This is a genomic window from Spirosoma terrae, assembly GCF_010435915.1.
Lineage (GTDB): Bacteria > Bacteroidota > Bacteroidia > Cytophagales > Spirosomataceae > Spirosoma > Spirosoma terrae.
This window is the reverse complement of the sequence record NZ_JAAFZH010000004.1, coordinates 115344-173014: the sequence shown is the minus strand read 5'-3', so window position 1 is coordinate 173014 and position 57671 is coordinate 115344. Positions and strand designations below refer to the sequence as shown.

Genomic DNA, 57671 nt, shown 5'->3' with positions numbered 1-57671 from the left:
CGATTCCTTTTTTCATGCACCCCAGAGCAGATATGGACCTGACCAGTCTTAATAGCTGCATCGATGAGAAACACCCTAAGTTGTATGAAGATATGACAGCGGGCGAATTTCTGAATGAACGATTGATTGAACTAGGTTTGAAAAAAGCTTAGTCGCAAGTTTGTTCTAACGCATTGATTAATGAGTTGCTACGTTCAGGTGTTTTCTGATCGTTGTCGTATGTAGCTATGCTGCCCTATATCACCCCTGTTCAGCCCGTTCGACGAATTCGGTACATTATTTTTCTCAAGGATGTATTGATTTTGTCGCTGACCACCTTTGGTGGGCCACAGGTGCATTTTGCAATGATATATGAGCGATTTGTGAAAAAACGGCGATACCTGACAGAGTCAGAGTTGATCGAACTGAATGCGCTTTGTCAGATTTTGCCCGGTCCTACGTCTACACAGACCATAACGGCTGTTGGTTTTAAGATCGGAGGCCCCAATCTGGCGTACGTTACCTTGTTAATTTGGGTATTGCCGGCTGTTTGTATTATGACGGCAGTGGGCATCGGGATGTATTACCTGGAGCAACAAAACTTATCGTTACGTTTTGCCCGGTTTATTCCACCGATGGCGGTAGGCTTTCTGATTGTTGCTGGCTACCGCATTGGTCAAAAAGTAATAAAAAACCAGGTCAGTCTGGCTCTGGCTATCACGGCGGCATTAGTTGCCTATGTATTTCGGTCGCCCGTCATGACGCCAATTGTTATCGTTGCCGGAGGCTTAACTACAGCCCTGACGTACGAGAAACAGGAGAAGATGGAAAAAAAGCCCCTGCAGGTGCAGTGGGCTAATTTTTTTCTATGGTTGGGCGTATTAATAGGTGCAGCGGGACTAGGCGCAGTTACACAATCATTACCAGTACGTTTGTTCGAAAATTTTTACCGAAACGGTAGCCTGGTTTTTGGGGGAGGACAAGTACTCACCCCCATGCTATATAATGAGTTTGTGGCGTTTAAGCATTATCTGAGCCGCGAAGAATTTCTATCCGGTTTAGGGATTGTACAGGCGTTGCCGGGGCCTGTGTTTGCCTTTGCGTCCTATATTGGTGCATTATCCATGCGCGATCAGGGGCTGTCTGGTCAGTTTTGGGGAAGCTTTGTGTCGACAGCAGGGATTTTTCTGCCTGGGACGTTCCTTATCTTCTTCGTATATCGCTTTTGGGAGCAATTGAAGCGCTATCGTGTTGTCAGAGCGTCTTTGGATGGCGTAAACGCTGCCAGTACAGGATTAACCGCAGCGGCAGCGATTGCCCTTTTTCAACCGATGATTCCGCATTGGCCTTCCGTCGCTGTAGTATTGATAACAATTGGTTTGTTGCTTTATACTAAAGTTCCGCCTTTTGCCATCGTGCTGGGTGGTTTAGTAGCGGGTATATTTCTGTGAAGCAACTGCTACGTTAACTCAAATTGAGTACTGAAATTACTTCTTGATCGTATTCCAGCCATTCGGCTCGTATATTTGTCTGATTATCACTAGGGAGATTTAACGAGCGCAATGGGTTATCGGATAATTGGTATTTTTCTTAGTTGCTTTCCTATTATTTTCTGGGGGTGTGGGACAAAGGATGTATTTCCGCAATACGAAAAAATAGCCTGTATCGGAACCAGTATAACAGACGGATACGTACTGCCAGTGGAGCAAACGTACCCATATCAATTGCAAAACCTGGTCGATTCTGGGGATAAGGTATTGAACTATGGAGTGGGGGGGACTACTTTATTGAAAAAAGGAGATAGTCCGTATTGGAGTGCAGAGAAATATCAGTTTGCTCTTCAATGGAAACCAACGGTTGTAGTTATTGAGTTCGGAACCAATGACTCAAAAAAGCAAAACTGGCAATATAAGAGTGATTTTAAGAGCGATTATATGGCGATGATCCAGTCGTTTCGATCATTATCTAGTTCGCCCAAGGTTTTTATCTGTATTCCTCCTCCTGCCTTTAGTAAGAATTTCGATGTCGATTCTGCCGTCGTAAGAAAGGAAATAATTCCCCTAGTTTACGAAATTGCGAAGGAAGCGAATGCCCCCGTTATTGATCTATATGATTTGATGCTGCCAAAAAGCTCGGAATTTATCGACGGTATCCATCCTACAGCCGCTGGTGCGGCAACTATAGCAAAGGAAGTGCACAAGATTATTTCAGTTGAATAGTCCGGCACATTCCTTTGGGTTCCCTTCCTTTCAGCGTGTTACCTGTATTCTGGCTGCTTCTCTACTGAATTAATAATATGGGAGAGCGTTTCCCGCTGCTGGGTTTCATTTAGTGCTGGGAGAGCATTCAGTTGCTCTTTAATTGCTTTCCATTCGGGTAAAGACAACACGATCGCTTCGGCCTGGAACTGCACTGAATCACCTAAATCGATTTGTTCCACAGGCAGCGGTTCGAGGAGTGCTTTTGCGAACTCCGATTTAAGTCGATCTTTTGCGTACGGAACCGGATCGAGATTCGCTTCCTTAAGTATTTGCTTCGTGTAATTTTTCGTTTTCTGCCACAGCATGATTCGTAACCAGGTTTTGTTGTCAGGAAATATATAACCCTATTTAGCTCTTTATAAGGCTCAAAATGGATTTCGGGTCGAAAATCGCAAAGTAAAGTCAAATTTCTGCTAAAAATTACTACTTTTGTGCCCGGTTAAATCAGACATGGCAGAAACTATGACTGTTATCACTTGACAGAGTGGGTAGTTTTAGGATCTGTATAAGTCTGTTTTACCTAACTAGAGAGGTGTCCGAGTGGTTGAAGGAGCACGCCTGGAAAGTGTGTATACGGGCAACCGTATCGAGGGTTCGAATCCCTTCCTCTCTGCATAGAATTAGCGTAATGTATTGCTGGTCAATGCGTTACGCTTTTTTGTTGCGTGCTATATTGCTAGGGAACTATATTAGCTGATCAATAAGCAAACCGAACCGGGTAATTTATTTATATCAATAGTAAACATTATTTGTTTTTATGTTTACTGAACAGTTAGCCGAAGCTAGGTGTTATAGCGCCGACAAGAATAGAGGAGAATGGTTATTTTAATACGTAACTAGTGGAATTTTAGCCCAATACAACGCTTATATGAAAACCGCTATACCCCATCCAGACGAGACGAATCGGTTAGTTGCCCTTAAAAGCTATGATATTCTTGATTCTATACCTGAACAGGAGTATGACGAAATTACGCAACTTGCTTCCGAACTTTGCCAGACTCCTATTTCACTAATCAGTCTTATTGACGACAAACGCCAATGGTTTAAATCTACCCAGGGAATAACAGACAGGGAGACGCCACGCGAATATTCATTTTGTGCGCATGGCATTCTAGATCCTACAGAAATCTTGGTTGTGCCGGATGCCCGGCAGGATGAGCGTTTCATCGGAAATCCATTAGTGCTGGGAGAACCTTATATTGTTTTTTATGCTGGAGCCCCGCTGATGAATAAAGATGGCTATCCATTGGGCTCATTGTGTGTAATTGATAAGTCGCCCAGAGAACTTAGTCAGAGCCAATTGAACGCACTTAAAATCCTGGCTAAACAAGTTGTTAACCTGCTGGAATTGAGAAGGCAGAATAAAGCCCTGGAAACACTGAAGAATTTGCTGGAGCTTCGAAACACAGAATTGGAGAAAATGGCCACTATTGCCCGCCAAAATGTGAAGCCAAACGTTATCCAGCTCCATGATACGGTGCTAGAGGTTGTTACGGAATCCTTGAAACCGAACCCGGAGAAACTTTCTTCATTGCTCAAAGACACCTTGAAAACAGTACGTATCATCGAGGATGGTATAAGTAAAATGCAACACTACGAGTAGGGCAGTCGGTAGGTAAGTAAAGTCACACTTCGCAACATTATCGTCTCTGGTTAATCAGTACCAAACGATGTGGTGCCTTGCAGACAGTAAGATTTTTTTAGCAAATAGATGTGAACAGAATATTTGGCATAATATCTGTAAAGAATATACTTTGTGAATTGATACAGGCTAATCAGTGCAATTGTTTGCATTTTAGTTAATTGTTTTCTGAAAAAGTTGCATTGCCTTATTCTGAAATCTGATCAATATTCACGCACAGAGCTACAGAAACGTTGATCGAGATAAGACCATAATGAAATCAATACAGATCAGTTTATTGGTAATTGCCTGTTTGGGTAGCATGGCTGCCTACGCACAAACTAAGCCTGTTACTACCAAAGAAGCTTCAAGCACAGTAGTTGGCTCTGGCCGGATTAAATCGGGTTATCAAACCTCAATTCAAGGGTGGGTAATTCATGAAGGGGACGTTCTTGAGCTTGGGAAGGCTTCAGGGCCGAGTGCTCAGTTTGCCTTTATATACGAAAATCCCACTAAAGCGCAGTCAGACTATTTAGATGGCAAGGCGTTGTATAGCTACATGAAACCAAAATATGTTGGTAAAAGCGTTGTGGTGGGTAAATTAACCCAGAGTGGAGCCAGAAGGTATCTGTTGAAAATGTGTGCTGAACTGAACGTCAATAATACCGAGATCTTCTGCGCTGACCTGGATAATGCGATTGCTTCTGGTGAAATATTGCCTCCGCCACAATTTCGGTAGAGGATTATTGACTAGAAACGAAGTAATATCGGCTTAGCTATACTACGTTTACAAAACTGGCTCGATCAATAGCTGCTGCGTTGGTCGAGCCAGTTTTTTGTTGATACTTGAAAAAAAGTAAAAATTAACTTGACTCTCCCCTTACGTCATAGCCTAGCTTTGTTGCATAGCCAGTAGCAGATTAGGGCATGAGCCTGATTTCGGTATAAAGACAGACTATACATTGACCTAACATATATTGCTCCATGCCTCTTTATTCGGTTCGTAAAATCGCTCAATTAGCTGGAATTAGTGTACGGACGCTACATCATTATGATCGATTGGGACTGCTAAAACCAGCCATCCGGACCGAATCCAGATATAGAATGTACGGAGAAAAAGAGCTGATTCGGTTGCAGCAGATTCTGTTTTATAAAGAACTTGATTTCTCACTGGCCGATATTGTACAGCTACTGGATAAGCCTGATTTTGACCCCATTGCAGCGTTGACTATACACCGAAATGTGCTTGTTGCTCAACAAAAGCGGTTATCTGTGTTGCTGGATACAATCGACAAAACGATATTGAAATTAAAAGGAGAAGGAAATATGCTAACCGATGAAGAGTTATATGCTGGTTTTCCAAAAGATACAGCGAAAGCATATCGACAGGAAGCAATAGAAAAGTATGGGGACCAGACAGTTGAAGAAAGTGAAAATAAGCTGAAGGCCTTGGGTAAAGTTGGTTTTCAGCAATTAAAAACAGATCAGGAAGATATTGTTAGCCAACTTCTGGCTATGAAATATCTGAACCCTGCATCAACGGAAGTTCAACAACAGATTACTCGGCATTATGCGAATATTCTGGCATTCTGGGGCAATTCTATTCGGAATTGTAGTCCGGTGGAAGCTTATAAGGGACTTGCTCAATTATACATCGACGACCCGCGTTACACTAGTCAGCAGGGTCAGGAAAATCCTGAATTCGCTACGTTCCTATACAAAGCAATGATTTACTTTGTAGATAATCAATTGACGAAGTAAACAAAGCTGTCGTTCCCAATCAGGTGTATGATTCACCTCTACGAACGATGATATGGTTGTTTACATGAATGCTGATGTGCTATACGCTTTACTTATTGACTTAAATGGCAAAATCGGTTCCCATCTATAAAATCGAATCGTTTCCCCGGCATGAACAGCATGCCCTTTTCTACATGACACGACTCGAAAAATTAGTAAAAGAGTTTAAAGGAATCGATGATCCTCATTCACATACATTTTACTTGCTGATGTGGATACGTCAGGGGAGTGGTAGTCATACGATTGACTTTAAGACCTATGAAGTAGCCGCCAATCAGCTGTATTTTTTGACACCAGGACAGGTACACAGTTGGGAACTATCGACTGATATTTTAGGCTATAACCTCTTTTTTGAAGCTAATTTTTTTCGGAGTCGATTTGGCAATCGATTACATCAGTATCCGTTTTATCACTCCCATCAGCAAATGCCGATGCTAACGGCCGCCGATCGGCAGGAGCTGTTTAGCGACTTATTCAGTCATGCATATGAGGAGTATGAACGACAACAGGTTAATCGTGCAGACGTATTTTTGTCATTTTTGCACTTGATTCTGGAGACGGCCAACCGGCTCTATAGCGAACAGTGGCCGGGTTTTGATACACAGCTATTTGACCGGATTCGGCAGTATGAAGAGTTAATTGAAGCCCAGTTTCTAACTGTTCGTGAAGTACGAGAGTATGCCTACCAGATGAGCCTAACGCCCAATTACCTGAATCATATCTGTAAAAAAGTACTGGGTAAAACGGCCAGTCAATTAATTCATGAACGATTAGTAGTAGAAGCCCAGCGTTTACTGACCCATACCAGTCAATCGGTCAAGGAAGTAGCTTTTCAGATCGGGTTTGATGATCCATCTTATTTCGTTCGTTTTTTTCGGAAAAATGCCGGACAAACTCCGGCCGAATTTAGAGACTCTTTAGCGCATCATCGTTGATCTGTACCATGATTAGCTTAGTCTGTCATTCAATAATTGGTTAGCTGCCCTCTATCTTTGTGCTATACAAATAGACTTATAAAAATTAGTCAGTCGACGAGTTCTATAAGCCATAAGACCCCAAAGCCATGTTTTCCGAAAGTCGATTATATAGCATTCCTGTCAATAAATGTCCCCGTTGTCATCAGGGCGATTTTTTTGTTACCCCAAGCGCCTTCAGTCGCCACTTTGATAAAATGCATGAGCGTTGTCCGCATTGCAACGAAAACTTTATGCCCGAGCCTGGTTTTTACTGGGCATCTATGTTCGTAAGCTATGCTTTTTTTACGATCTGGATACTATTAACGTTTTTCATTACAGTAACTTGGCTGGACGTCGATCTTGATTATTATTTGATGGGGCTAGTTCCCAGCCTCTTTATTCTCACTCCGTATTTTTTTCGGATGGCTCGCCGGACATGGCTTACCATTTTTGTTGCGCCTGACCCTCGCTATTTCCATAAATACGAACCGCTTGCCAAGTAAGTGATGTAATGTCTTTCAAACAGGAAAAGCCCCTCCGCGGAGGGGCTTTTCCTGTTTGAAAGACATTACATCGGTAGATCTGGGTTCATGGATTAGAAGCAATCGCTTTCGATGAGCGAATAAGCTGTTTGTCGGAGAATGTTCTGATCCTGCATACCTGACCGTCTGGCCCGTAGCAAACTTCGGCAAAGAAATCGTTGAATTGGTACAGATCGCAAGGGCAGTTATAACTTTCGTAGGATGTAATTTTATGCCCCCATAATTTAAGAGCACCCATCTGAATGGCTAATGGTAGTTTATCATACTTAGTTTGTTCAATAAACATAATCTTTTATTCGTCAATTTCGATAGTAGTGTTTATAGACGAGCAAAAAGTAATAGGTTACTTTCGTAGCCCATAAAAAGTGACTTTTAGCGGGAAGTCAGGATAGAGTAAAGGGCGCTCGTAGATCACCAAACCTCAGTTCTGGTTTATAGACGCAGTAAATTGGTAGATGATGTTTAGTAGGGAGGTCTTAGCATAAGCTAATTCATGCCGTACACCGCTTACTTTTCCTGAAAAACTCGTCTTAACGTAAACACTAAGCAAAAGGGGGGCCAAATTGCTGAATAGTATAAATAAACGTAGTGAAATAGTGCAGCGTATTATTTATTAAGTGTATATAGTTGACTGGTTTAGTAGATTTTAGTAATTTTGGTTAATTATTACGTTACCAGATACATACCTTCCAAATCTACCTTCTTTTGTTACCCAAATCAGTAACGATTTATTTCTATTTTTTGACCATCATAGCCTGTCAGCCTAACTACATTATTTGCTTTGCCAACATCCCAAAAGCTTCTTTTTACGTAAATAGTATAGATTAATTAGTATATAAGGTCATGTTATTTAGTCACACTGACTATGAGCTGACTGGTACGCCATGCCCTAACTGCGGTTATGGACAAACCAGATGGCGATACTGCTCTAATTTTTGTAATAACGGTTATATAGATGACCCCGACGAGACGGATGTTTTATTCCGTAAAATACCTCCTATGCCTTGTCCTGAATGTCGTGGAACAAGTATTGAAGTCTGGTGTCCGTGTTGCATGACAAACATCTCAGGAATAGAGTTACCCGAAGATTGTTATTATGCCTACGAAAAAGCCTGATCAAATTGATCAGGCTTTTTCGTGTATAAAGAAACGATTTTGTTATTGGCTAACCGAGTTTGTGTATAGCTGATTAAAGAGCAATTTAAACGTACCCTGCGCTTGAGCCCGGAAAGTGATTTCGGGTCCGAATGCAAAAAGTTTACCAGCTCCTACGGGTGCCATAAACGCGGCTACGCCATCCCGTAAATACGATTGCCCCCAGGCCCAGCCACTACGTAGTGGTTTGTCCGTTGAAAACCACGCAAGTGGTTTAATAGTACCTTTAGCGATAGCATCGGGTGCAATTTTAAACACGGGGCTGGCGTCGAAATAAACGTCGGTGTATGTTGGCATACCCCAGGTAGCCTGCTGCGTAGAATCGAGCGTTACTTGTAAGATACTGCCAGGGATGTAATACTTCTCACCAGGTAATGGACGCTCTGCGCCGGAATTTGTCATTTCAACCAGCGCGTTTTTCACCGGTAGGTTAAGATGATAAGCCAGATTGGTACTGGTTCCAATGGTCACTACGTTACCGCCTGCTTCCAGGAATTTTTTCAGTTGAGGGATCGATTTCTCGCTTGTGATACGACCTACCCACGGACGATATTCGGCGGGTAATTCTTCGGCTTTGGGTTCGCGGCTCATAAAGAACTCGCTTTCGCCCCGACCGCCTGCATTGCCAGGAGCTGGAATCGCACGGGTCACAAACACAATAACGTCGTATTTCTTTTTCAGATCACCCGCATCGATGTCCTGTGCATAAATTTGTTTGATCGGGAAATGATACTGCTCCATGAGCCAGCGTACCCAGCCTGATGGCATCGATCCTCCATAGGTATCCCAGAGCGCAATACGCATAGGCGCCACTTTTACCAGCGCTCCCGAAGGTCGTTTGGCCAGACTAATAACATCTACGCCCAGCTCTTTCGAGGCTTTGTCCAGGGCGGTCTTGGCTTTGGCTGAAGCCGGAATGAAGAAAGAACCAGATTCAATGGCAGTTTTGGCCGATGCACCAGCTGGTAAACGATAAACCTCAACACCCGACTGAAGCAGATCATTGACGGCAATAAACGAGTTGTTCGCTTTGGCACTTAATACGTAACCCGCCCCCGACGTAGCGTCGATATGACCTTTCGGGGATTGAAGCTCGCCGTAAGGCAGTTTTTTGAATGGACCGTCGAAACCGTCCAGAATGCGATCAAATTTAACGTTCATCTGATAGGCAAGTGTCCAGCCAGCAGCGTCGTAGGGACGTACTGGCGGGCCGCCTGGATACTGGAAGTCGTTCGGGTGATCCTGTGGTTCAAACATATCCAGAATGTGCGGACGGAAAGCCTGATCGGTCTTAACAATGTACGATCCGGCCGGATATTTTTTGCCTGCTACCGTGAAGTCAGCGGTTGCTTCCTGTACTTGTATACCTGTTTTTATCAGTGCATTGATGAATTTGGTGGCGGTGCCAAAATCAGGCTGGTTGGCCGTAACAATAAAGCCTCGTGGATCACGTAGCACCGGCGCTTTCATGATCGTGTCGTAATACTTCTGCGGTACACCACCTCCACGTGGCAGGAAGCCATAAAGATCAGGCGTAGTGCTAGCCGCTGCACCCGGTGTTTTCTTCTGATCGGCCATGAAGGATTGATTAATCGCATCAATGCGTTTCGGCGAAAGCGTCCAGTAATCGTTGCTACCCCGGTCGATGGAGTTTTTACCCATCCGATATATATTGTACAGCACCTCATCGTGGTGACGGGCTGCATAATCCAACGTAGCGTAATTGAGAGAAAGCGAATAATCGATCGATTGTTTGAAGTGCCATTTCTGGGGCGTAACCGGGAATGGAGTATTGCCGTTTGGAATCAGGCGCTGAGGAACAACCGGGATGTTCTCCGGTGTAGGACCACCAATAATTTCGGTCAGCAGACCAATCATATTGTGGAAGTGAGTGGTGGTACGCAAGCCGCCATTATACCAGGTTGAGAAAACTGAACCGCCTAACCGGGTAAAACCTGGCTTATTTTCTGCATTGAGCCGGTTGATCATGGCTGCACCAAGGGCATCGATACCCGTAACCATCATCGGATCAAATACGTAGTTGAACGGATCGCGATAGGGAGGACCTGCCAGCACCGAACCCGCCGGACCACGCTGGTGGTGATTGTACATGATCTGCGGAATCCATTCAACAAACAACTGACGACCAATATTCTGCGATTCTTTCATGTTCATAATGAAGAAGTCGCGGTTGTTGTCGTGACCAACGTATTTCTGGTAAAGCCGGGGCAGATGGTCGAGTGTGCGTTTTTCTGGTTTAGGCTCGCGCATATACCAGTTGCTGACCAGCTCCTGACCATCTGGGTTGGCGTGTGTCAATAGGATCACTACGTTATCCAGAATACGTAGTGTTTCAGGATCTTTTTTGCTGACCAATTGCCAGGCAGTTTCAATCAATTGGTGGGTACCCACTGTTTCGGTAGCGTGGAGGCCACCATCGATCCAGACAATCGCTTTTCCTTCATTGGCCAGTGCGCGGGCCTGTTCTTCCGACAGCCCTTCTGCACGAGCAAGTTTTTGGGAGATTTCTTTAAAGCGATCCAGTTTTTTGATGTTCTCGGGCGAAGACACGATCAGCATATACTGATGACGACCTTCTTCAGTCATGCCAATGTCAACGAGTTTGGTACGGTCAGAGGTAGCCAGCTTTTTAAAGTAAGCTTCGGTCTGCGTGTACGTAGCGAGATGGTAGTCATCGCCAATGTTAAAACCAAAATGTTCTTTGGGTGATGGAAGTGTTTGCGACCACCCACTGACCTGAATCAGTAGTAATAAGGCAGTTGCTAATCGGAAAAATTTGGACATGGTAAATTGAGTTAGTTTAGGGTAATGTGTTTTGGTCTCGCTATTTTTTGTAAGAATAGAATATTTGGAAAAAATAGCATATAGCTACCAGAATATTTCGTAGATATTCTTTTCAAAGTCCAAAAAGGAAAAGAGAGGTTCATTACCGCGTATAAACTTAATTAAGAAATTGGCAGCTTGTTAATTATTGTGCTTCTGGAAAGAATAAAAAAAATACTTAGTACGATTGCCTTCCTATGATAATTACCTATTTGGTGGATGAGTAGGTCTATTGCCAAAATATGCGCTTTAATTTTTAGTCGATGTTCATTAATCAGACGAATATTCTGATAGTTTGCCGCATTTCATGGCAAAAATTTGGGTGTCCATTGTCCTGCACAGCATTTTTAGCCATATTCGCATTTCCCTGTCTATTACGTCTATGTGTAGACAAGTCAACAACTAAGTATAATACCTTAATTTAACACATGAAGAGAAGAAATTTCATTCACCTCTCTGGTATGGGCATGGGGGCATTGCTGGCGGCAGGCATTCCGGCAACCGGTATTCCGGTGCTGGGAGGATCGGTAACGCCAGAACATCTGCTTGAACCTGGGGTGGATGTCGCTACCAAGAAACGCCTGGCCGATATTGCCCTGAATGCGGCTAAGAGCAAAGGCGCTACGTATACCGATGTGCGTATCGGTCGTTATTTGCAGCAGTACGTATTTACGCGTGAAACCCGCGTTCAAAACCTCGTCAATGCGGAATCATTTGGGGTTGGTATTCGGGTAATTGCCAATGGGACCTGGGGTTTTTCGGCTACTAATAACGTAACGCCCGATGGTATTGCCAAATGTGCTGAAACGGCTGTCGCTATTGCCAAAGCCAATGCGAAAATCCAGAAAGAACCCGTTCAGCTAGCTCCTCAAAAGGGTGTGGGAGAGGTGACCTGGAAAACGCCCATTAAAAAGAATGCCTTTGAAGTACCCGTTCAGGAGAAAATAGACCTTCTGATGAAAGTAAACGGCGAAGCCATGAAAAATGGAGCCGCTTTCGTTACGTCTAACCTCTTTTTCATCAACGAACAAAAGTATTTTGCCTCAACCGATGGCTCATACATCGATCAGGATGTGCATCGGATCTGGCCAACATTTACAGTTTCGGCCGTTGACCGTGGCGCCGGTAAGTTTAAAACACGGGATGCGCTCAGCTCGCCAATGGGCATGGGCTACGAATATCTGGAAGGCTTAGCGTCTGAGAAAATTCTGGCACCGAATGGGTTGGTTGGCTATCGGAACTCATACGATATGGTTGAAGATGCGATTCTGGCCGCTAAACAGGCGAAAGAAAAGCTGACCGCCAAATCGGTTCAGCCCGGTAAATACGATCTCGTTCTGGATCCGAACCACCTTGGTCTAACCATTCATGAATCGGTTGGGCACCCACTCGAACTGGATCGTGTGTTGGGGTATGAAGCGAACTACGCTGGTACCAGCTTTGCTACGCTCGACAAATGGAAGACTAAGTCGTTCAATTATGGCAGCAAGTTAGTCAATATCGTTGCCGATAAAACTCAGCCATATACGCTCGGTACGGTTGGTTATGACGACGAAGGGGTTCCGGGCAAGCAGTGGGATCTGATCAAAGATGGTATTCTGGTGAACTACCAGGCTATTCGCGATCAGGTTAAAATTCTGGGCGAAAATGAATCGAATGGCTGCTGCTACGCCGATAACTGGGATTCGATTCAGTTCCAGCGGATGCCGAACGTATCGCTGAAAGCAGGAACCGAAAAACTCTCGGTAGGCGATATGATCAAAGGGGTCGAAAAAGGGATCTATATCATTGGTCGTGGTTCCTATTCGATTGATCAGCAGCGTTATAATTTCCAGTTTGGTGGCCAGCTATTCTATGAAATCAAGAATGGGGCCATTGTTGGGATGATGGACGACGTAGCGTATCAATCGAACACGCAGGAGTTCTGGAATTCATGCGCTCAGCTTTGCGACAAAGACGATTACCGTACATTTGGCTCGTTCTTCGATGGAAAAGGCCAGCCTTCGCAGGTAAGCGCCGTATCGCACGGTTGCCCAACTACTCGTTTCAACAATGTAAACGTTATCAACACGGGAAGAAACATTTAATTAGTTTGTGTCACTCTCCTGGCTGATAATGGTCAGTTGGCGAAGAGAATAGACTGAACTAGTGACCTGAAACTGAAAATCAATCAACATGGCAATCTTATCCAAAGAAGAAGCAAAAAAGATTCTGGACAAGGTGTTATCCTTTTCCAAAGCCGATGAAATGAGCGCCAGCCTGAGTGGAGGACGTACCGGAAACATTCGGTATGCCCGAAACACGGTGTCGACAAGTGGCGAAACTGATAATCTGGGCTTATCGATAACCTCCGTTTTTGGCAAACGGGTCGGATCGGCAACTATCAACGAGTTTGACGATGCGTCGTTGGAAAAAACGGTTCGTCGGGCCGAAGAAATTGCCCGATTAGCGCCCGAAAACCCAGAATATATGCCTATGTTGGGTCCACAGAAGTATCTGGATACCCCAACCTACAGTGAAAAAACTGCGCAGATTAACCCCGATTACCGGGCGCAGGCCGCTTTTGATAGTATCGATCCCTGTGCTAAAAAAGACCTGACGGCTGCTGGTTATCTGGAAGATACAACGGGCTTTACGGCTATTGCGACCAGCAAAGGCTTATTCGGCTATAATCGGGCAACGTCAGTTGATTTTTCGGTTACAACCCGCACCGCCGACGGTACTGGTTCTGGATACATAGCGCGCGACTTTAATGACGTATCAAAATTAAATTCGAAGGCATTTACTGAGATTGCCATGCAGAAAGCGCTGGCCTCGAAAAATGCGCGTGCCCTGGAACCTGGAAAGTATACCGTTATTCTTGAACCTACGGCGGCTGGCGATCTGCTTCGTTTCAACATGGATGCGCGTACAGCCGATGAAGGACGTAGCTTCCTGTCGAAAAAAGGCGGTGGTACGCGGCTGGGCGAAAAGCTGTTCGATGAGCGCGTAACGATTTATTCTGATCCGATGAACCCCGACGCACCTGGTTCTCCATTCATTGGTGGTGGCGGTGGCCGTGGGGGCGGTGGTGGTGGTTTTGGTGGCGGTGCCGGTGTAGATGGTCGCCCGAATGAAAAAATCGTATGGGTCGAAAACGGGATCGTTAAGAACCTGAGCTACTCACGCTATTGGGCCGACAAAAAAGGCGTAAAACCGACACCCGGCTCGTTTGGAATTATTATCCAGGGTGGCAACCAGTCATTAGCTGATTTGATCAAAAGTACAGATAAAGGTATTCTGGTGACGCGTTTCTGGTATATCCGGATGGTTGATCCTCAAACGCTGGTCCAGACGGGCCTTACCCGCGACGGGACGTTCTACATTGAAAACGGTCAGATCAAGTTCCCGGTGAAGAATTTCCGTTTCAACGAGAGCCCGGTAATCATGCTCAATAACGTTGAAGCTATGGGAACTCCCCAGCGGGTTAATAACAGCATGATTCCACCCATGAAAATTCGTGACTTTACATTCACCAGTTTGTCTGACGCGGTATAAGCTTAGTTTATTACGTAGTAGAAGCCATCGGTACGTTTGCCGATGGCTTCCTTGTTTTATACGTATCGTGTTTCAGGAAAAACGTCATGGCTGAGCCATCTATGAGCTTTTTTCGTCCCATTTTTCGATTGGTTCATCCCATTTTTTCATAGAGCTTCGGCGAGTGAGCTATTCTTGTCGCAGGTTGGCTGCCCCAACTTCTGGAAACTCTGTAATCAACTGACTCATGATCGGAAGCTACATTAAAACGGCGAGACGCAACCTGATGAAAAACAAGCTGTTTTCATTCATCAATATGGCTGGCCTTGCCCTCAGCATGTCTGTTGGTCTGCTACTGATTGCCTTCCTGTTCGACCTGCGTTCCTACGATAGGTTCCATACGGATGGTGACAGGATCTATCGCATTAGCAGCGTAGCGACGTTCAGAGGTGAGCGAAGTAAAACGCAACCCGTCAGCAAGTTTGCCACCACATCGATAAAAGCGGGTAAGCTTATTAGCCAGAAGGTGAAAGGCATTGACGAGGTGGCTATTCTACGTAATGATTTTTCGCAGGATGCAACGGTTGGGAGCAATACGTTTCCTATTAAGGGATTCTGGGCGGAACCATCCTTTTTCAGAGTCTTTACATTTCCGATGCTGGAAGGCAACCCCAAAACGGTATTGCATGATCCTTACTCGATTGTTCTGACGGAAACCTCTGCCCGAAAACTCTTCGGTAGTGAACAGGCACTGGGCAAAGCGATCCGATTCGATACGCTTTCCTATCGGGTGACTGGCGTAATGAAGGACATTCCTTTTTTCTCGCACATTCATTTTGATGCGCTGGTATCACTATCGACGGCGGAGCAACTTCATAAAAACGACAGCGATTTTCAGAAATGGACTAGCATGTCGTCGAACACGGTATACCTCCGCCTGTCTCCAACGGTCGATATGACCTCTATCCAGTCGCAGCTCGATGCTATTGCCACACAGGAAAATCGCGCTGAAGAAAATTCGCAGATCCAACTTGAGCTATTACCATTATACAAGATTGTGGTTGGCGAGAAGTTTAGTCCGTCGGAGGGAGGGCCTGGGTCGGAGAGTCCTCATATGTCTCCACGTGTCCTTTGGATACTCATTGGCCTTGCCCTCGTGGTGATTTTATCGGCGTGTTTCAACTATACCAATCTTTCGATGGCGCGAGCCATGCGTCGCTTTAAAGAAATCGGCCTTCGCAAAGCGATTGGAGCAGAAAAAGGGCAGATACGGCAACAATTTCTGGCGGAATCGATTCTGATCTCACTGGCTGCTCTTGGTTTGGCAATCGTTATGTTTCTGGTCCTGCGGCCAGTGCTGATCAGTCTGGCCCCGGAGATGCAACAAATGGTGAAGCTTCAACTCACTCCGGCTATGATCATGACCTTTGTCGTCTTTGCATTGATTATGGGGGCTATGGCTGGCTTTATGCCTGCTCTGTTTTTTTCGAAAATCAATACGATTAGTGCGCTTAGAACTATGTCAGCCCCGTCGCACCAGCCGTTGACAGTATTTAAACACCTGACTCTCCGCCGAACGTTAGTGGTGGTTCAATATACGCTTACCCTGATTTTTATCACAACCACCGCCATAGGCTATGTGCAGTATAAAAGCATACTGGCATTCGATCTGGGATTCAATACCGAAAACATTCTGAATATTAATATGCAGGGTAATAAATCGGATGTGTTTCTGAAGAAACTCAGCGAGATACCCGGCGTGACCGCTTTGTCCCGATCATTAATCGTCACCAGTGTTGGAAATGCCTGGGGCGGCTACATGAAATACAACGATTCGCGTGATTCGGTCTTGGTGATGACTAACCACGTTGATGAAAACTACCTGCCGCTGCATCAATATAAACTTGCTGCGGGAGGAAACTTTATGGCGCGGCCCACTACGGCTAAAGCCGCTACGGAGGTGATTGTTAACCAGCAACTTATGAAACGATTTAATATAGGCAACAACGATCCTGAGAAAGCTGTTGGGCAGCAAATCACGTTTAATAATCTCCAGGGGACCCGCAAAATGACCATTGTTGGTGTCATCAAAGACTTTCACTACGGCAAGATCGACAATCTGATCGGCCCGGTAGCCTTCATGCACTGGACACCCGAAGATCGGGCCGTGATTAATGCTAAAATACACAGCACGAACCTGCTGGCTACCAGGGCGAGGATTGAGTCAGCCTGGAAAGAGATTGATTCTGTTCACCCATTTCAGGCTGAATTCTATGAAGAAGCTATAGAAGAAGCTTATAGCGAGTACTCAACCTTACTCAAAATCATTGGATTTCTGTCTTTTCTCGCTATTTCTATTGCATCGATGGGTTTGTTTGGCATGGTAGCTTACACCACAGAAACCCGACTGAAGGAGATTGGTGTTCGTAAAGTTTTGGGTGCCAGCTCCGGTAATCTTGTCTACTTATTAAGCCGTGGGTTTTTCATACAACTGTCGATAGCAGCGCTCATAGCGTTACCGATAACGTACCTTTTTTTCGATAACGTTGTCCTGGCCAATTTCCCGTATCATACACCCGTGCGGGTTGCTGAATTGTTTGTTGGTTTAATGGCGGTCTTGTTCATTGCTATCATCCTGATCGGGTCGCAGACAATGAAGGCGGCTAAGAGTAATCCAGTAGACGTATTAAAGAGCGAGTGAGCGAATAGGAAATGCCAACTGCCATTACTGTTAAACTAGAACAGGAATGTTTACGCATTACTTAATAGCTTTGGTCAATGGAAGAACTGATCACTTATTTGCTCCAGTTTGGGTATATAAACGCTCATCAGCAGGAGCTAATTCGATCAAAGGCCAACATCAGAACTGTGGCCAAAGGAGCGTACTTTGCCGAAGCAGGAAAAGTGTCGACCCAGATCGGATACGTAACGGACGGGATTTTGCGGGTCTGTTACTACGATAAACTAGGCGACAGTTTCACCCGGTATTTTGTGTATGAAAATCGGTTTGTGGTAGACATCAACAGTTTTCGGGATGAAATTCCTTCCGCCGAATACATTGAAGCCATTACGGATTGTCGGCTTCTGGTTTTTTCCAAAGAAGACTTTTCGCTGCTTTCTGCTCGCATCCCTGGCTGGGACGATATATTCGTTAAAATTACATCCTACGTACTGGAAAATAAGTTGAAGTTTACCAGTAATATGCTGGTACAGGATGCTCAAAAAAGATACCTGAATTTTCTAGACCATTATCCGGGGCTGGCCAATCGTGTTCCGCTCAATATGCTGGCTTCGTATCTGGGGATTACCCCATCCTCGCTTAGCAGAATACGGAAAAATATACTCTAACCGTATTTCTTGCCAATTGGCAATTGTGTTTACAACCCTGCCACGCAACTTTGCTCCATCATTAAAACGAGACAGATGGAACCTACGAATCTCCTACGGCAAATTGAGTTCATCAAGGAAGTGGACAAGCTGAAATACATTCTTCGTAAAACAAAGTTGTTGAACAGTGATCGAAACGAGAATGATGCAGAACATAGCTGGCATCTGTCTCTGATGGCTATTGTTCTGGCCGATCATGCGAATGCGCCTATTAACCTGCTGAAGGTCATTAAGATGCTCCTGATTCATGACATTGTTGAAATTGACGCGGGTGACACCTTTATCTACGATACGCAAAAGAACCATGTCAATACCGAAGAAGAAAGAAAAGCAGCCAGACGAATTTTTGGGCTACTGCCTGATGATCAGGCTAATGACTTAATAGCCATATGGGAAGAGTTTGAAGAGGGGCAAACGGACGAAGCCAAGTTTGCCCGAGCTATGGACCGCCTGGAACCACTTCTCCAAAATACGTCGAATAACGGCGGTACCTGGAATGAGTTTGGCGTGAACTATGAGAAAGTGTATACCAAAAAGCAGGTGATCAAACAAGGATCTGAGCGGATCTGGCAATATGCCGAACAGCTCATTAACGACAGTGTTGAGAGAGGAATCTTAAAGAAGTAGGGGAGTGTTTTGCTGCTGAGTCCAGATTTAGATAATTGGTTATAAATGGTCAAGCCTACAGCGAGTAGTAGGTTTGAGTAATTTGTTTAGCCGGACTTGTTGGATAGGCCGTCATGCTCTTAAGATCAGCTTCAATCTTTTGTGCGATTGTAGTCATCGGTGTATCGGTAGGCTGATTCTCAAAGGGGTCTTGCAATTGAATGGCACTTTTCTCAATCAGAATGAAAGCTGAGGAGAGAAGGGTGACCAGAGGTACATCCAGAAGATAATGTATTGAATCGAAACAGAAGGGGAGAATCGTAGCAAACAAGTAAATAAATACCTGCATATTAAACGTATAGGTTCTGGGGAATACCGTGCTTTTTATTCGTTCACATCGTCCCATTGAATCCGTGAGGTTGTTAAGCGTTGTGCTTAGCTGAACCATCTGAAAATCAGTTAGCTGTTGGTTTTGATAGAGCCTTCGAATGGCCAGGCCATGATCTAATAAGATGGCATTCGGTTTATTGGTTGACCTATTTACGCGCTGTTGATCAGATAATGGTAGGAACTTGTGTAATCGATCAGTTATGTCCTGACCCCGCAGGGTGTCGCCCAGTACAAAGCACCAGGCGCATTGACGCTCAACAAAGGAGTGTAGCAGTGACTCATTGTCTGGCTCTTCGGTAAGAAACATTTGAAGTTGACGGATTAAGCTACGGCTGTCGTTGACAATTGCACCCCAGGCGGTTCTGGCTTCCCACCAGCGGTCGTAGGCTTGATTGGTGCGAAATGCCAGTAGCAAAGCAATGCAGGTGCCAAGTATAACAGCAATGGTGATTGGGATCACCAAAACCAAGGGACTATAGAGTTTGAGTAGAACAATAAGGTTGGCAAACAAGAAAATAAGTAATGCCTGACGAAGTATATTCTTTATGAAGAATGATAATGAAATTTTATTATTTAGTAGCATAAAGCTTTTTAGTGATTTTCATCGAACAGGGCTTGCCAAAGGTCGTTATGTTTGTGATGGATAGTCGTGTCGAGATGAAAACTGATCAGACCAATATCAAAGAGATCTGTCAATAATTGGATGTCAAACTTTAGTTGAAACTTCCCGCTGAACAAAAACCGAATTAAACAAAAATAGACTGTCAACATGGAAAGCCTACCGCAAGTGAATATGCTCACGGTAGGCCAAAGCCAAGTAAAGGCAGTTTGTTTCAGCGAATGATTTATGACAAGATGAATGCTGTTGATAAAGGATCAAGGTAACTGTCCTCTTAAAGTAATAACTGCATATATAGGGCCACGGCAATCAGACCACAGCTAAACCTAGTATATAATACTCCTTTCCCTGGCTGCCATTGCGTATATCAACAATTAAGTCTTTGTTCTGCCAGCTAACAGGGTCTACACCATTAATAGTCCATGTGTCTTTGGCTAAACGTAATTCTGGGCCGCCCCGGATTACACTCATAATATTGATCAACACTTTCGGGATTACGACTGCATCAGTCACCGTGAAGAGATCATTGAAGTTGATTCGCATCGCTTTATTGGGTTAATGATAAATTAAAACGGTTTTCTACGCTAAGCATAGTTACTTGCCAGTTGACTCTCTACGTGTTGCTCTGTATAGTATCTATTTTACAAAAGACGCTAACTCCGTAAGCTGTCAGTATGGGGTAACGTCATACAAAGCATTACAGTAAACAGGAATTCCATGAGGATAGCTAGAGTACCAATTAACGATGTTGGTTAATAGTCTGCACGAAATAGAACTGGCAGGGCAGGTCTATACGATTAGCTGGTTTAGGTATCCGAATGAATTGAGTATTGGTAAGTACCGGGAAATACGGAGTCGAAAGGTGACTAAGCAAAGTAGAAAGTTCGTGACCGCTGGTTGTGAAGCGTCGACGAATTAATCAGTATGGCAAACGTAGCAAGGCCACTAGTATATGAACACCTGAATGCCGGAAATGTTTGATATTCAGATTATTCTTTAAAGCCACGGTCTGTACTTGGTTGACGGATAATATATTGATAAGTTGATGGCAGTTCAATCAGTTATCAGATTTGTTCTGAAAGTAAGAATTGCCCGGCTTCCAGATAAGCACGCATCAGGTGACGATAAAAGTAAACTCGATCCCTACCAATGAAAAAAGCTCTTTCATTTGGATAGGGGCAGGCGAAGTATAAGCCGTTGGCAAAGTAACCTGACCCAACGCCAATAACCTGATTGAACGTAGGAGAGATAATGGTTAATTGCTCATGGTCAAGTGCCGTTGATTTAACGACGTAGGCCATCTGCCGCATCTTATCCAGCAAACTAGTTATATCCTGCTGTTGATCCTGATCATTCACCTCATCGGTAAAACAAATGCGATTTCCTGCCATAGCCGTCTGCCGAAGCAAATCGCTTACTCCTCTAATCAGTTCAATCCAGTCGATCTGGTTCTGAAATGTGAAGGGCACTGAAGGGAGAAAGACCCTGGATTTGAAGAAGTAAGCCAACTGCTCCAGATGATCAATCAATTGTGGCTTAGTCCATATGCTGTCGGGGTAGTTGATCATAACCAACGACATTTGACTGCCGGTAAGTACGTATGCAGCAAAGCTGTTACAGTGAGAACGGGGTAATGTCTAAAATAATTGCAGGATTAGAAAGGTATTTAATTATAAACGTATTAAGACTTTTTGAAAACTAGTCTTGAAAATAAATAAAGCGTTTTCATGCCAATTGTGTTCTACTTTAAACCCGGTCTGGTGGGAATCAGGCAAGCAAGAACAAGTTGTAATGAAAGCACTACGATGCTCACTAGATTAGCTGGTAAGTCAGTGGAGTCTAAATAGTCCGTGACGAGACAATGGCGAGTATGTATACATTTTGCTTAAACTGAAATAAACAATGTTCGTTGCCTACATGCTATCTTATTCGTTACGTTCACAACCTTGATAAACGTAGCAAGTATTTGCCTGCACCTAAAGATCATTAAAAGAATTCTTCATGTTTTAATCAGTTAGTACTTTATGGCAATCAACACGCTGGTCATTATCACAGGCTATGGTTCGATCTCTCCAAAGCCTGTGAGGAAGGCTTATCTAAATAGTAGCCAGGAAATGGCTATGCATCGATTTGTTCAACAAAACCCGGGTGTTCGCGATGTTAGCGTAGTGATTATTGATTTTGAGGATGAATTGACCATCCGTCCTAATGGTGACATTGTGGCCTATTAATATCTGCAAGCTAACGCTAATTGGACTTATACTCGTGAATAGGCTTATTAGACTTCAACACTGGAAAGGGCATGTGCGTAGCCTGCCTGTAAGGATATAGCTAACTAATTACACTGTAGTGGATTCTCCAGACCTCCCGTACACATTATTGCCAGTTGGAAAGTTTAAAAGAGAAATACGTAAGCTGATTTTTCAGCTTGCCTGATTTTAGAAACCATTTCCGTTTCAAGAATTGAGTAGCAGGGAGCTCCCTATAAGTAAACCTTACTACGCGCAATCTTTGGCATTAGACACCATTTCTATGCTAAAAAGGGTAGTTTCAGAGTTATGAATCGCAGAGATTTTCTTGCCGCAACGGCCAGCGCGACGGCGTTATTTCCTATGCTGACCACTCAGCCGAATGCAGCCTTTCCAATAATTGACACCCACATTCACTTATTCGATACGACACGTAAGCAAGGCGTGCCGTGGCCAACGCCCAAGGATGGTGAGTTATACCAACCGGCCCTTCCTGAACGGTATAGAATGATTGCTAAGCCTCACGGCATTGTGGGCGCAATTGTGGTAGAGGCAAGTCCCTGGGTCGACGATAACCAGTGGGTGCTGGACGTAGCAGCTAACGATCCGATGATTGTTGGAATGATAGGAAATCTGGAGCCTGGAACACCTGACTTTCGGCCGCACCTTGATCGGTTGAAGCGAAACCCGCTGTTTAGAGGTATCCGGTACGGCAATCTTTGGGGAAGGAACCTCTCTGCCCAGCTGTCAAACCCGCAGTTTGTAGACGATCTCAGGTATTTGGCACAGGCAGGATTAGTACTGGATACTGCTAATCCTAACCCTGACTTGCTGGCTGCCGTTCTCCGGTTAACTGACCAGGTACCAGCTTTAAAGGTAATTGTCGATCATCTGCCACAAATGACCATACCAACGGCTAAAGCAGACCAGAGTCGATACGAAACCGTTCTAAAAGAATTAGGAAAACGGCTCCAGGTCTTCGTAAAGGTTTCTGAAGTTTTACGTCGGGTTGACGGAACGATCCCGACCTCGCTTAACTTTTACCGATCCCGGTTAGACGAGATTTTTGAGCAATTTGGCGAAGATCGATTGCTGTACGGCAGCGATTGGCCGAACAGTGATCAATGGAAACCGTTTGGTGTTGGTCTGGGACTTGTTCGTGACTACTTCCTGTCTAAAGGCCCCACCACTGCTGAGAAATATTTTTGGCGGAATTCAATAGTGGCTTATCACTGGCAAAAACGCGAATCATCTCAGCCTGAGTAGTTTATTCTTTATAAAACATTGATTGTTAATAATTTGTGGTTTTAGCGGGGTTTGGTTAACGTAGTGAAAACCAGGCCAGTCAGCTATACTATACCTATGAGCTTAGCGATAAGCTTTTGGCTAGTCTTTTTCTTTCTAACAGCCAGGCAAGGGCGACTGTTGCCGTAGCCAGTCATAGATAAGGTTTCGGTTCCCTACTGCAGTTATAGATCTATCTCCCCCAAACAATCATTTCTGAAAGTTAAAATGGTATTTATGAAGTATTTTATTGTTTTTTGGTTTATTTCAAAATATAATTCTTATTTAATTAAAAATAATAAATTTAAATTCTGATATTTATAGTGATTTTAGTCGATATATTTTCTGTGTTGTAAGCTGAACTGCTTTTTACGATTACACTTCACTCAAACTAAAATAGGAGGATACCCCCTTGAATCGTCGAGATTTTATTCAGTTGACAGGATTGGGAACCGGGGCCCTGATAACCGGTATACCCATTGTTGGCCGCGCTGTTACGCCAGATGAACTCATGGAGCCGGGTTTAGATGTGGCCATCAAAAAACGGTTGGCTGATGCGGCTCTGAACGCTGCCAGGTCGAAAGGCGCTACGTATACCGATGTGCGTATCGGTCGTTATCTTAACCAATTTGTAATGACGCGCGAAAGGCGAGTCCAGAACATTCTCAATACTGAGTCGTTTGGCGTGGGTGTTCGGGTCATTGCCGACGGTTGCTGGGGTTTTGCCGCCATTGGTGACACGCAGAGCGAAACCGACGTAGCGAAAACGGCCGAGCAGGCGGTTTCGCTGGCAAAGGCCCATGCTAAATTGCTGAAAAAGCCTGTTGAACTGGCGCCCCAGAAAGGATTTGGTGAGGTCAGCTGGAAAACACCCCTTCAAAAAAATGCCTTTGAGATTCCGGTTAAAGAGAAAGTTGATCTACTGTTATCGGTCAATGGCGCTGCCCTTGATAATGGCGCCAACTTCGTGAACTCGGTGCTGTTCATGGTCAACGAACAGAAATACTTTGCCTCGACCGATGGTTCGTATATCGATCAGGACATCCACAGGATCTGGCCTAATTTCACCGTTACAGCTATCGATAAGCAAACCGGAACGTTTCAGACCCGTAACGCACTGAGCGCACCGATGGGTTTGAGTTACGATTACCTGCAAACCAATCCGAAGGATAAGCTCACCGGCGTAACGACGCTGTATAACATGGGCTACGATATGCTGGAGGACGTAACGGCTGCCGCAAAACAGGCTAAACAGAAAATTACGGCCAAATCCGTCGAAGCCGGTAAGTATGATCTGATTCTCGATCCATCGCATACCTGGCTTACCATCCATGAGTCCGTTGGGCACGCCACGGAACTAGACCGCGTACTGGGCTATGAAGCCAACTTTGCCGGTACGTCGTTCGCTACGCTGGATAAGTGGCAATCCAGAAAATTCAACTATGGAAGCCCTATCGTCAATTTCTTCGCCGACAAAACGCAGACGGGTTCATTAGCGGCTGTTGGCTGGGATGATGAAGGCGTTAAAACCAAACGCTGGGATATTATTAAAGATGGCATACTGGTGAACTATCAGGCCATCCGCGATCAGGTAAACGTATTGGGCGAAGCTGAATCGCATGGTTGTTGCTACGCCGATAACTGGGAAACTGTTCAGTTTCAACGGATGGCTAATATCAATTTAGCGCCTGGAAAGGAACCACTCTCGGTTGACGAGATGATCCGGGATGTCAAAAAAGGCATTTATATTATTGGTGATGGATCGTATTCGATCGATCAGCAGCGGTATAACTTTCAGTTTGGGGGCCAGCTTTTCTACGAAATCAAAGATGGGAAAATTGTAGGCATGCTTCGGGACGTAGCGTACCAATCGAATACCCAGGAGTTCTGGAATTCCTGCGTGAAAGTCTGTGATGAGCGCGATTATCGGTTAGGGGGCGCATTCTTCGACGGAAAAGGCCAGCCACCTCAGTCCAATGCTGTTTCCCACGGCAGCGCTACCGCACGTATTAACGGTGTTAATGTCCTGAATACATCCCGAAAAATCTAGAATTAGTTTTTGGTCTATCGTTACTGGATGATTGATCGGCAGCATTGTTGATTCGGCTTTCCAGAACCAGTACACGATGAACAGGAAACCATAAACAACCATCCTATTTATGGCTATCATCTCAAAGGAAGAAGCAAAGAAAATCCTGGATAAAGTATTAGCTTTTTCCAAAGCTGACGAAATGAGTGTAAGTCTTGGCGGCTATAAATCCGGGAATATACGATATGCGCTCAACGAAGTATCGACGGGAGGAGAATCCGACAATCTGAGTCTGTCCATTACGTCCGTATACGGCAAAAAAGCCGGTACCGCTACGCTCAACGAATTCAGCGACGCAGCCATTGAGCGAACCGTTCGCCGGTCAGAGGAAATAGCCCGATTGGCTCCCGAAGACCCGGAATATATGAAAATGCTTGGCCCGCAGAACTACATGGAGACACCCACCTTTTCGGAGAGTACGGCCAGGATAGACTCCATGTTTCGGGCGCAGGCTGCTTATAACAGTATTGATCCCTGCGTGAAAAAGAACCTTACGGCTGCCGGATTCCTGGATGATTCGGCCGGATTTACCGCCATTGCCAATAGTGCTGGTTTGTTCGGGTACAATAAAACAACATCAGTACAGTTCTCCGTAACAGCACGAACGGCTGATGCGACCGGTTCGGGCTACGTAACGCGCGACTTCAACGACGTAGCGAAACTCGATACCAAAAGCACAACGGAGGTCGCCATACAGAAAGCGCTGGCGTCGAAAAATGCCCGTGCGCTGGAACCCGGCAAATATACCGTCATACTCGAACCAACGGCCGTCAGTAATCTGATGCAGGGTATGGTGGGTAGCATGGATACCCGTAGCGCCGATGAGGGGCGTAATTTCCTGACTAAAAAGGGAGGTGGTACACGGTTGGGCGAAAAACTGTTCGATGAGCGCGTCACGATTTATTCCGACCCCACGAATCCTGATGTCCCCACGGCTCCATTTTCGGGGGAGGGAGGAAGTCGTTACCGGGCAGGTGGTGTTCTGAATGGCTCTGCCCTGGGCGATGCCCGTCCTCAGGAAAAAGTCATGTGGATCGAGAAAGGCGTGGTTAAAAACATGAGTTCATCGCGGTTCTGGGCCGATAAGAAGGGCATCAAGGGAATTCCACCTCCGTTAGCCATTGTCATGCAAGGCGGTAGTGAATCATTGGCTGAGATGATCAAAAACACAAATAAGGGTATTCTGGTGACGCGTTTGTGGTACGTTCGCATGGTTGATCCACAAACGTTATTACAAACCGGACTTACCCGCGACGGTACGTTTTATATTGAAAATGGGCAGATTAAATTTCCGATCAAGAACTTCCGATTTAATGAGAGTCCGGTTATCATGCTCAATAACGTAGAAGCAATGGGAGCTGCCATGCGAATTGGTGGTAACATGATTCCTCCTCTGAAAGTCCGCGACTTTACATTCACCAGTCTGTCGGATGCCATTTAATGGACCAGGGGAGAAGCCCCCGGTTAGTCGCTACTGGAACCCCATTTTGTCTGTTTCCACTACCTAATTCGATTAATTCTACTAAATAGTAAGAAATTGTATTTTATTGAAAAACAAATAACTAGTTAGTTTTTATTAATAATCCCGTAATAAACATTGGTTTTTAGGTGGAATTCTGCCTTTAAATTCTAAATTTTAGGGCAGAAATCGTGCTCACTTACCAGAGAAGAGCGGTTTAACGCTTACTCTAATTTAACCTATAGGAGGAACAACTCTTGAATCGCCGAGATTTTATTCAGTTGACAGGATTGGGAGCAGGGACCCTTATGCTCCCGTCTATTTCAGGATTGGGCCGGTCTGTTAGCCCTGAAGCCCTTTTAGAACCCGGTTTAGACGTAGCCGTCAAAAAACGACTGGCCGATGCGGCTCTGAATGCCGCCAAGGCGAAAGGTGCTACGTATGCCGATGTTCGAATTGGCCGCTATCTGAATCAGTTTGTGATCACTCGTGAAGATCGGGTGCAGAACATCGTCAACACCGAATCGTTTGGGGTAGGTGTTCGGGTCATTGCCAACGGTTGCTGGGGTTTTGCCGCTATCGTAGATGCTAAAAACGAGAGCGATACTGCCAAAGCTGCCGAAACTGCTGTGGCTATCGCTAAAGCGAATTCAAAGATTCAGAAAGAGCCGGTGCAATTGGCTCCTCAGAAAGGATTCGGTGAAGTTAGCTGGAAGGCTCCGATTCAGAAAAATGGTTTCGAGGTACCCGTCAAAGAGAAGGTTGATCTGCTGATGGCGGTTAATGGAGCTGCTATGGCTAATGGTGCTAACTTCGTGAACTCGGTGCTGTTCATGGTTAATGAGCAGAAGTATTTTGCTTCAACCGATGGCTCGTACATCGATCAGGATATTCATCGGATCTGGCCCAACTTTACCGTAACGGCTATTGATCGGCAGACGGGCGTTTTCCAGACCCGGAATTCGCTGAGTGCACCAATGGGAATGAGTTACGATTACCTGCAAACCAATCCAAAAGATAAGATTACAGGTATCACCACTCGTTACAATATGGGTTACGATATGCTGGAAGACGTAACGGCGGCAGCCAAGCAGGCCAAACAGAAAGTAGCCGCCAAATCGGTAGAAGCAGGCAAATACGATCTGATTCTTGACCCGTCGCATACCTGGCTTACCATCCACGAATCGGTTGGGCACCCGCTCGAACTAGATCGTGTGTTGGGTTATGAAGCCAACTTTGCCGGTACGTCATTTGCTACGTTGGACAAGTGGCAATCCAAAAACTTTAACTACGGTAGCAAGCAGGTTAACTTCATTGCCGATAAAATTCAGCCAGGCTCGTTAGGGGCGGTCGGTTGGGACGATGAGGGCGTAAAAACCAAGCAATGGGATCTGGTGAAAGATGGTGTGTTGGTGAATTATCAGGCCATTCGCGATCAGGCTCATATCATTGGCGAAAAAGAATCGCAGGGCTGCTGCTATGCCGATAGTTGGGGATCTGTTCAGTTCCAGCGTATGGCAAACGTATCGCTGGCACCGGGCAAAGAGAAATTGTCGGTCGACGAGATGATCAAGGACGTTAAACGGGGTATTTATATCATTGGTGATGGTTCGTTCTCGATCGACCAGCAGCGGTATAACTTCCAGTTTGGTGGTCAGTTGTTCTACGAAATCAAAGACGGTCAGATCGCCGGAATGCTCCGGGACGTATCGTACCAATCGAATACACAGGAGTTTTGGAATTCCTGTGTGAAAGTTTGTGATGATCGGGATTACCGTCTGGGCGGATCATTCTTTGACGGAAAAGGTCAGCCATCGCAATCGAGCGCTGTGTCGCATGGTAGTTCGACGGCCCGTATCAACGGTGTCAACGTGATCAATACAGCGCGGAAAATTTAAAATGGTATATAATTTCGGTATACAGGTTACGCATTTGACTTTTACATCCCGGACGTGCCAATGGTCAGGCGTCATTATAGTGCGTTGAAAACTGTAAACTGATAACTTTTAAGAAATGGCAATTATTTTGTCTGAATCTGAGGCAAAAGCTCTGATGCAGAAAGTATTAAGTTACTCTAAGGCAGATGAGTGTGAAGTGAATATTCTTGGCGAGGAGCGAGGAAATATTCGATATGCCCGTAATACTGTATCCACCAGCGGCTCGATAATTAATAAAAATCTAGCGGTTCGGTCTGCGTTCGGGAAAAAGGTTGGCGTTGCAACGATTGATGAGTTTGACGATGCCTCGTTGGAGAAAGTAGTCCGCCGGGCGGAGGAGCTCGCTCAGCTGGCTCCTGAAAATCCGGAGTACGTTGAGCTGTTAGGGCTTCAGCAATACGTAAAAAGCAATGGTTTCTTTGAGTCGACGGCTAAAATAACACCTTCCAATCGGGCCGAAGCCGTTGCGCAAAGTTTGCAATTGATTGCGGGTAACGCGTCAAAATTGCAGGGCGCTGGCTTTTTACAGGATTATCGTGGCTACAGAGCCATGATGAATTCGAAAGGGGCATTTGCTTATTATCCGAGTACGAATGTCAATTTTTCGCTGACGGTACGTACCGACAACGGCAAGGGCTCGGGATACGTAGCACGCGGTTACAGCGATTTTTCAAAGCTTGATACGGTAGGGGCTACCAAAATCGCCATTCAAAAATGCCTTGGATCGGCCGAAGCGAGAGCGCTGGAACCTGGTAAATACACCGTCATTCTGGAACCAACGGCTGCCGCCGTTCTCCTGGAAAATATCTTCTGGAATGTGGATGCCCGTTCGGCCGACGAAGGACGTTCTTATTTCAGTAAGGCAGGCGGAAAGTCGCGGTTGGGCGATAAGATTGTCGATGAGCGTATTACGATTTATTCAGACCCAACCAATCCTGAGTTGCCGTCGTCGCCCTGGTCGGGCGATGGTCAGGCTCAGAGCAAACGGATGTGGATTGAAAAGGGCGTCGTGAAAAACCTGGCCTATTCGCGCTATTGGGCAAAAAAACAGGGCAAACAGCCGGTACCTTATGGTAGTAATATGATTGTGGAAGGTGGCAATACGTCGCTGGAAGAGATGATCAGAACGACCCAACGCGGTATACTGGTGACTAAGCTCTGGTACATTCGGGAGGTTGATCCGCAGACAATCCTGCTGACCGGCCTTACCCGTGATGGTACGTTCTATATTGAGAATGGCAAAATCAAGCATGCCGTCAAGAACTTTCGGTTTAACGAAAGTCCGATCATTATGCTGAACAACCTGGAATCGTTGGGGAAACCTGAGCGTGTCGTGAGTACCGAATCGGATCAAAACTATCTGATTCCGCCCATGAAAATACGGGAGTTTACCTTTACCAGTTTATCCGACGCTGTGTAAAAAGTAGCCGATATTCTGTGCCTTTTCGTAAATTCAGGTAAGAATAAAATCCTGTCAACGTATGGAAACTGTCGTAAGAAAACCATTGACTAATCTTCAACTAGAGCTTTTGAAGACCTTTTCCCATCAGTTGGAGGAAACTGAATTGCTGGAAGTTAAAAAAATTCTGGCTGAATTTTTTGCGAAAAGAGCTGTTGAACAGGCAAATGCAGCCTGGGATCAGAAAGGATGGACAGATGAGGATGTTGATCGGTTACTGGAAACGAAAATGCGGAAAAATAGTAAAGAGAAGTGAAGACGGTTCTGGATACCAACGTTTTGTTGGTTTGTATTTCAGATCGCTCTCGATTGCACTGGATCTTTGAGGCTTTGTTGAATCAGCGCTTTACACTGTGTGTAACAACGGATATTCTTTCGGAATATGCTGAGATTATTGAACAACAGATGGGAACAGTAGCTAGTGAGAGCGTATTAGCGGTTGTCGAAAACCTACCCAATATTCAGCTAGTTACTACATACTACAAGTTTAATCTGCTGAACGATGAAGATGACAATAAATTTGTCGATTGTGCCATTGCTTCAAACGCTGATTTTATTGTAAGTCATGATAAAGATTTTAATGTTTTAAAGCAAATAGAGTTTCCCAAAGTATTAGTAATCAGCACTGGTCAATTTAAAGACACCCTGGGTGAACACGATTGATCAGTGCTTTAATCAACACTTCTCGACGAACCTCTTTGAAACCGTTTATTTTCACTCGAATTCAATACACCTCTGGTGACTGGGATACTGATCAACGGATGCCATCCAATATTCTGCATTCATTGGTTGAGTATACGACGATTCCGGTCGACCAGAAAGAAAAGGTGGTGCAGTTGAGCAGCCCCGATATTTTTAAGAGTCCATTCTGCTATATGAGTGGACACAAACTGGTCGAGTTTTCTACGCAGGAGCGCGATCATTTCAAACGCTACGTTCAGAATGGCGGGTTCGTGTTTGTTGATGATTGCAATCACGATATCGATGCCCTGTTTGCGCGGTCGTTCGAGCAGGAGATGGCCCGGACGTTCGGCCCGAAGGCCCTGCAGAAAATTCCGAATAATCACCCGATCTACACCTGTTTTTTTAAGTTTGAAGAAGGGCCACCTACTACGTCGTTTGAACTGAATGGCTGGGGCGATGACCTGGTACATGACTACCTGAAGGCCATTACCATCAATGGCCGGATAGGCGTTTTGTATAGCAATAAGGATTACGGCTGCGAATGGGATTACGATTTTCGTAATAAGCGATTTTTGGCTGAAGACAATACCAAGTTTGGTGTAAACATAGTGACCTATGCATTGACAACGTAATACAAAATGTATGATATAGAATTCTACAGCATACATCTTATATCATACATTCTTCACCTATTCTTCATCAATTGACCTCTATACAACCTGAGACAGAAAATTGGAATCAACAGACTTAAACCACTACAAAACGCTGGTGGCCAGATTGCCACAGCTTCGAAATGAAATCGGCAAAGTTATTATTGGTCAACAGGAAGTCATCAGCGAGGTGCTGATTTCGTTGCTGGCAGGTGGTCACTGCCTGCTGGAAGGTGTTCCGGGTCTGGCTAAGACGCTGATGGTGAAAACAATGGCTGATGCGCTGGCCATGAAGTTCAAGCGTATTCAGTTTACGCCCGACTTGATGCCTGGCGATATCGTTGGCACGGAAATTCTGGAAGAGGACCACGAAACGGGAAAGAAGTTTTTCCAGTTTAACAAGGGCCCTATCTTCGCGAACGTCGTGCTGGCCGACGAAATTAACCGGACTCCACCCAAAACCCAGGCAGCTCTGCTGGAGGCTATGCAGGAATATAAGGTTACGTATGGCGGCAATGACTATGCCTTACCCCGGCCATTCCTGATTATTGCTACCCAGAACCCGATCGAACAGGCTGGTACGTATCCACTCCCCGAAGCGCAGCTCGACCGGTTCCTGTTGTACATCAAATTAAGTTACCCCTCAGAAAGGGAGGAGCTGGACGTACTGAAAAGTACGACGGGAACCAAGCGCCCCGTATTATCGACTGTTTTGTCTGACGAAGACATTCTTAATCTTCAAACCCTGACGCGCCAGGTTCATATAAGCGATGAGTTGATTGCTTACATCAATCGTCTGGTTCGGGCTACACGGCCGCAGGATACGCCCGTGGCTTACGTAAAACAATGGTGCGACTGGGGAGCCGGCCCGCGCGCCGGTCAGGCACTGGTGTTGTGTGCAAAAGCAAGGGCTGTACTCAATGAACGTTTTTCCGTAATTCCGGAAGATATTCAGACGCTGGCTTATCCGGTACTGAGACACCGGATTGCGCTAAACTTCCGGGCCGATGCAGAAGGCATCACGACCGATACGGTCATTAAGGAGCTGATTGCCAGCGTTAAGTAATCATGCTGAAAGGAGTCGTACGGTATTGTTTTTTAGTACGTAGCAACGTACTGGCAGCTAACGAATTATGCTAACGTCTGAACTCATTCGGCTCAATAACCTCCAACTGGCCAGTAAACTAGTTAGCGACGAGGTCATGCTGGGTATCCAGGCCAGTCGCCGGTCGGGGATAGGAACGGAATTTGAACAATATCGCCATTATGAGCCTGGTGATGATCCGAAACGGATCGACTGGAAATTGTTTGCCCGTAGCGGCCACTATCTGGTTCGGGAGTCGGCCACAGAAAGTAATCAGCAGATTCGGTTTCTGATCGATCTGTCGGGCTCGATGAATTACGAAGAAGCGAGCGTCAGTCGATTGAACTATGCGAAAATTCTGCTGGCTTCCCTGGCTTATCTGGGCTATCGACAGAACGACCAGCAGAGTTTGTACGGCCTGCAAAACGGCGATGTGCAAACACTGGTCGGAACCGGAAAGCAGTCCTTCCTAAAAATAGTAGGAACCCTGGAAAGCCTGGCAGCTGCGGGGCAGTGGATTATTAAACAGCCGGTCTTTCCTGAGTTTAGCCGCAAACAGTCGGAGTTGCTGATCATAGCGTCGGACTTTTTACAAGTGAATGATGAATGGTTGACGCTGATTCAGAGCGTGGCGGGTCCGCGCCGGGAGATTGTTATTTTTCAGATTCTGGGCGATCAGGAGATTGATTTCAATCTGAACGGCTTCTATCTGTTTCGGGATCTGGAAACCGGCCGTGAAATCGAGCTACAGGCCGATGCCGTGCGGGATACCGTTCGGCAGGCGGCAACTGATTATCTGGCAAAGCTGGATGAAGCGTTACGTATTCCGCATGTTCGGCTCATTCGGGTTCGGTTGAGCGATCCAATTGGGCAAGTTTTAAGTGGTTTTCTGACCGGAAAGAGATTCTAAATGACATTCTTACAACCGTACTTTTTGTGGGGAGCATTGGCCGTCGCTATTCCGGTCGTGATTCATTTCTGGCATCAGAAAAAAGGTAAACCGCTGGCGTGGGCCGCTACGCAATGGCTCGTTGAGAAGAATCAGCAACAGCAGCGCGGCTTGAAACTGGATAATGTTCTGCTACTGTTGCTACGTTGCCTACTGATCTTGTTGCTGGCAGTGTTGCTGAGCCAACTGGTTATTCCAAAACTGGGCAGTAAAGCCGATATCCGCCCGCTTCATCTGGTTCAGCCCGACGCCCTGGTTCTGAGCAATTTTCGCTTTGAACTGGAAGAAGCCGCGAAGCGGGGAGAAAAACTATATTGGATCAATGAAACCGTAGAGCCAATTGACAAGCCAGACCAGCTACCAGAAAAAAAGCAGTTTAGCCCGCTGTTTCTCCAGGCTGCCATTGATAAGATACGCCAGGAAGATACACCAATACATGTATATGTCCTGAATAACGACAAACTCGCTACGGTTCCGGCGATTTATGTACCTAGCCAACATACCCTGCACACGTTGCCTGATTCGGTGGCTAAGCCACGGTCTTATCTATCGACAAAAGCTGGGCAAAAGCTGTTTGTAAATGGATCGGGTAAACTGACCAGTAGCACAGTTTTAGATCCTGCCGTTCGATTTAATCCGGCTCCGGCTCATACGGGACCGTTACGTGTTTTACTGGATTATCGTAACGAACGCGAACAGCAAACCGTAAGGGCTGCCCTGGCCGCCCTGAGCGACGTTTATGATCTGGATTTGGCCGTTGATCGTGAGCGTTCACAGGCAACGGTCTACGATTGGGTGTTTACGGATCAGCCGGTTGTCAGGCCTGCTGCGTCAACCTTATATATGATTTCGGGGACGCTTGGCTATCCGACAACTAGTAATATGCAGTACAGCGAACGACCGTTTACGCCACAGACTAACGATTTGGTTGCGTCCGGGCAATTGCCGGAATGGCTGGGCGAACAACTGGTTCAGTATTATGAATTGCAGCCTGACGCAGCAGTGCTGAGTCAACAGGAGTTGAAAAATCTTTTTGTGGTATCAAATCGATCAGATAAAAAGCCACAAACGCTGGTGCATAACGCTTTATTACTGCTTTTCATCGTTCTTATACTAACGGAACGGTGGATCGCATTAACCAAAAACGCATGACGAATCCAAAGCAAATTCTATCGTCAGTCAGCAATCAGCTGTATGCCAACGCTTTACTGCGGTGCGTTGTGCTGGCTGTTTCGGCCTATATGCTGACGGCTACTTTTACGAATTCGCTCCTGTTATCGTGCCTGGCCGGATTGTTGGGGGTGGTAGCCGGCGTTTTCCTGGGCAGATTGTATGAGAACAAGAAACCCCAGGCCATTCGGTTGATTCATCAGACCGTTGGCGATGCTGAATATAGCCTACCGTTGTTGGACAAAGATCAACTGAATATAGCCGAACAGCTCCAGTTGGAACGGCTGAACGAACGAATTCGTGAGGCTAAAATTCCGACGGTGGTTTTTTCGCAATTGTGGGTATATGGGTTGGTCTTGCTGCTGGCCGTAGGTATTCACGTTGGCTACCCGCTGTTGCAGCGGTCAACGCTGACTTCGCCTATCCCACAACGGGAAGCAGGGGTTGCCGTTACGTCCGAAAAACCGACGGCGCCAACATTCCAGTCTGCTGAGCTGCGTATTCAGCCGCCAGCCTACACGCAATTACCAGTACGTTCCTCGTCGGATCTGAACGCATCGACCATCAATGGGTCTGTTCTGAACTGGCGGCTGATGTTCAGTCACAACCAAAAGCTGTCGGTTCGTTTGGTTAGTAACAAGGGTGTTGAGGTGCCATTCAAGCCTTCGGGCAATACGTTTGTGTATCAGGATCGGCTGGTCAACTCGGGGCTGTATGCCATTAAAGCGTATTGGTCGGGTTTCAATGGCCGCGACTCGCTGGTTTATCAGTCAGATTACTATCGGCTGGAAGCCCTGCCCGATTTGGCTCCTAAAATTGTTCCGGAGTCGAAAGAACTTTACAAGTATCATTTCCTGAAAGACCCCAAAAATATCGGCATAACGGCCACCATATCCGATGATTTCAACGTAACGCAGGCGTTCATTGTAGCGACCGTAGCTCGTGGATCGGGTGAAAACGTGAAGTTCCGCGAGGTGAAAATGCCCCTGGACAAGTCCAACTTCAAGGAATCGAAACTGACGAAGCAAATTGACCTGAAAGCGTTGAATTTCGCACCGGGGGATGAGCTCTATTATTACTGGGCCGCGTTTGATAATCGTCAGCCCGAACCCAATTTTTCGAAGTCTGACACGTATTTTCTGGTATATAAGGACACGACCAAACAGGAAGATGGTGAGCTGGCAACCATGGCCGTCAATATTATGCCGGACTATTTCAGAAGCCAGCGCCAGATTATTATCGACACAGAAAAGCTGATCGCCCGGCGGAAAAAGATTGCCGATCGGGCGTTTAAGAGCACATCCAATGAAATTGGCTTCGATCAGAAAGCACTTCGGTTACGTTACGGACAATTTCTGGGCGAAGAATTTGAAAAATCAATCGGCGGTGGTGGCGCTCCTCCCATTCCTACCAATGCGGATGGGGCAGTCGTGGCCGGTATGGCTACCATCCAGGCTTATATGCACAAGCACGACGACGGCGAAGAGGGGTTGACGCCCGCTACGCCTGCACCACCGGCCCATTCTGCCGATGATGGCCATAATCATGGCGGTGGCGGAGGTAGCGGAAACGATGAAGGTAAAGACCCGCTGGCTGCGTTGATGGAGCAATACGTTCACTCGCACGATGATGCGGAGGTTAATACGTTCCATGAGCAGTCGACACGTAGTCTTCTGAAAATGGCGCTGGAACAAATGTGGGAGTCTGAGCTGCATCTGCGGTTGTATGAACCCGAAAAAGCGTTGCCCTACGAGAAGAAAGCTCTGGAATACCTGAAACTCTCGCAGCAGAAAGCTCGGTCTTTTGTGAAAAAAACCGGTTTCGACCCTCCACCGATCAAAGAACAGGAACTGCGACTGACGGGTGAACTGAAAAATGTAAATGCCAGCGGTAATCAGCAGCGGGTCTATGACCAAATCCGAATCGAATCGCTGGTTGGTGATGTGTTGGGTTTTCTGGAACTGGACAAACTCAATGCCAATCAACGTCGAACGGTTCAGGAATTGGGCACCATGCTGACCGATCGGATTATGAACAGTGGGCTGGCCAATTGGTCGGTATTGACTGGATTGCAGAAGCTGGCTGCCGGTAAATCGTTAGCTGATTCAGAGAAGAGTCAGCTAAAAACGAAGCTTTATGAGCTGGCGGGTGCTTCGCAGCAAACGAATCGCTCCTATATCAGTGAACGCAAACTCGAACGGTCTTTCTGGCGACACCTGCAATGATTTCTTTTCAATTCGACCGAACCGATACGCTCAGCTGGTTACTGATTGTTGGCCTGTTTCTGATGCTTGCTGTTCAGATGTGGCTCATCTTACGTAATGAGGCATTATCGGGCCAACGTAAAGCGCTACGTCTGGTACTCAACGGACTGCTTTGGCTTTCGTTGCTCACCTACACGCTACGTCCTGTATGGAACGTAACGAGCGATACGTCCCACGCGCTGCTGGTTAGCGACGACGTTCCAAGTGATGTTCGCCAGAAATTCAGTGACAGCCTGAAGCTAAAAGCGGTGGTCACAGCCCGAACATTTGATGGCAACCGGTTTGATTCCGTGACGGTATTGGGGCAAGAGTTTCAGCCCGAGTTCCTGAGTGGGCTGAGTCGGCAGGCGATTCGCTGGATTCCCTACTATGCGACCGACCAGCTTCAGGCGATTCGCTGGAAAGGAATTGTTCAAAAGGGAGAGATACAGCAGGTGACCGGCACCCTTCAATCGTCGAAAAAACAACGTATCAAGCTGGCCTATGCCGGGCGTGTGCTGGACAGCCTCGACTTGGCTGAAGGGGTTGCTACGTTCAATTTGAAATTTCCTGTATTTACGGTAGGACGTACTGAAACGGAATTAGTACTGGATCGGACGCCCCTGGATACGGTTCGGTTTTTTGCCCGTTCGTTAAAACCGTTAACGTATCAGTTTATTCTGAGTACGCCCGATTTCGAAAGTAAAACCTTGGCCGACTGGCTGGGGAAAAACGGGAATTCGGTTCAGATGGTCACTACATTATCCAGGGACATCAGTAATAAGCTGACGATCAATAAGGCGACTGCTAAACCGGATATCATCATTACAGATCCGTCGAATGCAGGCAACGTAGCCGTTAAACGGGCGATAGCTGATGGGAAAGCGGTTTTGTTCATCAATCTGAGTAATCCCGAAACCGACTGCCGATTGATCAATCAGGCATTGGGGAGTCGCTGGCAGGTGCGCAAAATCTCGAATGAGGCATTAATCTCTGTCGGGACCAATACGGGTCTTCAGGCGTTACCCTATTCGTTTGCCGCCAATGCCGCACAAACAATAATTCCGGGATATCCGGCGGCCATTCAGCGTAGTACGGGAAAAATAGGCGTGAGTCTGTTGAACGAAACATTTCCATTAAAATTAAGTGGCGATAGTCTGGCATATAACCGATTCTGGAATGCTATGATTGCTCAGCTTCAACCTGCCGCGTCGACGAATAGCCAGATTGAGGCACCCGTTCTGGCAGGAATTCGGGAGCAGATCGTCGTGAATAACGTAGCAACTCGTTCGGCTGCATTGACGGTTGATAAGGATACCATTCAGCTGACTTATTCGCCAATCAATGCGTTATCGGCCGTCGGGAAGTGGCGGGTCAATTCGGCTGGTTGGGTTCCTGCTCAGGATTCTTTGGCTGTTTATGCTGAGAAAACCGGCTTTTCTACCGTAGCAAAAAGCATTCTGGTTCAGCGCTATACGGCGGCTCATGCCGCCGACCAATTGCGGGTAGATAGTACACCACGGTTGGCTACTGTTACGTTGCCTGATTGGGTCTGGCTGGTTATTTTGCTAGTCTGTTTTACCGCCCTTTGGGTCGAACCAAAACTCGGGTAGGGCGTTTTAGTTTATTGTCTATGGTTTATAGTTCAGTCGGCCGCCACTCGGCTATACGTATTGAGTGACGAGGTGTTATCGACAGCATCTTGCTGTCGAAGCCACGCCAGTGGCTAATTAAGAAGTTATAACTTAGCCTACGGCTTCGACAGCAGGATGCTGTCTATGACAATCTCAGCACTCAATACAGACCGTATTACAAACTATAAACCCAAAACCAAACATCCAAAAACCATGTGGGAGGAACAGGATAACCAGCTCATTCGTACATTTTCGTTTGCCGACTTTTCAGAAGCCTTTGCGTTTATGACCCGCGTAGCGCTTATAGCCGAAAAAATGGATCACCATCCGTGGTGGTCCAATGTGTATAATGAGGTCGTTATCAAATTGTCGACCCACGATGCGGGCAACAAAGTGACGGATAAAGACCATGCCTTGGCGGCCGAAATTGATAAATTAATGAGCAAGTAATGGCTGACTGGCTGAACAAGCGTCGGTGGGCGAAACAAGTCCTGATAGGTCTATTGAGTTGTCTAATTATCCTATCCTTACTGGCTCTGCCCAGAAATCAGGACTGGATGCAGGGCACGGTGCAGCGCTTTTACCAGCAACGCCAGAACCTTGGTGCGAAGCTGGATCGGCAAAGTCGGGAGCGGGCGGGCTACGGAAAGGCGTATCAGTACGTAACGCTGATTAAACAGCATTGTAAACCAACGGATTATTTTTTGATTCCACCCCAGCGATACCTGATTCGGAAGGCGTATCGAATTGGTGCTTCGGATGGATATGCCTGGTTATACCCCAGCGTTCTGTATTATCACCTTGGGCAATCGGTGCAATTGCTGGACATGACAATGCCTGATACTGCGCTACGACGGGCAACGTTTACGTTTTGGGTGAAAAAGGGCACGCTGGAACTACTTCGGCTAACATCGGCTAATCATCGGGACGTACTGGCTACGTTCCGCCAGTACAATCCTTCCTTTTTTGCCTACACGCCCGAGCAGGCCCGGAAGTATTATCGATCAACGAAATGATGGTGCTGTTAGTCCTGCTGATTGGCGCCCAATTTTTTCTCGGCTGTGGTATTGCTGTTCGTCTGCAAGCAGTCCGTACTACGTATAGTTTAATTGGCTTGTCGATGCTGATCGGTCTAGGGGTTAGTTCTTTTGTCCCTTTTATCGTGCAGTTTTCCGGGCTTCCCATCGTTGCATCGACCGTAATCGGAGGTGTCGTCGGGTTAGCCATTTTATCTGTCTTTTCGTTACGTAGTAAAAAGGAGCGGCTACCGTTTTGGGCCGGTAGAAATGATCTGGCAATCAGTTTGTATGAAATTCCTTTTCTGATCGTCTGGCTGTATCTACTTTTCATCAGTGTCTGGAAATGCAACTGGTTTCCCAATACAACCTTCGACACAATTGTTGGGCCTGACTTGTTGGCCCGATTTGCAGTACAGGAACAGACGCTTGTTTCTTCGGTATTCACGAAGCACCTGCCGAACGTATCCGTATTTAGTAATCAGCCGTTCTATGCGCCGTTTACGGCCATGCAGCAAATCATGTACTTATTGGCTACGGAGCAAACAGGCGTATTCGCTTTTGGTAAACTCTGGTTGACGTTGCTTGTCTTTAGTTTTGGCCTTTTCCTGTATGCCGATATGCGGGAACGTATTCACCCAGTACTGGCTGGAACACTGGTTACCATCCTGGCTTTTGCTCCCGAACTGTTTGCCTACACCTTTCTCGTCCAAACCGATTGGGCTAATGCCGCATTTTTCGCGTCAGGCGTTATTTTGTTTCAACGCTACGTTGAAACAGGGCAAAACGGATCTTTTTGGTCCATTACGCTATTGTTGGCACTGGCCTGCTGGACCCGGACCGAAACTATTTTTTTCGTACCGATTGGCGCAATGATTCTGGTTATAAAACGGATCCGGGTAAATCCTACGGACGCTATTAAGCAATCGGCCATTTTTATGCTGGTGTGTCTGTTGCCTGTTCTGTTCTGGAACTACGGCTTTCTACGTACTTATATGCCTTTACCCATCAATGCACATCTAGGAGCCTTTCGATGGGTCGAAACTGATTACCTGACCAGACTTTTACGTATTGTACAAAATATGAACGATCGGGTTGTTTTCCACGCTTCCTACTGGAACTACACCGTCCCGATTTTTCTGAGCTTAAGTCTTTTGAACCTGTTCATTTTTCGGGATAAACGCGGTTTGACTGTTTTGGTCTGGATCGTCGGTGTATACGTACTATTTGCGATGATCCTTCAGCATGTGGAAGGAGCGAATATTCAGTACACGTTCCGTCGAGGCTTTTTCAAACTACTTTTTCTGATGTGTTTCTACCTCAGCACAACCAGTCTGTTCCGTTGGCTGTCGATTCGACTAGTTGTTTGGGAAAAGACACAGACGGTAAAGCCAGCCGATTGATCAGGCGTTAATTTGAGCTAGCAGATTACCTAATTGAGTGGCCACCCGAATCAAATTGGTACGTGTACTGGCCAGAGCATTGCTCAAATCGGTGGGTCCATTGCCGATAGCAAGCAGCGTGTCAAAATAGTCGTTTAGTTGTTCAGAGGGCTCTAAAGGTATTTTTCCCGCAAGACCAATAACAGGCAGATTCCGCAATTTAGCCTGATACGCAACGCCATACGGTCCTTTCCCCTGGAGGGTTTGTTCATCGATACTACCTTCACCGGTAATAACCAGATCGGCCTGTGAGACAGCCTGGTCAAAATTCGTAAACTCCAGAAAGAAATCGATCCCATTCACCAGTTTCGCGTTAAGAAACGTGTGTAAACCAGCGGCAACACCACCGGCTGCTCCCCCATGCTTAAGGACAGTCATATCGATACCCGTTTGCTGGTGAGCAATACGGGCAAATCTGGCTAGACTGGCATCGAGCTGCTGGACCATTTGAGGTGTTGCTCCTTTCTGAGGACCAAAAACGGCGGCCGATCCATCAGGCCCGAGCAACGTATTGTCGACATCGCACAAAATGGTTATCTCACACTGGCGAATACGTTCATCCAGCCCCGACGTATCGATTGTGGCCAAATCAGAAAGCTGTTCAGGAGTGGCTAATTCCTGGCCCGTTGTATCCAGAAAGCGAATACCCAGCGCCCGAAGTATACCCGTTCCACCATCTACGGTTGCTGAACCGCCAATGGCCAGTACCAGCTTACTAACGCCCTTCTCCAGGGCTAATTTGATCTGTTCGCCAGTACCGAAGGAGGTTGCTTTTAACGGGTTGAGATCGTCTGCCCTGACCAGCCGAATACCGGATGCATTCGCCATTTCGATCACCGCCGTTTGGCCTTCATTCACGATCCCAAAGCTGGCATCAATGGGATTGCCAAATGGGTCATTAACCCGGCTTGTAATCTGTGAGCCGTTGAGTTTCTGAATCATCAATTCGCCGGTTCCATCACCACCATCACCAACCGGGAAACAGTCGCAGACACAAGTGAGTCGACTTTGCTGAAAACCCTGCTGAATAGCTAAAGCAGCCTCTGGAGCTTCCAGACTGTGTTTAAAGGCATTAGGAGCGATGAGAATCCGAGTGGGAGTCATAGAAAGAGAGTGGGGGAATCGATAGTTGAGGAATCTTACTTATACAAGCAAACCAGCAGTTCGAAGTCTTCTACTCTAGGAACGGTGCATTCGACCCAGCCATTTTTCTGGCTGAACGGTACGTTCTGTTCTGAGCGCATCAGTCTCAACGCTTTAATAGGTTTGGTTGGCCTGAACCGAACTGCCGTCTGTATAATCGGAACCGGTTCACGCAAGGACGCGCCCAGTTGACCCGAATGATTGATCAGACCAATCCATTCAAAAGCACCTCCCCGGTTAGCCATATGCGTCATTTCCAAAAGGGGAGAGGCATCGGTTGAGAGCGAGGAAGAAGTTTTGAAAATGGTCTGAACAGCAGAAGCGAAAAGGGCACGATGACCATGATGGCCCTTAAATTCATACTGGGTTCCAAGCCGCCACGGAATAAAAACCGTTTGTCCTTTGCCATACGTGTTGATAATCAAGCCCGGCGAGTCGGATAGGTCGGTATCGGTGTAGTATGATTTTTCGGGTGGACCAAACCGAACAGACGGTAGGAGTCGCAGGTAGGGTTGGGCAGATGCTGCAGGTTTACATTTCAGGAAATCGGAATATAGCATGACTAGGTCCAGATCCTTAAACTGGCTGGTACCCAGCGCTTGTCTATCTTTGTTGGATAGCTGCAGATACGTTGAGTTGGTTCGGGGGAATACGTCATAATCAGTTGATACGCCCAGCGATTGTAAACGAATGGCGTTCATGGGTTTTCCCGTTTCGTCGTTGGTCGAGCTGAATCCCGTTGCGAGTAGTTTGCCGCCCTGCTTCACGTACTCATCGAGTTGAGCGGCCTGCTGGTCCGACATATTCGTTACGTCGCCCAGAATAATGGTGTCGTAATCCTGTAAGGGCCGAGGAGCTGATTCCTGACCAATCGTTTTGGGTTCGATGATGTCGTACATGATGTGCTCCTCCGACAGCAACTTAATCAAGCCCCTGTATTCTTTTTCGGAACCTTTAATCAGGCCGACATGGGAGATGGGTTTAAGATTGGTGAAGTACTGCTCGTTTTTTTTATGGAATCCATACAGATCATTCATGATGGGAATAAAGACCCGATCTTCCTGATTCAGCAGAGTTCCAATAACGTTGTAATCGAGTGGAGCACCATTCAGCATGTTACCAAGTAGCCACACCCGGCCAATATTGGGGGAGGTTGCCGTATGGCGGAATGGGATTGCAATAAAATGAATGAAAACGTTACTGGGTGTTTTGGTTTTATACGAGCCTAGAACGCGTTTGACATGGTCGGTTCCAGAGTAATTCCATTCGTACGTATCGGTAAGCCAACTGCTCGATTCGTCTCGAATCATATCGACACCAGCGTCTGAGTACGTATTGATGATCAGAGTAGGGTTTAACTTTTTAACGTAGTCGCCTATTTTGTAGAACAACTCATCGGCGGTCGTTTTTTTGAACGTATTGTATCGTCTGAAAACAGGATCGGCCATATCTGCTTTGGTAGGCAGCTCCATACCGGTTTCAGTTTGAAATCGTTTTTTGCAACTGCCGCACTGGCAAATTCCGTGGTACGTTCCGCCATAATCCGTAGTGGTATAGCCGATCATGTTAAAGAATATGCCATCGAGCGGATAGGTCGTGATCGCTTCCTTCAAAATCTCAAAACTATATTCCTGCTGATAGCCACCATTGGGACAGGTATGCGACTGACCATTGACATGAACGTGTTTGCCGCTGGTGCTGACGTATAACCACTCCGGTTTCTGGTCGGCGTATCGTTCATTGATTTTACTGAAGTCGAACCGGCCGATTACTTTGATGCCTTTTGCGTGTAGTTTTTTGACCAGCTCACCGACCAGATCTCTGTTGTTGAGGTAGGGATTTTGATAATGATAATCGAGCTTGGTTGGATAATTAGCCACAATGCCACCTACATTCAGCATCACTACGTTAGCCGAGGCCGCCACCATTGACTGCACGTAGGCGTCTACATCCATCAGCGCATCGGTTTCGCGGAGGTTCGTTTGGATCAGTCGGATAGGAGTCCGATTCCACCACGTTCCGTCATAACTGCCCGGATCAATTTTGGCGGAACGTACTGACGTATTTCTGGATGCTGGTTGGCCAATCAGTACGTTCCGATGTAACAGGAGGACTGACAGGAAGAGAAAAAAACGAGTCATGGTTACTGGGTTAGGGAAATCAGTTCACTACGTAGCGGGAACGCGAAAAACATTACGTAGTGAAATAATAAAGGTGCTTATTCGGATGGTTACGAATAAGCACCTGCTGGAATGCCTGTTACTACGCTTACCAGTTACTTATTCACTACGTTGACTGGATTGCCGGCTAAAAATGCCGACAGGTTGTCGATCGTAATAGCCATCAGTCGGGTTCTGGCTTCTTTGGTTGCCCAGGCAATATGGGGAGTGATCAGGCAGTTTTTGGCCGTAAACAAAGGATTGTCGGCTGCGGGCGGCTCCTTCGATAATACGTCGATACCGGCTCCCGCAATCACGCCGTTGTTGAGGGCATCGGCCAGATCCTGATCGACAACAAGTGGCCCCCTCGACGTATTGAGCAGGAAAGCCGATGGTTTCATCAGGGCCAGCGTTTCTTTGTTCATCAGTCCCTGCGTATCGGGGGTTAAGGGAGTATGGACACTCACCACATCCGATTCACGAAGTAGTTCCGGTATGTCGGCCCACCGGAAATTTTTCCGGTGTGACTGATCGGTCTGATGCCGTTTTGACCCGATAACGTTCATGCCAAAGGCGGTTGCTACGTCGGCTACTTTTTCGCCAATGCTTCCGAAACCGATGATGCCCATTGTTTTATCCGCCAGCTCGATAAGCGGATAATCCCAGAAACAGAAATCGGCGGAGCGCGCCCATTTACCATCCCTAACCGAATCGCTGTGGCGTTGAACGTGAAGGGTTAGTTCGAGCAGCAACGCAAACGTCAGCTGAACAACCGACATGGTACTATAGCCCGGTACGTTGCTGACAACGATTCCTTTGCTTTTGGCCGTGTCGGTATCGATGATGTTATAACCCGTTGCCAGGACGCCGATGAATTTTACAGCGGGTAAATCTGCCAGTACATCCTTACCCAGCGGGGTTTTATTCGTAAAAATGATGTCGGCGTCTTTGGCGCGTTCCACCACCTGATCGGCAGGAGTACGGTCGTATACGGTTAGTTCGCCTAATTTTTCTAAACCCTCCCAGGTCAGGTCGCCGGGGTTTAGGGTGTAGCCATCCAATACTACAATCTTCATCGTTGATAATGTCTCGTTAACTCTAAAAAATAGGATCACCTAAACGCGCGCCCAGGCCAGGTTTAGCGTCCGTTTGGCGTTGGCAATTACGACATCGGGGTCTTCATCGCCAAATGGTTTAACCTCAAAACTGACTATTGGCGGATTTTCAGTATTTAAATAACCAATATCCAGCAAAACTTTCAGGTAATGCGTTACTTCTGCTACGTCGTTTTCGCCGTTGGGAAAGCCAAAACGGGGGTGTACGTCGCCATAAGCGGGCATATCGGGGCTCTTGACCACACAGTTGCCAATATGTGCATGGGTTATATAGTCTTTAACGGGCAGGAGCGACTCTTCGATGGTTTCGTGAATCAGCGGGATGTGGCTCAAATCGACCATCAGGCCAAAATGATCGTGCGTTTTACGAATCGTCTGCGCGTAACGTAGTGCAAGGCTAGCCGGACCAACCAACGATTTCTTATCGACATCGTAATCAAACACTTCAAGCGAAATTTTCAGATCGCCCTTGCTTTTGGCATAGGCGCAGATTTCGTTCGTTGAATCGACTAGCCGATCAAAGGCTTCCTCTTTCCGGGCTTCGTCGTAAATGCCGCTCAGAAAAGAAAAGCCGGTAGCACCTAGTTCATACGCCTGATCGATACCTTCTTTTACATTGGCCAACGCTTTCTGGCGGCCTTCTTCATTGGTGTCGTTGAGGTTAAGACCCGTTGTCAGAAGGCGGGGTTGAGCGGCAAAGGCTACCTGCATATGCGACGATTCGAGCAGGCTTTTAACTTTCTGTCGTACGCCAGGATCGTTTACCGTTGTGATTTCTATAGCGGAAAAATAATCATCCAGCACTACCTTTTTGATGGTTTCCAGAATCGGGCCGTGTCCTCGCATTGTCTCGGGAAAGGCCATAAAATGGACTAAACCAACAGTCATGTAGTTACAAAGTGGTGCATTCATGGTAAGGTGGGTTGCGTAAGTTAGTTTGCTAAATCAGGCGTTTCTTTTTTTGTTTTGGCAGTAGTCAGGATGGTTACGGCAAGAGCGGCCAGTATAACCGCGAGCACAACCAGGTACGTGTAGCCTTTCGTTACGTCTGGCGAGACAGCCGCTTTCTGGCTGCCCAGCATTTCATAGGTAGGAATCAGCCATTTCAGGGCATACGCCTGCGCCAGTACGATTAGGCAGATGAAGAACAGCATGATAAAACTGTGTTTCACCGTAAACCGGAATAGCTCTGATTCTTTACCGACCAGATTGCCCGCTGCCGCTGCAACGGCGATGGATTGAGGAGAAATCATTTTACCGACAACGCCCCCTGAAATATTGGCCCCCACCGTAACCACCGGATCAACACCAATCGATTGGGCTGTAGCGTACTGAAGCTTACTGAACAACGCATTGGCCGACGTATCGGAACCCGTGATGAAAACACCTAGCCAGCCTAGTACAGGAGCGAAAAACGGGAATAAAATGCCTGTGTTGGCCAACACATCGGCCAGCGTAAGCGTAATGCCCGAATCATTCAGAATGTACGCAAAAGCCAGCACGGAAGCGATGGTCAGGATCGGGAATTTGAGCTGGTTTACCGTGGCTCCGCATACACTTAGACCTTCGCTATACGTCAGCCCCACCAACGGAATGGCGATAAGGGCAGCAATCAGAATGGCTGTTCCGGCTGCCGACAGATAATTCAGTTTGAACACCTTCGCAAGTAGTGTTCCATCTTCTCCCTGGATCGCATTATGCAGGCCAGGAAACTCAAATTGGGTCATACCTGCCGTGTTCAGCGCGTCTTTAATAGGCTGAATCCCCCAGGCAATTACCATAATTGTCAGGACCAGAAAAGGCGACCAGGCCCGAAGAAGCTGTCCGTTGGTGTAGCTGATGTCGGTGTTGAGGGTAGCCGCTGGTTCATTGGCAAAGCGCCAGATGGTTTTGGGTTTCCAGAAGCGTAGGAAAACCATCAGGCAAACGATCGATCCTAACCCGGCGATAACATCAGGGAGGGCAGGACCGAGGAAGTTGGAGGAAAAGTACTGGAGAAACGCAAACGAAATACCGGAAACCAGCACCGCCGGGCCAACTTCCTGCGCTTTTTTTACACCGGCAATAATGCTGACCAGATAAAATGGCAACATAACCGACAGAATCGGCAGCGTTCGGCCAACCATCTGGGAAATCGGTAGTTCGGGAATGCCCGATACCTGCGATGCTACTGTAATGGGAATGCCAATCGATCCGAAAGCCACGGGTGCGGTGTTGGCAATCAGACAGATACCCGATGCATAGAGTGGATTAAAGCCAAGTCCTACCAGCATGGCGGCCGTAATCGCAACGGGAGCCCCAAAACCAGCCGTTCCTTCCAGAAAAGAACCAAACGAAAAGGCAATAAGCAACGCCTGCAAACGCCGGTCAGAGGTGATTGAGGCCATGTAGTGTTTTATGATCTCAAACTGACCACTTTTGACGGTGAGGTTGAACAGAAACACCGCCATAAGCACCAGCCAGCAGATCGGGAATAGGCCGTACAAGGCGCCGTGAGCCGCCGACAGCAAGGCGAGTTTGACGGGCATACCATACACCAGAATGGCAATGAGCATCGCAATGCCCGTTGCGATCAGACTGGCCTGATATCCTTTCATTTTTCGGATAATCAGCGCCCAGAAAATAAACAGGATAGGCACGGCGGCCACCAAAACCGATAACGCAATACTGTTGAACGGATCAATTACTTGTTTCCAGATCATGAGTTGTATTCAGTTGGTTTATACTATTTTACTAGGTGTCCGCTCCAAAAACGGGAGCGGACAGTTCTTCGGAATAAATACATCAGGCTAAATCCAGGGCGACGATCTCATGATCGAGAATTTTAGGGACGGATACCGTTACTTTCCCTCCCTTCACCTCAAATTTGGGCTTCTGCTCGCTCATCAGGAGTTTTACGTCAGTCACTTTAGCGCCTTTTGGAACCTGAACAACGACCGTTGCCTCTACCGGAATCAGTTCTCTGAATGGCCCTTTCATCATCATCGGATTCGTTAAATTGACCAGATGAACCGTCATCGATTTATCCTGTCGCCATACATTAACATCGATAACGCCCGGTCCCTGTACTTCGGTTATGGGTTCCTCGTCGAGTGCCCACCGAACCACATTACTCAGCAGTTGACCATGATCAATACTGAGCATTTGCCAGAACGACCGATCCATGTCGCCGGGAATATAAGCGACTCGCCCTTTACCAACCTGTTGCAAATACAATTCTCGGGTATCCGTTTCGGCAATACGGGGGTAAACATCCTCCATGGGTAAATCCGGATAAGTCGGGATCAACGTGACCGGACTAGGGAACGTAGCAGCGGTTGGTTTAACGTTAACTTTATAGATCGAGTTAATAATCCGTGGCGTATCGTCGAGCCCGTTGAGAATAACCTGCGTCTGACTGTTCTTCGCGTCGGTACGTAACTGTAAGTAGCTGTTACGCATGGGCCCGTCAACGTTTTTGTCGAACGACACGCCAAACAAATTCGCCAGCCCGAAATCAGGTCGTTGTCGGCCTTCCTCATCATAAAGCGACGTTTCAAACGTAGCTACTATACTGCCGCCATTTTCGACGTAGGTCTGAATCTGTTGGCATTGGGCGTCGGAGAGGGCTGCAATGTTGGGAAGAATGAGCACTTTAAAGCGCTTCAGGTCGTCTGGCGTGAGTAGCCGATCGTTAACCATGTCGAACGGAATCCGGTTCTCAACCAGCGTATGGTACATCCCGTCGAGGTGGTCGCCACTCTTCTGTTGCCAGGGCTTTCCGCCGTAATTGCGATCCGTCTGTTCGGAGTACATGATCCCCACCCGTGCCATCGGGGCCGTATTACGAAGGTATTTTTCGTTTTTGTAATATTTTTCGTACAGATTGGCGACGGCTTCCATCCACCGTTTATCGTAAATGTCACCGCCGAATTTGACGAAGCAGGGACGCATACCATTGGCTGTGCCCTGAGCTGCCCAAATCCTGATTTCGGCGTCGCTCTGTACCGAATCTTTCCAGCGGAATTCTTCTTCGATACCGATACTGAAGATTCCGATCAGTGGTTTCATGCCGAGCGTTGACCGTAGCTCTTTCGCGCCTTTGCCGTTGGCCCAGGGGGGAGTAAGGCCCCGGCGAGCCTGCTGGTCAGCAAAGAAAAGATCGGCTTCCCGGCCCGTCATAACTTTATCCGGAAAACCGTTCGGAATAAATCGGGCGGTTGGTTTCTGTTTACGGATACCCGCATCCCAGGTCGCCCATACCTCCCGTAATCGTTTCATTTTCCAATCGGCCCATTTCCGATACGTAGCGTCCAGTTTGTCGGCTTTTTGAGGAAGCGCCAGACCCGATGCCGCTTTGAAATTGCGCTGACAATGCTCGCAGTAACAGATATCATGGCCGTGCCAGCGATTCGAGAAAATGCCTTCCGGCTGGAATCTCTCCATGATTTCCTGATTCACCTGCGACATGAAATCGAAATTATATGGGCCTAACGCACAGGTTACCCATAGATCCGGATTCGCCCAGTGACGTCGTTTTTGTCCATCGGCGGTTACGGCAATCCAGTCGGGGTGGGCATCGTACACGTTCTGACGTACGGCATGAGGATCGGTACGTAGCATAATCTTCATCCCCAGTTTTTTGCAGCCTTCCACCAGATAGCCTAATGTATCGGAATTGCCCATGAAATCGCTGCGGTGGTGCAGCGGTATCTGGGTTGGATAGAATGCCACAATTCCTCCGGCGCTGAGCAGGGCGCCATCGGCATGAATACGTTTAAAGTAATTCAGCCAGAAATCAGGATCGTAATGACCCGGATCGCGCTCGACAAATGCAAGTTGTGCCCAACGCATAGGGCCGTCGAGCCAGAATTTTTCCGCACCATTGGCTGCTGTTACGTGAGCGTTTGCTAATGCGGATGGACCCGTGAGCGCGTAGGCGCTGCCTAGCAGACCGGTGGTTTTGATAAAATCTCTTCTTTCCATACAAGTTGTGAACATCCCGTTCACGAAAGGTTTAGGGGCTGGAATTGGGTCTTATTTATTCGTTGTCTGTAAAGCGGCTTGGGCTAACGTAATGTCGCGCTCAACCTGTGGCAGATAGTTCGACCACCAAAAACGTTGAGCGTCTTTAAACGCATTCTCTTTGGATACGTATCCCTCAATGTAGGGGACTTCATGGTAATGGCTGGCGGTGATGGTGCTTAGTTTCTGCCAATGTTTAACACAGGCTTTCAGGTGTGAAATGGCCTGCTCCTGATGGGTTTTGTCCTGATTTCGTCGATACGTTGCCAGCTCTACGCCCGCCCGAAGTTTATCGGCAAAGTAGCGACTTAAATACGCCCAGGCTTCAAAATCGGCTAACTCACAGGTTAACGTAGGGGAGGCAGTTGATTTTATCGTTTCTACCCGACTAAGCACTCGTTTGCTATCGGTCTCCAACTGCTGGGCAAGGGCCAACGGCGTAACCTTGTCAGCCGAAATTGCCTTCTTTTCCTGTACCTGTTTTACGTACTCGTTGATGGATAGGTAGGTAGGGTCCAGCGTTTGATGATCGATTAGCTCGTCGATGGAAATAAACGACGATACGTTATCCTGAAAGCCTTTACTGGCCGAAAAGGGAGCTAAAAAGCCTTCGGAATATAGGGTATAATCCCAGGTTGAGCCGTAGAAAGAGGCTAACCGCAGGGGCATCTGGCTGGCGGCTGCCGTGGCTTCCAGCAGCGATTTGCCGGATTTTAACCCATATCGTTTCGCAAAACTGGTTTCAAATACGGCATTCGGGGTCGTGGGGTCATAGAGCAAACGGCCCCATAGCTGGTAAAACAGCCATTGCTTTTCAAAGGCGTATGTCCAGGTTCGGTGGGCGTTATCCATGTGCGAATAATCCTTTGCCGGAATGTATCCTTCTGAGCCAACGAAATACCCATTCACGTACGGCGCTGTATTTTGGGCGATGTGTTGCCGGATAAAGTCAGGCTGCCCCCAGCGAAGGATGAAAAAATCTTCATTCCGAATCATCCACTGAATCCGATAGTTGCTGGGCATCGGGTTCCAGTAGCCATCATCCCGCTGTCCGGAATGCGAGTCGTGGGTGAGGGCAAGCGTCGGGGTAGAGTGGCCGTGCGACCAGTTGAATTTGATCTCGACCAACGTAGTGTCGGGCAGTTTTGCGTTGTTAATTACCCGGCGCATTTCAGCAGGATCGGCCGATAGAACTGAGCGATGAATCAGTTTTACGGGCCGATTGGCGGCTTTCATCCCCGCAATGATGGTTTCTTCCAGCCAGTTCTCTCGGTCTTTAGGCGTCATCTCGGGCAGCGTAACGCCTTCTTTCTGAAAATTAGACATCCAGTCGGCCAACGTAATACCAATACCGGCCAGATCAGGATATTCATTGATGACCTGCGTAACGACTTCCCGCGTATACCGTTTGACAATCGCCGACGTATCATTCCGTTCGTTGACTCCGTATGCTTTGGCGAATTCGGGCGATACGGCAATATTCCAGTTAACGATGTGGGGCTCGATACCGCGCTCTCTGGCCATTCGAAATAAACCCGTCCAGAACCGTTTCCAGTCGGCCATTTCCTGATCCGAAAAATTATTCGCTTTTGGAAAGTTCGTGGGCTTCACCATGAACGAGAACGGATGAATGTTCCAGAGCGACAGTACATTAAAGCGATTTTCGGCCATCTGATCCAGTAGCCGTTGCCAGTACGTCAGGTCCCGGCAAACGTCGGTGTGGACAGCCATGGCGGGCCCTGATCGGTACGACGACCAGGGCAGGTTAACCTTTAACGCCCGAACTGTAACATGTGGATTAGCCTTCCTGGGCGTAATCGTCTGCCAGGTTTTACCCATCTGAAGCTGCTCGGCAACGTCCAGCACACCGTACATGGCCCCCGTCGAACTGACGGCTGTAATTCGAAGCTGCCCCTTGTCGTACCGGATTTGATAGCCTTCTTCCTGAATTAGATCGTTAACCGACTTTGGCAACAACTGAATGACAATGGCGGCCACCGACGACGTAACAGGCAATACGGTCACAACCTGCCCAGATTGCTGAAGCTCGTTTTTTAGGCGGCTTACCGCAAATTGTACGGGTTTATTTGTCGTATCGTAGGCAATACCAACTGACAGTTTTGCTGTTGACTGTCCCAGGCTGGACAAAGCCGAAAAGAAACCAACCAGGAAGCAAAGCCAGGGCAATACGTATTGCCTGTTTGTCGTGCGGACAATCATTCGTTAGGGGTTAAGAATGGCAACTAAGGGCTAGTTTTACAGATTTCGTGCTTTTAGCTGCTCTACGGCATGATTGGCCGCCCGGGCTGTAAGCGCCATATACGTCAGTGATGGATTTACATTTGAGGCCGAGGTCATCCCGGAGCCATCGGTGACAAATACATTTTTACAGGCGTGTACCTGATTGAATTTGTTCAGTACCGACGTTTTAGGGTCTTTACCCATTCGCGCCGTTCCCATTTCGTGAATGCCAAGTCCCATGTGTGCAACGGGGTTGTCGTATGGCACTACGTTCTTAAACCCCGCAGCTTCCAGCATTTCGGCTCCATCGTTCATGATGTCTTTACGCATGGCCAGCTCGTTTTCGCCGAAGTCGGCATCAAACACCACCTGTGGTAAGCCCCATTTATCGGTCTGGTCTTCACTGAGATAGAATCGGTTCTTCGGGTCGGGAAGTACTTCGCCGAAGCCGCTCAGATTGATTTTCCAGGGGCCGGGCTGCGTCATCTTTTTCTTGAAGTCAGCACCAAAACCGGACTCGTTGGCTCCCCGCGACCAGTCGGCACGGGATGCCCCGCCCTGGTAACCAAATCCGCGCAGGTAGTTCCGTTTGTCGTTGCCCCAGTTGCGGAAACGAGGAATGTACAAACTGCCCGGACGAGCACCAAAGAAGTAATCGTTTTCAAAGCCATCGATGTCGGCCCTCGCGCCAATCGCCAGATGATGGTCCATCAGGTTACGACCCAGTTGATCACTATCGTTGCCGAGTCCATTTGGGAAACGAGCTGACTTGGAGTTCATCAGAATCGATGTAGAGCCGATGGTGCCCGCATTCAGGAAAATAACTTTGGCGTAGAATTCGCGCACTTCCATCGTGTTCTGATCGATAACCCGAACCCCTTTTGCTTTCTGGGCCTTATCGTCCAGAATGATTTCTTTCACGATGGCATTGTGGACAACCGTCAGGCGGTTGGTTTGGCGGGCAGCGGGTAACGTAGCAGCGAGGGAACTGAAATAGGCTCCAAACGGACAACCTCGCGAACAACGGTTACGGAACTGGCAACTGGCCCGGCCCAAGGCCGTATGCCAGGGTTGTGGATTGGTCAGGTGAGCTACCCGGCCAATGGTGATCGGGCGGTTCATTTTTTGTGCTACCGACTTTTTGAGGTGGATTTCGGGAGCCGTCATGGCCATGCCGGGCAGGAAATAGCTGTCGGGCAGAACGGCTAAGCCTTCGCGGGTACCACTGATCCCGACAAATTTTTCTACGTAGGTATACCAGGGGGCCAGATCTTCGTACCGAATGGGCCAGTCGATACCGATGCCCTGCTTCGTATTGGCCAGAAAATCCTCGGAATTCCAGCGATACGTATGTTTTCCCCATAACAACGATTTACCGCCGGTATGATACGCACGAATCCAGTTGAAAGGTCGCTTCTGAATGTACGGGTTTTCTTTGTCGTTCGTGTATAGATACTGCGACCCTTCTTTGGCCGAAAAATACATCGTAGCGTAGTGCTCTTCGGCGGCTACGTTGGAGATTTTACCCCGGTGTTCAAACTCCCAGGGGTCTTTCATCGCGGTTTTATAGTCTTCTACGTGTTTGAGTTCGTAGCCGCGTTCGAGCACCAATACGTTCAGACCTTTCTCGGTCAGTTCTTTGGCAGCCCAGCCACCCGTCATGCCGGAACCAACAACAATCGCGTCGTACGTCTGGCCTTTATCCGCTTTTATGTTCAGATTCATAAATCAATAGGTAAGGAATAGAGTGATTGAATGACGTATCAGGCTTGATTGCCGTACATGAAATCTTTTTGACCTGGTTTAATTTTGATCGCTTCGAACTTGCCGGGAATGGGTTGATAATCAAACGATGCTTTGATGCCAGCCTCCGACGTGAAATAGCCGAGAAGGGTGAGTTCTTTAGTGATAATCCAGAAGGTAGGCGCTGTATCTTTTAGTGCATCGGCTTCGAGTTGTTTTAGCGAATTGGTTTGCTGATCGGCGGGGAGCGATAAAAAGCCTTTTCGTTCCAGACCAACCACACCCGTCAGAAAGGCATCCTGCGCCGGTTTTTTGTAGCAATCGCGGAGCATCAACTCAATGAAGTTAGGGACGCCTACATCAATGGCTCCCGGCGACGTATCGCCGGGCGTATCCAGGCGTGGAATGATCAGATCGGCTACCCGTGCCACAATCTCGCGCTGCGTTTCGGTCAGAAACGCGCTGGTAGCGGAATGGGCTCTTGGATGGGTGGCCAGTTGCTCCCAGCGATCCATTGCCTGAAGGGTAGAGGCTGAAAAGATGCCTCCTAGTATCAAGGCTGTTTGTACGACTGCTTCCCGTCTATTCATCGGTTAAGTGATTAGGTTTAACAGGTCTTTTATGTCTAATAAATGTTAATTTGACATAAAAGACCTGAAGGCTGATTTAATACCCCGGATTTTGTTTGATTTTCTCTTTATTTATGTCAATCTGGCTTTGTGGGATCGGGAAAACCAGATTATTCTCCGTCAACGTATTGACTAAACGGATCTGATCTTTTTTGCCATTGATGACCGTAACGGCCCGCCCGGTGCGCACCAGATCGTACCAACGATGGCATTCGAACGCAAATTCGACGCGCCGTTCCTGTTCCATCGCGAGTCGGAACGATTGCTGATCAGGAATGTCGGCGGCTGTTTTGGCTTTCAGTCCTGCCCGAGTCCGAATCTGATTTAGGTAGGTGAGTGCTTCGCCGGTGGGTTGGTAACTTACCTCATTCAAGCTCTCGGCATACATTAGCAATACGTCGGCATACCGAATGATGGGGATATTGTTTCCGTTATCGTTGTTGATCAGGGGCGTATCAAAATATTTCTTGACGAAGTTGCCCGGCACCACTTGTCCACTCGTACTAACGTACGACGTAGCCAGCGATACGTCTTTCCGTAAATCGCCCGCTTCGTAGGCTCTGACCAGATCGTCGGTTGGCTGATTGTTGCCGCCACCGCTAAAGTTAATGACCGCATTTCCTGAGTTTTGAGGAGCAAATGAGTTTGGCCAGTTGTTGCCTTCCCCCGCGCCCCCCGATTTATACTGGACGTCAAAAACCGACTCTTTATGGTTCTTATTCGCTACCCTGAATACGTCGCCATAGTTGGGCAGAATTGTATAAACGTTCAGATCGATGACCTCTTTCAGCTTGGCCGCAGCCGGTGCGTATTTCTTCTGGGTCAGCAGCACTTTTCCCAGTAAGGCTTTGGCAGCCCCTTTGGTTGCACGTCCCAGATCAATGCCCGTGTATGTAGCAGGCAGATCCGCTTCTGCTTCCGACAAGTCTTTCTCAATCAGTGTATAGACTTCAGCCTGCGGATTACGCGTGTACGTATAGCCTTCGTCGGGATTGGTGATGGGTTTGGTCACGATCGGTACGTCGCCAAACGTCCGTACAAGGTTGAAATACACCAGAGCGCGCAGAAATTTAGCTTCCGCAACGTAGCGTTTTTTGAGGTTTTCGTCCATCGATATGCCGCCAACCTTATCCACAATGTTGTTGAAACGGGCAATAGCCGAGTAACTATCATTCCAACGACCAGCGATGTACGGATTCGTGGTCCGTATATAAAACCGGTCGAATTCGTCCTGATCCGTTACGGAGCCGGATGCTACGGGGACCGTATTGTCGGAGGCTATATCGCCAAATACGTAGCTGAAGCCGGAAACCCCATCGGCCTGTAGTGATGCGTAACCGCCGTTAACGGCATTACGTAGATCGTCGGCTGTTTTATAAAAGTTGTCGGCTGTTGGCGACGAAATTGGGCTCAGATCGAGAAACTCCTGCCGACAGGAGCCGAGCAGTAGGGTAGCCAGAGCGAGAATGGGTAAGCTGTATGTCTTCATCGTGAGACGTAGTAAGCTGTGTTAGATCGTTAATGTCTGAATTACAGTTGGCTTAGGGTTAGAATCCTACGTTGATACCAACCGTGATCGTTCTGGCCAGTGGATACGTACCGTAGTCGATGCCTGCCGAAAGCGGTCCTTCGTAATTGCTCACCTCCGGGTTGTAGTTCAGGTATTTAGTCCAGGTATACAGGTTCTGGGCCGAAACGTAAATACGGGCCTGCTGAATTTTGGCTTTATTGATCAGCTCTGTTGGCAGCTTGTAGCCCAGGCTAATGTTCTGAATACGCAGGTAACTGGCATCTTCCACCCAGCGCGACGATACTACGTTGTTGATCCCCGTTGTCCGGGCATTGGCGCGCGGTGTCTTACCGTCGCCGGGATCGCTTTCCGAACGCCAGCGGCCCAGTACCGTGGTCAGCTGATTCTGATTGCCTTCGACGTTGTCGAAAAAACGCCGACCTAAATTGAGGGCCTTTGCGCCCTGTACTCCCTGAATGTTGATGCTCAGATCGAACCCTTTATAGCTTAACGTATTGGTAAGGCCATAAATGAAATCGGGCTGGTTATTGCCAATGATTGTCCGGTCGTTTGCCGTGATTTTACCGTCCCCATCAACATCAGCGTATTTAACATCCCCCGGACGAGACGTAACGTCGTGTGGATGCGCGTCTAAGTCGGCCTGATTCTGGAAAATGCCGATTTGCTTATAGCCGTAGAAACTGCCAATGGGTGCGCCGATCTGCGTAATGTTGATTTCGCTGATGCTGCCACTGGTTGTTCGGATAGGGTCGCCGGTGGGGCCGAGAGCCAGGACTTTATTCCGGTTGAACGACAGGTTTGCTGTGGTGTTCCAGACAATACCTTTGGTGGTGTTGCGGGTGTTGATCGCGAATTCCCAGCCTTTATTCTCCATCTTACCGATGTTTTTGTAGGCCGTGGTAAAACCGGTGAGCGAGGGTACGTTTACCGACAACAGCAGGTCTTTCGTAATCCGGTGGTAGTAATCGGCAATCAGGTAAATGCGGTTGTTGAAAAGGCCCACATCGATACCTAAATCAAACTGCTGATTCTTTTCCCAACCCAGCCGCGAATTGGCCAGTGTAGCTGGGGCCAATCCGTT

General features: G+C 47.2%; 48 protein-coding genes and 1 tRNA gene (2 of these 49 cut by a window edge). 32 read left to right on the top strand and 17 right to left on the bottom strand.

Going from position 1 to position 57671, the window contains the following annotated elements; genetic code table 11:
* The 3 genes from GK108_RS11130 to GK108_RS11120 form a co-directional block, all read left to right on the top strand.
* Positions 1–152, top strand: partial view of an isopenicillin N synthase family dioxygenase gene (locus GK108_RS11130; protein WP_163947427.1) — the final stretch only. The gene continues 808 nt to the left of window position 1, outside the view; only the last 152 of its 960 coding nucleotides appear in the window; its start codon lies off the left edge, out of view; it ends in the stop codon at positions 150–152.
* A gap of 75 nt (positions 153–227) precedes the next feature.
* On the top strand, positions 228–1430 hold the full coding sequence (gene chrA, locus GK108_RS11125; RefSeq protein ID WP_163947424.1) for a chromate efflux transporter: 1203 nt from the start codon (positions 228–230) through the stop codon (positions 1428–1430).
* Positions 1431–1541: 111 nt separating this feature from the next.
* Positions 1542–2198 carry a GDSL-type esterase/lipase family protein gene (locus GK108_RS11120; protein ID WP_163947421.1) on the top strand — a complete coding sequence of 219 codons (657 nt, stop codon included), beginning with the start codon at positions 1542–1544 and terminating at the stop codon, positions 2196–2198.
* 38 nt (positions 2199–2236) lie between these two features.
* Here GK108_RS11120 and GK108_RS11115 read toward each other — a convergent pair whose 3' ends face one another.
* Positions 2237–2545 carry a hypothetical protein gene (locus GK108_RS11115; protein WP_163947418.1) on the bottom strand — a complete coding sequence of 103 codons (309 nt, stop codon included), beginning with the start codon at positions 2543–2545 and terminating at the stop codon, positions 2237–2239.
* A 221-nt stretch (positions 2546–2766) separates the two neighbouring features.
* On the opposite strand from GK108_RS11115, the gene GK108_RS11110 reads away from it, so the two are divergent.
* The 6 genes from GK108_RS11110 (at position 2767) to GK108_RS11085 (ending at position 7120) form a co-directional block, all read left to right on the top strand.
* A tRNA-Ser gene (locus GK108_RS11110) sits at positions 2767–2853 on the top strand.
* 255 nt (positions 2854–3108) lie between these two features.
* Entirely contained in the window at positions 3109–3843 is a 735-nt protein-coding gene (locus tag GK108_RS11105; protein ID WP_163947415.1) for a GAF domain-containing protein, read from the top strand.
* Between the two features lie 292 nt (positions 3844–4135).
* Positions 4136–4600: a hypothetical protein gene (locus GK108_RS11100; RefSeq protein ID WP_163947412.1), complete on the top strand. Its 465-nt coding sequence runs from the start codon at positions 4136–4138 to the stop codon at positions 4598–4600.
* A gap of 245 nt (positions 4601–4845) precedes the next feature.
* A complete protein-coding gene (locus GK108_RS11095; protein ID WP_163947408.1) occupies positions 4846–5622 on the top strand; it encodes a MerR family transcriptional regulator in 777 nt (258 codons plus the stop codon).
* Between the two features lie 104 nt (positions 5623–5726).
* A complete protein-coding gene (locus GK108_RS11090) occupies positions 5727–6596 on the top strand; it encodes a helix-turn-helix domain-containing protein (protein WP_163947403.1) in 870 nt (289 codons plus the stop codon).
* 128 nt (positions 6597–6724) lie between these two features.
* Complete coding sequence (locus GK108_RS11085) at positions 6725–7120, top strand: DUF983 domain-containing protein (protein WP_163947397.1); 396 nt, start codon at positions 6725–6727, stop codon at positions 7118–7120.
* Positions 7121–7205: 85 nt separating this feature from the next.
* Here GK108_RS11085 and GK108_RS11080 read toward each other — a convergent pair whose 3' ends face one another.
* Positions 7206–7445, bottom strand: coding sequence for a hypothetical protein (locus GK108_RS11080; protein WP_163947394.1), 240 nt, complete (start codon positions 7443–7445; stop codon positions 7206–7208).
* A gap of 872 nt (positions 7446–8317) precedes the next feature.
* Entirely contained in the window at positions 8318–11119 is a 2802-nt protein-coding gene (locus GK108_RS11075) for a M14 family metallopeptidase (protein ID WP_163947391.1), read from the bottom strand.
* A gap of 467 nt (positions 11120–11586) precedes the next feature.
* Here GK108_RS11075 and GK108_RS11070 point away from each other — a divergent pair, with 467 nt between their 5' ends.
* The 5 genes from GK108_RS11070 to GK108_RS11050 all read left to right on the top strand — a co-directional run bounded on the left by GK108_RS11070 (position 11587) and on the right by GK108_RS11050 (position 18688).
* On the top strand, positions 11587–13245 hold the full coding sequence (locus GK108_RS11070) for a TldD/PmbA family protein (protein WP_163947389.1): 1659 nt from the start codon (positions 11587–11589) through the stop codon (positions 13243–13245).
* Positions 13246–13333: 88 nt separating this feature from the next.
* A complete protein-coding gene (locus GK108_RS11065; RefSeq protein WP_163947387.1) occupies positions 13334–14695 on the top strand; it encodes a TldD/PmbA family protein in 1362 nt (453 codons plus the stop codon).
* Between the two features lie 226 nt (positions 14696–14921).
* Entirely contained in the window at positions 14922–17375 is a 2454-nt protein-coding gene (locus GK108_RS11060) for an ABC transporter permease (RefSeq protein WP_163947385.1), read from the top strand.
* A gap of 77 nt (positions 17376–17452) precedes the next feature.
* Positions 17453–18022 carry a Crp/Fnr family transcriptional regulator gene (locus GK108_RS11055; RefSeq protein WP_163947383.1) on the top strand — a complete coding sequence of 190 codons (570 nt, stop codon included), beginning with the start codon at positions 17453–17455 and terminating at the stop codon, positions 18020–18022.
* A 75-nt stretch (positions 18023–18097) separates the two neighbouring features.
* A complete protein-coding gene (locus tag GK108_RS11050) occupies positions 18098–18688 on the top strand; it encodes an HD domain-containing protein (protein WP_163947381.1) in 591 nt (196 codons plus the stop codon).
* 55 nt (positions 18689–18743) lie between these two features.
* Here the strand turns inward: GK108_RS11050 and GK108_RS11045 are convergent, their stop codons facing one another.
* Positions 18744–19640, bottom strand: coding sequence for a bestrophin family protein (locus tag GK108_RS11045; RefSeq protein WP_163947379.1), 897 nt, complete (start codon positions 19638–19640; stop codon positions 18744–18746).
* 345 nt (positions 19641–19985) lie between these two features.
* Positions 19986–20219: a hypothetical protein gene (locus GK108_RS11040; protein WP_163947377.1), complete on the bottom strand. Its 234-nt coding sequence runs from the start codon at positions 20217–20219 to the stop codon at positions 19986–19988.
* Positions 20220–20421: 202 nt separating this feature from the next.
* Between GK108_RS11040 and GK108_RS11035 the strand changes: the two genes are divergently transcribed.
* Positions 20422–20595: a hypothetical protein gene (locus GK108_RS11035; RefSeq protein ID WP_163947375.1), complete on the top strand. Its 174-nt coding sequence runs from the start codon at positions 20422–20424 to the stop codon at positions 20593–20595.
* 145 nt (positions 20596–20740) lie between these two features.
* On the opposite strand, the gene GK108_RS11030 is transcribed toward GK108_RS11035, so the two are convergent.
* Entirely contained in the window at positions 20741–21244 is a 504-nt protein-coding gene (locus GK108_RS11030; protein ID WP_163947372.1) for a hypothetical protein, read from the bottom strand.
* A gap of 456 nt (positions 21245–21700) precedes the next feature.
* On the opposite strand from GK108_RS11030, the gene GK108_RS11025 reads away from it, so the two are divergent.
* The 17 genes from GK108_RS11025 to GK108_RS10945 all read left to right on the top strand — a co-directional run bounded on the left by GK108_RS11025 (position 21701) and on the right by GK108_RS10945 (position 40986).
* Entirely contained in the window at positions 21701–21907 is a 207-nt protein-coding gene (locus GK108_RS11025; protein ID WP_163947369.1) for a hypothetical protein, read from the top strand.
* A 327-nt stretch (positions 21908–22234) separates the two neighbouring features.
* Complete coding sequence (locus GK108_RS11020) at positions 22235–23191, top strand: amidohydrolase family protein (RefSeq protein WP_163947366.1); 957 nt, start codon at positions 22235–22237, stop codon at positions 23189–23191.
* 430 nt (positions 23192–23621) lie between these two features.
* On the top strand, positions 23622–25259 hold the full coding sequence (locus tag GK108_RS11015) for a TldD/PmbA family protein (protein ID WP_163947363.1): 1638 nt from the start codon (positions 23622–23624) through the stop codon (positions 25257–25259).
* A gap of 109 nt (positions 25260–25368) precedes the next feature.
* Positions 25369–26739 (top strand): TldD/PmbA family protein, encoded by a 1371-nt coding sequence (locus GK108_RS11010; protein WP_163947360.1) that lies wholly within the window; start codon positions 25369–25371, stop codon positions 26737–26739.
* Positions 26740–27014: 275 nt separating this feature from the next.
* Positions 27015–28655: a TldD/PmbA family protein gene (locus GK108_RS11005; RefSeq protein WP_163947357.1), complete on the top strand. Its 1641-nt coding sequence runs from the start codon at positions 27015–27017 to the stop codon at positions 28653–28655.
* A gap of 115 nt (positions 28656–28770) precedes the next feature.
* Positions 28771–30114 carry a TldD/PmbA family protein gene (locus GK108_RS11000; protein WP_163947354.1) on the top strand — a complete coding sequence of 448 codons (1344 nt, stop codon included), beginning with the start codon at positions 28771–28773 and terminating at the stop codon, positions 30112–30114.
* Between the two features lie 61 nt (positions 30115–30175).
* Positions 30176–30409 (top strand): hypothetical protein, encoded by a 234-nt coding sequence (locus GK108_RS10995; RefSeq protein WP_163947351.1) that lies wholly within the window; start codon positions 30176–30178, stop codon positions 30407–30409.
* Positions 30406–30816: a putative toxin-antitoxin system toxin component, PIN family gene (locus tag GK108_RS10990; RefSeq protein ID WP_163947348.1), complete on the top strand. Its 411-nt coding sequence runs from the start codon at positions 30406–30408 to the stop codon at positions 30814–30816. Before GK108_RS10995 ends, GK108_RS10990 begins: the two co-directional genes overlap by 4 nt.
* Positions 30817–30851: 35 nt before the next feature.
* A complete protein-coding gene (locus GK108_RS10985) occupies positions 30852–31469 on the top strand; it encodes a DUF4159 domain-containing protein (RefSeq protein ID WP_163947344.1) in 618 nt (205 codons plus the stop codon).
* Between the two features lie 100 nt (positions 31470–31569).
* Positions 31570–32553, top strand: a complete 984-nt coding sequence (locus GK108_RS10980) for an AAA family ATPase (RefSeq protein WP_163947340.1) — start codon at positions 31570–31572, stop codon at positions 32551–32553.
* 67 nt (positions 32554–32620) lie between these two features.
* Positions 32621–33481 carry a DUF58 domain-containing protein gene (locus GK108_RS10975; RefSeq protein ID WP_163947337.1) on the top strand — a complete coding sequence of 287 codons (861 nt, stop codon included), beginning with the start codon at positions 32621–32623 and terminating at the stop codon, positions 33479–33481.
* Entirely contained in the window at positions 33482–34672 is a 1191-nt protein-coding gene (locus GK108_RS10970) for a BatA domain-containing protein (protein ID WP_163947334.1), read from the top strand.
* Positions 34669–36915, top strand: coding sequence for a hypothetical protein (locus GK108_RS10965; protein WP_163947331.1), 2247 nt, complete (start codon positions 34669–34671; stop codon positions 36913–36915). Before GK108_RS10970 ends, GK108_RS10965 begins: the two co-directional genes overlap by 4 nt.
* The gene (locus GK108_RS10960; protein WP_163947328.1) at positions 36912–38546 is read left to right on the top strand and encodes a hypothetical protein; all 1635 of its coding nucleotides are present in this window, start codon (positions 36912–36914) and stop codon (positions 38544–38546) included. The genes GK108_RS10965 and GK108_RS10960 overlap by 4 nt, the downstream gene beginning before the upstream one ends.
* 234 nt (positions 38547–38780) lie before the next feature.
* Positions 38781–39017, top strand: coding sequence for a 4a-hydroxytetrahydrobiopterin dehydratase (locus tag GK108_RS10955; protein ID WP_246224864.1), 237 nt, complete (start codon positions 38781–38783; stop codon positions 39015–39017).
* Positions 39017–39583 carry a hypothetical protein gene (locus GK108_RS10950; RefSeq protein ID WP_163947321.1) on the top strand — a complete coding sequence of 189 codons (567 nt, stop codon included), beginning with the start codon at positions 39017–39019 and terminating at the stop codon, positions 39581–39583. The genes GK108_RS10955 and GK108_RS10950 overlap by 1 nt, the downstream gene beginning before the upstream one ends.
* Positions 39580–40986: a glycosyltransferase family 39 protein gene (locus tag GK108_RS10945; RefSeq protein ID WP_163947316.1), complete on the top strand. Its 1407-nt coding sequence runs from the start codon at positions 39580–39582 to the stop codon at positions 40984–40986. The genes GK108_RS10950 and GK108_RS10945 overlap by 4 nt, the downstream gene beginning before the upstream one ends.
* On the opposite strand, the gene GK108_RS10940 is transcribed toward GK108_RS10945, so the two are convergent.
* The 11 genes from GK108_RS10940 to GK108_RS10890 form a co-directional block, all read right to left on the bottom strand.
* Entirely contained in the window at positions 40987–42129 is a 1143-nt protein-coding gene (locus GK108_RS10940) for a glycerate kinase (protein ID WP_163947313.1), read from the bottom strand. It abuts the gene before it with no gap.
* A 35-nt stretch (positions 42130–42164) separates the two neighbouring features.
* A complete protein-coding gene (locus GK108_RS10935; protein ID WP_163947308.1) occupies positions 42165–44309 on the bottom strand; it encodes a hypothetical protein in 2145 nt (714 codons plus the stop codon).
* Between the two features lie 134 nt (positions 44310–44443).
* Entirely contained in the window at positions 44444–45403 is a 960-nt protein-coding gene (locus GK108_RS10930; RefSeq protein WP_163947305.1) for a D-2-hydroxyacid dehydrogenase, read from the bottom strand.
* 39 nt (positions 45404–45442) lie between these two features.
* A complete protein-coding gene (locus GK108_RS10925) occupies positions 45443–46354 on the bottom strand; it encodes a sugar phosphate isomerase/epimerase family protein (RefSeq protein WP_163947302.1) in 912 nt (303 codons plus the stop codon).
* Positions 46355–46374: 20 nt separating this feature from the next.
* On the bottom strand, positions 46375–48144 hold the full coding sequence (locus GK108_RS10920; RefSeq protein ID WP_163947299.1) for an L-lactate permease: 1770 nt from the start codon (positions 48142–48144) through the stop codon (positions 46375–46377).
* Between the two features lie 82 nt (positions 48145–48226).
* Positions 48227–50407, bottom strand: a complete 2181-nt coding sequence (locus GK108_RS10915) for an alpha-amylase family protein (protein WP_163947295.1) — start codon at positions 50405–50407, stop codon at positions 48227–48229.
* A 51-nt stretch (positions 50408–50458) separates the two neighbouring features.
* Positions 50459–52666: a beta-N-acetylhexosaminidase family protein gene (locus GK108_RS10910; protein ID WP_163947292.1), complete on the bottom strand. Its 2208-nt coding sequence runs from the start codon at positions 52664–52666 to the stop codon at positions 50459–50461.
* A 36-nt stretch (positions 52667–52702) separates the two neighbouring features.
* On the bottom strand, positions 52703–54412 hold the full coding sequence (locus tag GK108_RS10905) for a GMC oxidoreductase (protein WP_163947289.1): 1710 nt from the start codon (positions 54410–54412) through the stop codon (positions 52703–52705).
* A gap of 38 nt (positions 54413–54450) precedes the next feature.
* Positions 54451–55020 (bottom strand): gluconate 2-dehydrogenase subunit 3 family protein, encoded by a 570-nt coding sequence (locus GK108_RS10900; RefSeq protein WP_163947286.1) that lies wholly within the window; start codon positions 55018–55020, stop codon positions 54451–54453.
* Between the two features lie 76 nt (positions 55021–55096).
* The gene (locus GK108_RS10895; RefSeq protein ID WP_163947283.1) at positions 55097–56548 is read right to left on the bottom strand and encodes a RagB/SusD family nutrient uptake outer membrane protein; all 1452 of its coding nucleotides are present in this window, start codon (positions 56546–56548) and stop codon (positions 55097–55099) included.
* A gap of 58 nt (positions 56549–56606) precedes the next feature.
* Positions 56607–57671: the 3' portion of a TonB-dependent receptor gene (locus tag GK108_RS10890; RefSeq protein WP_246224810.1), read on the bottom strand. Its footprint extends 2439 nt past the window's final position; 1065 of the gene's 3504 nt are visible here — the last part of the coding sequence; its start codon lies off the right edge, out of view; it ends in the stop codon at positions 56607–56609.

What these genes read in the sequence shown, in the direction of transcription:
- GK108_RS10920 (WP_163947299.1), bottom strand. Translation starts at nt 48,144, where the DNA reads ATGATCTGGAAACAAGTAATTGATCCGTTCAACAGTATTGCGTTATCG.
- GK108_RS11085 (WP_163947397.1), top strand. Translation starts at nt 6,725, where the DNA reads ATGTTTTCCGAAAGTCGATTATATAGCATTCCTGTCAATAAATGTCCC.
- GK108_RS11040 (WP_163947377.1), bottom strand. Translation starts at nt 20,219, where the DNA reads ATGCGAATCAACTTCAATGATCTCTTCACGGTGACTGATGCAGTCGTA.
- GK108_RS11000 (WP_163947354.1), top strand. Translation starts at nt 28,771, where the DNA reads ATGGCAATTATTTTGTCTGAATCTGAGGCAAAAGCTCTGATGCAGAAA.
- GK108_RS10895 (WP_163947283.1), bottom strand. Translation starts at nt 56,548, where the DNA reads ATGAAGACATACAGCTTACCCATTCTCGCTCTGGCTACCCTACTGCTC.
- GK108_RS11120 (WP_163947421.1), top strand. Translation starts at nt 1,542, where the DNA reads ATGGGTTATCGGATAATTGGTATTTTTCTTAGTTGCTTTCCTATTATT.
- GK108_RS11105 (WP_163947415.1), top strand. Translation starts at nt 3,109, where the DNA reads ATGAAAACCGCTATACCCCATCCAGACGAGACGAATCGGTTAGTTGCC.
- GK108_RS11045 (WP_163947379.1), bottom strand. Translation starts at nt 19,640, where the DNA reads ATGCTACTAAATAATAAAATTTCATTATCATTCTTCATAAAGAATATA.
- GK108_RS11080 (WP_163947394.1), bottom strand. Translation starts at nt 7,445, where the DNA reads ATGTTTATTGAACAAACTAAGTATGATAAACTACCATTAGCCATTCAG.
- GK108_RS11090 (WP_163947403.1), top strand. Translation starts at nt 5,727, where the DNA reads ATGGCAAAATCGGTTCCCATCTATAAAATCGAATCGTTTCCCCGGCAT.
- GK108_RS11035 (WP_163947375.1), top strand. Translation starts at nt 20,422, where the DNA reads ATGTTGGTTAATAGTCTGCACGAAATAGAACTGGCAGGGCAGGTCTAT.
- GK108_RS10970 (WP_163947334.1), top strand. Translation starts at nt 33,482, where the DNA reads ATGACATTCTTACAACCGTACTTTTTGTGGGGAGCATTGGCCGTCGCT.
- GK108_RS11075 (WP_163947391.1), bottom strand. Translation starts at nt 11,119, where the DNA reads ATGTCCAAATTTTTCCGATTAGCAACTGCCTTATTACTACTGATTCAG.
- GK108_RS11100 (WP_163947412.1), top strand. Translation starts at nt 4,136, where the DNA reads ATGAAATCAATACAGATCAGTTTATTGGTAATTGCCTGTTTGGGTAGC.
- GK108_RS10925 (WP_163947302.1), bottom strand. Translation starts at nt 46,354, where the DNA reads ATGAATGCACCACTTTGTAACTACATGACTGTTGGTTTAGTCCATTTT.
- GK108_RS10960 (WP_163947328.1), top strand. Translation starts at nt 36,912, where the DNA reads ATGATTTCTTTTCAATTCGACCGAACCGATACGCTCAGCTGGTTACTG.
- GK108_RS10910 (WP_163947292.1), bottom strand. Translation starts at nt 52,666, where the DNA reads ATGATTGTCCGCACGACAAACAGGCAATACGTATTGCCCTGGCTTTGC.
- GK108_RS11020 (WP_163947366.1), top strand. Translation starts at nt 22,235, where the DNA reads ATGAATCGCAGAGATTTTCTTGCCGCAACGGCCAGCGCGACGGCGTTA.
- GK108_RS11010 (WP_163947360.1), top strand. Translation starts at nt 25,369, where the DNA reads ATGGCTATCATCTCAAAGGAAGAAGCAAAGAAAATCCTGGATAAAGTA.
- GK108_RS10940 (WP_163947313.1), bottom strand. Translation starts at nt 42,129, where the DNA reads ATGACTCCCACTCGGATTCTCATCGCTCCTAATGCCTTTAAACACAGT.
- GK108_RS11050 (WP_163947381.1), top strand. Translation starts at nt 18,098, where the DNA reads ATGGAACCTACGAATCTCCTACGGCAAATTGAGTTCATCAAGGAAGTG.
- GK108_RS11055 (WP_163947383.1), top strand. Translation starts at nt 17,453, where the DNA reads ATGGAAGAACTGATCACTTATTTGCTCCAGTTTGGGTATATAAACGCT.
- GK108_RS11115 (WP_163947418.1), bottom strand. Translation starts at nt 2,545, where the DNA reads ATGCTGTGGCAGAAAACGAAAAATTACACGAAGCAAATACTTAAGGAA.
- GK108_RS11030 (WP_163947372.1), bottom strand. Translation starts at nt 21,244, where the DNA reads ATGATCAACTACCCCGACAGCATATGGACTAAGCCACAATTGATTGAT.
- GK108_RS10905 (WP_163947289.1), bottom strand. Translation starts at nt 54,412, where the DNA reads ATGAATCTGAACATAAAAGCGGATAAAGGCCAGACGTACGACGCGATT.
- GK108_RS10965 (WP_163947331.1), top strand. Translation starts at nt 34,669, where the DNA reads ATGACGAATCCAAAGCAAATTCTATCGTCAGTCAGCAATCAGCTGTAT.
- GK108_RS10950 (WP_163947321.1), top strand. Translation starts at nt 39,017, where the DNA reads ATGGCTGACTGGCTGAACAAGCGTCGGTGGGCGAAACAAGTCCTGATA.
- GK108_RS10995 (WP_163947351.1), top strand. Translation starts at nt 30,176, where the DNA reads ATGGAAACTGTCGTAAGAAAACCATTGACTAATCTTCAACTAGAGCTT.
- GK108_RS11095 (WP_163947408.1), top strand. Translation starts at nt 4,846, where the DNA reads ATGCCTCTTTATTCGGTTCGTAAAATCGCTCAATTAGCTGGAATTAGT.
- GK108_RS11065 (WP_163947387.1), top strand. Translation starts at nt 13,334, where the DNA reads ATGGCAATCTTATCCAAAGAAGAAGCAAAAAAGATTCTGGACAAGGTG.
- GK108_RS11060 (WP_163947385.1), top strand. Translation starts at nt 14,922, where the DNA reads ATGATCGGAAGCTACATTAAAACGGCGAGACGCAACCTGATGAAAAAC.
- GK108_RS11070 (WP_163947389.1), top strand. Translation starts at nt 11,587, where the DNA reads ATGAAGAGAAGAAATTTCATTCACCTCTCTGGTATGGGCATGGGGGCA.
- chrA (WP_163947424.1), top strand. Translation starts at nt 228, where the DNA reads ATGCTGCCCTATATCACCCCTGTTCAGCCCGTTCGACGAATTCGGTAC.
- GK108_RS10975 (WP_163947337.1), top strand. Translation starts at nt 32,621, where the DNA reads ATGCTAACGTCTGAACTCATTCGGCTCAATAACCTCCAACTGGCCAGT.
- GK108_RS10955 (WP_246224864.1), top strand. Translation starts at nt 38,781, where the DNA reads ATGTGGGAGGAACAGGATAACCAGCTCATTCGTACATTTTCGTTTGCC.
- GK108_RS11025 (WP_163947369.1), top strand. Translation starts at nt 21,701, where the DNA reads ATGGCAATCAACACGCTGGTCATTATCACAGGCTATGGTTCGATCTCT.
- GK108_RS10930 (WP_163947305.1), bottom strand. Translation starts at nt 45,403, where the DNA reads ATGAAGATTGTAGTATTGGATGGCTACACCCTAAACCCCGGCGACCTG.
- GK108_RS10900 (WP_163947286.1), bottom strand. Translation starts at nt 55,020, where the DNA reads ATGAATAGACGGGAAGCAGTCGTACAAACAGCCTTGATACTAGGAGGC.
- GK108_RS10945 (WP_163947316.1), top strand. Translation starts at nt 39,580, where the DNA reads ATGATGGTGCTGTTAGTCCTGCTGATTGGCGCCCAATTTTTTCTCGGC.
- GK108_RS10935 (WP_163947308.1), bottom strand. Translation starts at nt 44,309, where the DNA reads ATGACTCGTTTTTTTCTCTTCCTGTCAGTCCTCCTGTTACATCGGAAC.
- GK108_RS10915 (WP_163947295.1), bottom strand. Translation starts at nt 50,407, where the DNA reads ATGGAAAGAAGAGATTTTATCAAAACCACCGGTCTGCTAGGCAGCGCC.